The sequence below is a fragment of the Methylobacterium sp. Leaf106 genome (genome assembly GCF_001422895.1).
GTDB classification, from domain to species: Bacteria; Pseudomonadota; Alphaproteobacteria; order Rhizobiales; family Beijerinckiaceae; genus Methylobacterium; species Methylobacterium bullatum.
Window position 1 is genome coordinate 57,504 of the sequence record NZ_LMNB01000023.1, and the last position, 56,537, is coordinate 114,040.

A 56,537-nucleotide genomic window follows, 5' to 3' on the forward strand; every position below is an offset into this window, starting at 1 on the left:
GCGGTGACGCCCGGCGGCAGGATGCCGTCCACGGTCACGCGCATGTTCTTGGCCTTGCGCTGCAGCAGCGTCTGGGTGGCGAGCACGTGCTCCACCTCCGAGGTGCCGATGCCATGCGCCAGCGCCCCGAACGCGCCGTGGGTCGAGGTGTGGCTGTCGCCGCAGACGATGGTCTGGCCCGGCAGGGTGAAGCCCTGCTCCGGGCCGATGACGTGGACGATGCCCTGGCGGCGGTCGAGGGCATCGTAGAACTCGATGCCGAAATCGCGCACGTTCTCGGCCAGGGTCTCCAACTGGAGGCGGCTCTCCGGATCCTCGATGCCGAAGCGGCGGTCCGAGGTCTGGACGTTGTGGTCCACCACCGCCAGGGTCTTCTCCGGGTGGCGCACGCGCCGTCCGGCCACGCGCAGCCCCTCGAAGGCCTGTGGGCTCGTCACCTCGTGGACGAGGTGGCGGTCGATGTAGAGGAGGCTGGTGCCGTCCGGCTCGACATCGACCACGTGGTCGTCCCAGATCTTGTCGTAGAGGGTGCGCGGGGCAGTCATGGCGTGGCTGTTTCGGTTTTCGTCGTTGATCGGATCGCGGGCGGATATGTGACTCTCGACCTCTTTAGTAATGTTCGAAAGGCCCGCTTGGAAGTAGGCCGGCGCACACGGCGCATCGGGCTCATGACTGCCGCCCACGCGCCGCATGGCGGCCTTGGCCGATACGGCCCCGCCGCCATGGCTGGACCCTGCCCGGACGGGGGATTACAGCCGTATCCTCTCATGGCCACTCCTTCCATGGCCGGTTCCGGGGACGGATGACGAGCGCGACATGCAGCCTGCCGACCTGTTGCTCCTGAAGCCGATGCAGCCCAGCGTGATGGAGGCGCTGGCTGGCGCCTTCACCCTCCACCGTGCCGACACCGCGCCCGATCCCGACGCCTTCTATCGCGAGATCGGACCGCGCATCCGCGCCATGGCGATCGGGGCGCAGGCCCCCGTCGACCGCGCCCTCTTCGAGCGGCTGCCCCATCTCGAGATCGTGGCGAGTTACGGCGTCGGCTACGATACGATCGATGTCGGCGCCGCGGCGGAGCGGGGCATCGTCGTGACCAACACGCCCGACGTGCTCTCCGACGAGGTGGCCGACCTCGCCCTCGGGCTGCTCCTGGCGACAATCCGAGAGATTCCGCAGGCGGACCGCTACCTGCGCGCCGGGCACTGGCCCACGCGGACCTACCCGCTCACGGCGACCCTGCGCGGCCGGCATGTGGGCATCCTCGGCCTCGGCCGGATCGGGCGGGCCATCGCGCGCCGCCTCGAAGGGTTCGGCGTGACCCTGTCCTATCACGGCCGCCGCCGGCAGGAGGACGTGGCCTATGCCTTCCACCCGACCCTGCTGGAGATGGCGCGGGCGGTGGACGTCCTCATGATCGTGGCGCCCGGCGGCCCGGAGACGAACGGCATCGTGAATGCCGAGATCCTCGGCGCCCTCGGCCCCGACGGGATCGTCGTCAACGTCGCCCGCGGCAGCCTCGTCGACGAGCCGGCGCTGATCGAGGCCCTGCGATCGGGCGCGATCCACGGCGCGGGGCTCGATGTCTTCGCCGCCGAGCCCCACGTGCCGGAGGCCTTCCTCGGCCTGGAACGGGTGGTCCTGCTGCCGCATGTGGGCTCGGGCTCCGTCCAGACCCGCGAGGCCATGGGCCGGCTCGTGGTCGACAACCTGCTCTCTTGGTTCTCCGGCAGAGGGGCGCTGACGCCGGTGCCGGAAACGCCGGCGAACGGAGCAGCCCGATGATTTGTCTCGCACGGTCCCGCGCCGGATTTCTCGCCGGCCTGGTGACGATCGCGGCCCTGGCCGGTCCGGCGCAGGCCCAGACTATGACCCAGAATGGGGGGCAGGGGATGGCTCAGGGTGCTCCCCAGACACCCTCGACGCCGACCGCGCCCCCGTCCGCGTCGCCCGCCCCGACACCTTCGGAGCCCCCCGCCGCCGGCGGCCCCTCGGAGACGCCCGCCGCGGCGAGCCCGCCCCCCGGCTTCGTGGAGACCCTGCCGCCCACCATCGAAGGGGTTCCCGGCACCTGGGACCTGTCGCGGGACGGCAGCACGCGGCGCTGCGTCATGACCCTCGCGTCGCAGAGCTTCGAGGGCGGGCGGCGCCTGTCGTTTCCCGCCGGGTGCCGCCGCGCCCTGCCGATCCTGAACGAGGTCGCCGCCTGGCTGTTCGTGGACGGCGTGGTCCGCCTCGTGGACAAGAACGTCCGGCCGGTCCTGATCTTCAAGGCGCGGGACGACCGGCGCAGCCTCATGGCCAAGACCGAGGGGGGCGAGGTCTACAGCCTCGTCCCGCTCCAGATCGTGGCGATGGCACCGCCTCCCGCGCCGGCACCGGATGGCGGCGCCGGGTACAAGCTCGAACGGGACGATCCCACGGTGGCAGGGGGCCAGAATACCGGGGCGCAGACCAGCGCAGCGACGCCTGCCGGCCCGCGGCCGACGGCGGGCGTCTATGCCCTCGACCGCTACCGCGAGCAGGACGTCTGCCGCCTCGAACTGAAACCTGCCGAGGGTGGTGGGACCGCCCCGATCCGCCTGCTCGAGGGCTGCCGCGACAGCGGGCTGACGACCTTCGATCCGGCCGCTTGGCTGGCGGCTCCCGGCCGGCTCACCCTGGTGGCACGGCGCGGCCATGTGGTGGGGCTGGTGCCGGCGGGGGAGAACCATTGGCGGCGCGAGCCGGAAGTCGGCACCACCTTCGTCCTGCGCCGGATCGAGGGCGGGGCGCCCAGCGGTTCCCCCTAAAGGCCACGCCTGATAGACCCTGCCGCCGATGCCCTACACCGTCGCCGCCCTCTACCGCTTCGTTTCCCTGCCCGACGCCGCAGACCTGCGCGACGCGTTGGAGCGGCGTTGCGTGGAACTCGGCATCCTCGGCACGCTCCTCCTGGCTCGCGAGGGGATCAACGGCACCATCGCTGGCAGCGCGGCCGGCATGGCCACGCTCCTGTCCGACCTGCGCGACGGCCCGCTTTTCGGCGAGCGCTTGAGGGATCTCGACGTGAAGCTCTCGAGCGCGGAGGCAGCGCCGTTCAGCCACCTCAAGGTGCGGGTGAAGCGTGAGATCGTGACCTTCGACGACGGCGCCACCGATGCGGGCGAGGCGGGAATTCCCGTGCCGCCGGAGGCGTGGAACGCGCTGCTCGATACGCCGGGCCTGCTCCTCCTCGACACCCGCAACGCCTTCGAGGTCAATCTCGGCACGTTCGAGGGGGCCACCGATCCGCATCTGTCGCGGTTCTCGGATTTCCGGGCCTATGTCGACGGCCTCGACCCCGCCGCGCATCCGGCGGTGGCGATGTTCTGCACCGGGGGCATCCGCTGCGAGAAGGCCGGGGCCTACATGCGCGCCAAGGGGTTCGGCACGGTCCACCATCTCGAGGGCGGCATCCTGCGCTATCTCGAGACGATCCCCGAGGTCGAGAGCCGCTGGCGCGGCGACTGCTTCGTCTTCGACCACCGCATCGCGCTCGGACCCGGCCTCGTCGAGCGGCCCGACCACGATCCCGAGACATTGCGATGAGGCGGGGCCAGCCATGACCGACGACGATACGCTCTCGGCCCGCATCGACGCACTGGAGATGCGGCTGACCGAGCAGGACGTGGTGATCGACGACCTCAACGCGACGATCACCGCGCAATGGCGCCAGATCGATGCCCTGACGCGGCATCTGGCCAAGCTCGTGGAGCAGGTCGAGGAGGCCGGCGCCCGCACCGGCACCGGCGCCCCGGAACCGCCCCCGCCGCATTATTGAAGCCCCCCAAACACGCTCCGGCCGGCGGTGGAAGGCCGGCGTCGCGGTCCTCGTGACAGGACGCCGTTATCGGGTCCCGCCCCGAAGGACTAGGGCGGCCGGATTCTGGCCTTCACCTCAAAGGTGGACGTTCCACCGTCGACTCGACGGGAACATCGTTCGTTGCCAACACGGCTGATGTGCCCGGGGATCGGGAGGCCTCCCCACCTATCCCTGCCCATTGATGAGTGCCTTCAGACTGCGTTGACGCTTCCGCGGTAGACGAGCTCATCACCGAGGCAGTCTTCATGCAGCCACCTCAACCGATGACGACTGTCACGATGAGCCGCCGCGATCCCGCCCGCCCTTTCAGCCCTGATCGACGTGTGGTTGCTCTCGACGGTCTTCGAGGTCTCATGACGATCTTCGTTGTGATCTCGCATTACTTCGGCGAAGTGCCGAGGGGCCTTTCCGTTTTCATGGTGGGCTGGCTTGCGGTGGACATGTTCTTCGTGCTGAGCGGCTACCTCGTCGGCAAGCTGATCCTCGACAAGAGCCATGCGCGGAACTTTCTGACCGTCTTCTACGTGCGTCGGGCCTGCCGCACGCTGCCGATCTACATGTTGTGCGTTCTTGCGATCTTCGGTCTCGTTGGCTTGGTCGATCGGCCCTGGGCACACGCCGACACGACCTTCCCGCTCTGGTCCTACCTCACCTTCAGCCAAAACGTGTTCATGGCGGCCCGCAACGAGGTTGGACATGAGTGGCTCGGTCCGACCTGGACGATGGGCCTCGAAGAGCACTTCTACCTTGCGCTGCCACTCTTGTGCCTGCTCGTGCCGCGTCGCCGCCTCGCTGCAGTACTCTGCATCATCATGCTCGCGGCGGTGTGCGCTCGGGCAGGCATTCTTCTTTTGGCGCCGGACTGGCGGATGGCGACACTCGTCTTCCTGCCCACCCGAGCCGACGTACTCATCTGCGGCGTGCTCGGCGCACTCGCGATAGCTTCGCCGCGAACCTTAGGAGCACGCCTGGAGTTGCCGCTGCGGCTGGCCGCGCCGCTGCTTCTCCTCGTCACGTGCCTGTTGAAGCTGATGGACAGCGAACAATGCATCGTTTTTCAAGTCTTCGGGCCGCTCGCCGTTTCACTGGGATGCACCGCCTTTCTCCTGACCCTCGTGCGCGGCGCACCCGAAGCGATACGCTTCCGTTCGCCGATCCTGTGCTTCTTCGGCACGACCTCCTACGCCGTCTACCTGACGCACATGCCGGTTCTGGGCCTGATGCACGGGCTTGTTCTCGGCACAAAACCCGATGTCGGAACGGCGGCGCAATGGGGGGTCACCGTCGCGGCCCTGCCGGTCTGCGTTGCCGTAGGCTGGCTTCTGACGCGTCTCGTGGAGGCGCCGATCAGCGCATATGGGCGCAAATGGTCCTGGCACGAGCCGGCCTCCGCGCACCCTCGAACGGCGGTATCGGCCGTTTGAGATCAATCGCGCGGAGCGTGCGCCCGGCGAGAGCTGCGCCCGACCACGTCGGGTCGGAGCACATCTCTCGGCCTTTGTTGTGCCGCGCTCTTCTTCGCCGAACCGGCATCCACCTCGACGTCTCGGGCGAGGTTTCCGCAAAGGATCCGCCGCACGCTTCGACCAACTCGCTTGTCCCCCGGTCGTCCATGCCGGTCGGACGAGCGCCGTCCACGACGAATCATGACGTCCGCGAACGATCCGCCTCCTCCGGAGCAACCACAATTTAACGGCCTCTTCCGTTAATCGGCAGGCGGAAACGGAGTGGGCTCGACCAATGACCATGGCAGCGGACGGAGCCCGGCATGCCGGTTTGAGCGGATCGTCCCGAGCGACGGCGTTTCTCGCGCTGTTCGTCGCCACGATCTTCCTCTCGGCCCTGCTGCTCTTCGGCGTCCAGCCGATGTTCACCAAGATGGTGCTGCCGGTCCTCGGCGGCTCGCCCTCGGTCTGGTCCGTGGCGATGGTGGTGTTCCAGTCCCTGCTTCTGGCCGGCTACGCCTATGCCCATGCCCTGGCCCGCTACCTGCCGCTGCGCGTCGCCGCCCCGCTCCACCTCGCCGTGATGGGCTGCGCCCTGGCGGCGCTGCCGATCGAACTGGGTGCGGGCTGGGGCAAGCCGCCCGCCGATGGGGAAGCCGTCTGGCTGCTCGGGCTGTTCCTCGTTTCGGTGGGCCTGCCGTTCTTTGCCCTGTCGGCGAACGGGCCGCTGCTGCAGGCCTGGTTCTCGCGCTCGAACCACCCCCATGCGCGCGACCCGTACTTCCTCTACGGGGCGTCGAACATCGGCTCTTTCGCGGCCCTGATCGCCTATCCCCTCGCCATCGAGCCGCTCCTCACCCTGCGCGACCAGAGCCGGGTCTGGATGCTGGGATTCGCGGTTCTCGCCGGGCTGATCGCGATCTGCGCCGCCGCAGCCGCGCGCAACGCCTCGGCCCCGTCCCGGATCGCGGCCGGCGTCGCGACGGCCTCCGCCACCCGGCGTGAGATCTGGCGCCAGCGGTTCGGCTGGATCGCCCTCTCCCTGGTGCCCTCGGGCCTCCTCGTCTCGGTGACGGCGCACATCTCCACCGATGTGGCGGCCGCGCCCCTGCTCTGGGTCGCGCCCCTGGCGCTGTTCCTCCTCACCTTCGTCCTCGCCTTCCGCGAGCGGATGGTCCCGTCCCAGACCGTCCTCGCCTGTATCCAGGTCTTCGGCACCGCGATGGCGCTCCTGCCCATGACGGCGGCGTTCCCGCTCGGGATCGGATTGGCGCTCCATCTCGGCCTTTTCTTCGTCAACGCCATGATCTGCCACGGGGCGCTCTACACGCGCCGCCCGGATGCGTCGCGGCTCACCGAGTTCTATCTCTGCCTGTCCTTCGGAGGCATGCTCGGAGGCATCTTCTGTGGGCTTCTCGCGCCGCGCATCTTCTCCACCGTCCTCGAATACCCCATCCTGCTCGTGGCCGCCCTTCTGTGCCGCCCGGACCTGTCCATCCTGTCCGCCGCGTCCTGGCGCGAGAACCGGCGGTCGCTCGCCATCCTGGCTGGGCTGATCGTGCTGGCCCTCCTGATCAACCTGACGATCCTGCCACGCTCCTGGCTCATCGTCGGCGCCCTCTGCCTGATGGGGGCGATGATCGCATTCTGGCGCAAGCCGCAGAACGTGGCGCTTCTGGCGATGGGCCTCGCCCTGTTCTCGGCCACGGTCAGCGGAGCCCTGACCTCGGGCGCGTCGGTGCGCTCGTTCTTCGGGGTGCACAAGATCGCCACCTCGACGGACGGACATTTCCGCACCCTCAGCCACGGCACCACCCTGCACGGCGCGATGCGGATCACCAACGAGGACGGTACGCCGTTCACCGGGCGGCCCGAGCCGGTGACCTACTTCACCATGGAGGGCGGCATCGGCCGCGCGATCGCCGCCGTCCGGTCACGCCAAGGCGGACGCCTCGACACGGTGGCCGTGGTCGGGCTTGGTGCCGGCAGCCTCGCCTGCCATGCCCAGGCCGGCGAGGCTTGGACCTTCCTGGAGATCGACCCGGAAGTGGTCCGCATCGCGCGGAATCCCGCCCTGTTCCGCTTCCTCGGCGCCTGCGCCCCCGATGCGCGGATCGTCCTCGGCGATGCGCGCCTGACCCTGGCCGACGAGCCCGGCGGGAAGAGCCTGATCGTGGTCGACGCCTTCTCCTCCGACTCGATCCCGAGCCATCTCATGACGCGGGAAGCACTGGCGCTCTACGCCGCGAAGCTCGCGCCCGACGGCGCCCTCGTCGTCCACATCTCGAACCGGCACCTCGAACTGCGCCACATCCTCGCCCGCGCGGCAGCCGACAAGGGCCTCGTCACCTTCGTCCGCGACGGGCGCCTGATGGACAGCATCGACGGACCGCGCTTCCGTCAGGCCTCCATCGTCGTCGCCATCGCCCGCGACGAGGCCCATCTCGGGACGCTCGCCGAACCGGGCGAGTGGACGCGGGTCGTGCCCGACATGGGCCGCCGTCCCTGGAGCGACGATTTCAGCAACGTCGTCGAGGCCATGCTCGACGAGATGAGGCGATGAGGGGAAAAGCCGCGCCTATTCCGCCGCCGGCCGATCCAGCCTGAGGAGACGCGCGGACCGCGTCCGCAGGGGCCGGCGCTCGGGCTCGGCGCCCGTGACGAGGGACCGGCGGGCATCCGCGATGGCGCCGTGCACGGCGTCGATGGCCAGGATCAGGGCGTTCATCGCGCGGGTGTCGACGTTGCGCTCGCGGGCGTGCTGGACGACGTCGGTGACGAGGTCGTCGGTCTCGCGCACGAGGCCGTCGAGCTGCTCCCTCGTGGTGGCCGAGCGGATGTCCCTGAGGATGTCGAGGAGCCGGTCGAGGACCACGTCCACCCGCTCGCGGCGCTGGCGGGCGAGGCGCTGGCCGAGCCAGGCGATGCCGGAGCCGATGGTGCCGCCGAAAAAGGCGAGGAGGTAGACGTAATCCTCGTAGCGTTCGAACAGGGTCTGCTGCTCGCGCTCGAAATAATCGACCGCCCCCGGATGGTTGGGCAGGCGGGCGCTGGTGGCGGCCACCGACGTCTCGAAATCCGGGGCCTTCATCAGGTTGGCGATGGGCGCGCCGGGCGCCAGCTTCGAGCGCCATTCGAACAGGTGCTGGGTGACGGAGGCCACCGAGTAGCGGCTCACTCCGCCCCGCGCCATCAGCCGGTAGGAAGCGCCCACCGTCTTCACGTCCTCCTCGGGGCGCTTGGGCCGGCCGCCGAACGTGCCGGCGGGGATCGTCGCCGATTGCAACTCGGGCATCCGCTGCACGATGGCGTCGCCATCGGGGACGGAGACGATGGTGATCTTCTTCTCGTGAGAGGCCATCTCCACCGCCCGGACCGTGGAGATGGCGGCCTTCGAGGTCGGCGCCGCGATGACGGCGACGGCATCCACGGTGCCGGCCAGCAGCGCCGCGGTCACCTCGCCGGGCTTGAGCGGCACCAGGGCGATATGGCCGGCGGCGAGGGCCTGCCCGGGCTCGGGCGTCGGTACGGCGGTGAAATCGTAGAAGCCGAGGAGGTTGGTGACGAAGGGCCGGTCGGCGGCGTGCCGCTCGACGATGCCGAGGCGCTTGGTCGCGAGGTCGGGGAAGCTCTCGATCGCGCTGGCCTCTGGGGTGGCGATGAGGAGCGTCTCCTCGTGAAGGAGCGCCAGGGTCAGGCCGTTATCGGGCAGGAACACGTCGGGCCGGACCACGGCGAGATCGGCGCTGCCGGCCTGCAGCGCGGCGGCGCTGTCGCGCACGTCGTCATAGGTCCGCACATTCAAGCGCACGTCCTCCCGCGCCCGTTTGAGGGCCTGGGCATAGGTTTCGAGCAACTGCGCCTCGGCCCCGTCGCGCGGACCGACCGCCACGGTAAGCACAGTCGGGCGCGACAGGTAGACCACGGCGGCCGCCAGCACGGCGAAGCCGAGGCCGAGCGCGACCAGGAGCCACTCGCGCTTCAGGAGGAATGCCGGCATGACATGCATGCGTCCTCTCGGGGTAAGACAGGCAACCGGTTCACGGTCGAGACGATGCGCCTCATGATCCTGAAACCTGTCCGAAGCGTGATGAACCGATGAGCGCTCGAAACGTTGCAGCGGGACGTACTGTGCCCTTGCGACAGGCAAAATCCACGCCCCGCGCGGCAAAACCTACGCCGCCGATCACGGCTGCGTATCTGGAGCGCGTCGCCCTGCAGTATCTGGAGCGCTACAGCGCCTCTGTGGCGATGCTGCGCCAGACCTTGGAGCGCCGGGTCGCCAAGCGGTGCCGGCTCCGGGACGAAGACCCCGCCGCCTTCGCCGAGACCGTCGCCGCCATCGTGGAGCGCGCCCGTTCCTCCGGCCTCGTGGACGACGCCCGCTTCACCGCCGCGCGGGCGGCGACCCTGCGCCGGCGCGGGGCCTCCGCCCGCGGCCTCTCGGCCAAGCTCGCCGCCAAGGGGGTCGACCGGACGCTGATCGCCGAAACCCTGGAAACCGAGCGCGACCGGGGCGAGGAGGAGGGCACCGATGCCGAGGAGGTGGCCGCCCGTGCCTACGCCAAGCGCCGCCGGCTCGGCCCGTTCCGCCGCCCCGACCTCCGCGCCGCCCACCGGGACAAGGATCTCGCCTCCATGGCGAGGGCCGGGTTCTCGTACGGATTGGCGAAGACGATCGTCGACGAGGAGGTGAATGCGGAGGACGGGCTCGGCCGGTGATGGCCGTCCCTCCGTGAGCCGAGTCATGCTTCCCCTCTCCCCGCGTGCGGGGAGAGGGCTTCATGCCCCCTCGTCGGGGCATGAAGCGAGGCGGCAGCCGAAGGTGAGGGGGCCGAGCCGTACACGCCTCATCCGGATTCGCCCCCTCACCCCCGCTCACCCCCGCTTCGGCTTTCGCCTGCGCTCGCCGCATGGACGACAAGATCCATGCGGCCCTCTCCCCGCCCGCCGGGGAGAGGGAACAGCACCCTGCGACATTTCCGACTGGTCGCGACAAAAACTTGAACGAAACACGAACGACGCGCATGTCCCTGTCATGGACGAGACCCTCGCCAAGAAGCTGCGCATCCTGGCCGATGCCGCGAAATACGATGCGTCCTGCTCCTCGTCGGGGGCGCCCAAACGGGTGGCCGGCAAGGGCGAACTCGGCTCGACCACCGGCGCCGGCATTTGCCACGCCTACACGCCGGACGGGCGCTGCATCTCGCTCCTGAAGATCCTGCTGACCAATTACTGCCTGTTCGACTGCGCCTATTGCGTGAACCGGCGCTCCTCCAACGTCGCTCGCGCCAAGTTCACGGTCGAGGAGGTCGTGACCCTCACGGTGGAGTTCTACAAGCGTAACTACATCGAGGGGCTGTTTCTCTCCTCGGGCATCATTAAGTCGCCCGACCACACGATGGAGTTGCTGACGCGGGTGGCCAAGAACCTGCGGCGCGACCACGGCTTTCGCGGCTATATCCACCTCAAGTCGATCCCGGAGGCGAGCCCGTGGCTGGTGGAAGAGGCGGGGCTCTATGCCGATCGCCTCTCGATCAACCTCGAACTCCCCACCGATGCCAGCCTGCACCGGCTGGCGCCGGAGAAGAACGGCCCGGTCATCCAGAACGCGATGAAGCAGATCGGCGCCCGGATTACCGAGGCGAAGGCCGAGAAGCGCCGCTTCTCGCCCGCCGGCCAGTCGACGCAGGTCATCGTCGGCGCGGACACCACGACCGACGAGGCGCTGATCCGCAAGAGCGCTCTCCTGTACGGCTCGTTCAACCTGAAGCGGGTCTATTACTCGGCCTTCAGCCCGATCCCCGACGGCTCCGCCATCCTGCCGCTGAAATCCCCGCCGCTTCAGCGCGAGCACCGGCTCTATCAGGCCGATTGGCTGATCCGGTATTACGATTTCTCCGCCGACGACGTGGCGGAAGCCGCCGAGGACGGCATGTTCTCCCTCGACATCGACCCGAAACTGGCCTGGGCCTTGAAGCATCGGGGGCGCTTCCCCGTGGACGTGAACCTGGCCGACCGCGAGATGCTGCTGCGGGTGCCGGGCCTCGGTGCGCGTGCCGTCGACAAGATCGTGAAGGCGCGCCGCCATACGCGGCTGCGTCTGGACGACGTCGCCCGCCTCACCTCCGGCCTGAAACGGGCCCGCCCGTTCCTGATCGCTGCCGATTACCATCCAGGGGCCGGCGGCACCGACCGGCTGGACCTGCGAGCCAAGCTCGTCGAGCCGGCGCGGCAGCTGAGCCTGTTTTGATGGACCGTGATGGTGAGCACCACCCTCCCCCCTCTGCGGGGGAGGGTGCCTGCGGAGCAGGCGGGAGAGGGGGCGACCTCTCCGGAGATGGCGCTCCCCTCTCCCGACCCTCGCTCACGCGAGGGCCACCCTCCCCCTCGGAGGGGGCAAGGTCGGGTGGATCACTCCAAACGATCACCCTCCACGAGGGCGCCGATCTCGATGGGTTCCGTGCCGCCGTGCGCCGGCTTGCAGCGTCATCGGTCCCGCCCGACGCGGTGGTCTGGTCGATCGGGCAGGCTCCCGGCCTTTTCGGAGAGGCCGCTCCGCCCGAATTCGGCCCCGATATCCCGTTGAGCCTGCCGCGTGCGGTGGCCGACCTGATCCGCATGGTCGTCCCGCACCGCGACCCCGAGCGCTACGCCCTGCTCTACACCCTGATCTGGCGCGTCACCCATGGCGAGCGCGGGCTGATGGAGGTGGGCAGCGACCCGCTGGTCCATCGCCTCGACCGGATGCGTAAGGCCATCGCCCGCGACCTGCACAAGATGCACGCCTTCCTGCGATTCCGGCGGACGGAGTCCGACGGCGCCGAGCGCTTCGTCGCCTGGTTCGAGCCGGACCATCACATCCTCGAGGCGGCGAGCACCTTCTTCGTCACGCGCTTCCGGTCGTTGCACTGGACGATCCTGACGCCGGACGGCTCCGCCCATTGGGACGGGGAGACCCTGACCTTCGGCCCGCCGGGACGTCGCGAGGATGCGCCCGAGGCCGACGGGTTCGAGGCCGGCTGGCGCGATTATTATGAGAGCACCTTCAACCCGGCCCGCACCAACCTTGCCGCCATGCGGGCGGAAATGCCGAAGAAGTATTGGCGCAACATGCCCGAGACCGCGGCGATCCCCGGCCTCGTCCGCGCCGCCTCAGCCCGCACGGAAGCCATGATCGAACGGGAGCCGCAGATGCCGACCAAGCGCAATCCCGCCAAGGCCGTCGCCGCGATGTCCGACCAGGATCCCGCCTCACTGGAGGAGCTCAACGCCATCATCCGGCGCTCCGAGCCCCTGGTGCCGGGCGCGACCCAGGCCGTCCTCGGCGAAGGCCCCGCCCATGCCGCCATCGCCTTTGTCGGCGAGCAGCCGGGCGATCAGGAGGACCGGCAGGGGCGGCCCTTCGTGGGACCGGCCGGGCAGCTCCTGTCCCGCGCCATGGCGGATGCCGGGATAGAGCGGAACGCGGCCTACCTCACCAATGCGGTCAAGCATTTCAAGTTCGAGGAGCGCGGCAAGCGCCGCATCCATCAGAAGCCCACCGCTGGCGAGGTGAGCCATTACCGCTGGTGGCTCGACCGGGAGCTGGATTTCGTGGCGCCCAAACTCGTCGTCGCCCTGGGCGCCACCGCCGTCCTGGCCCTGACGGGCAAGGCGATTCCGATCACCCGCGCCCGCGGCCCGGCCTCCTTCGGCAAGGCCTATGAGGGCTTCATCACCGTGCACCCCTCCTATCTCCTGCGCCTGCCGGACGAGGCCAAGGAAGACGCCTACGCGGCCTTCGTGGCCGACCTGAAACGGGTGGGCGACCTCGCGCGCGAGTTGGGGGCCTAGCAAGGCGACGGCGCCGCTGTGCTCGCCGCACCCGTCGGAATGCTATTTCGTCCGAGGGCGAAACCCTTCGTAGGTCATGTAGATCAGGATTCCGGCCGACACGGCGCTGGCCAGACTGTCCCAGAGTCAGTCCGTCGACGACCAGGGCCATCACCAGGCTGAGCAGGGTCAGGGCGGCGAGGATCGATGGGATGGCCCAGATCCGGGACCGGAGGAGCGGGCGCGTCTTCATTCCGTGGCTCCTGCGCCAGACGGCCTCGCGCCGGGCAGCACCTGCTCGCCTGGCGTCCTCCATCGCCTGCGGGCGATCCAGAGATAGAGCCCGCTGCCGAGGACGACGAAGATACGCCGCCTCTGCACGAGCTGCGGCGGTCGCCTGCTTCGAAACAGCCGGACCCAGAAACTCGACGGCCTGTTCGTGCCGGGACGCGTCGGCCTGGGGGCACCCTATGAGGGAGGCGAAGGGTTCGGGCCGCGCATGAGGCTGCTCGCTCTCGGGATCTCCGGGTCGATCCAACCCCGACCCGTGGTAGCGTTCGACGCCGTCGGGAGGGGATTTCCCCATGGCATCCGATCCGACCGGATACGGACGCCATGGGCCGGCACGGCTCTAGTTCGGGATCAGCTCGCGGGCCGGGCCGCCGGTCTCCTGGCCACGGGCCTGGGCATAGCCCGGCAGCGCGGGGTTCTTGGCGTTTCCGCTGTCGGTGTCCGGCCCGCCGAGCCAGTACGCCGACTGGGCAGGCGCCGGGATCGAACCGGTGATCGTCGGGCTTTCCGTCCGATGCGGGGCGGGCCGGGCCTCAGAGGCACCGGTCAGGGTGGCGAGCGTGCAGGCGGACGCGAAAACGACGGCCGAAACGGTCTTGATCAACGTCATGTCAGGTCTCCGGTGGTTGCTGCTCGATCCGGTCTCGTCGAGCAGCGATGTCGGACAGACGACGTCTTCGGCTGCTTATTCCATGCCCCTGTCGAAAAATTCCAACGCTATGATCGGGACCAAATCGCGTGAACGAATACGCGATGCCGGGTGCAACGTTTTTTCGTGGGAACGCGGAATAAACACGATTTCGCGGCGTCCATGCCCCTGTCGCCGGCCCCGAAGCACGTTCGGTCCGGCCAGCGTACCGACGGGAGCCCCGCCCATGCCAGGAGACAGGAGATGATGGACATGATGCGCCTCATCGAGCCGCTGATCCCGGCCCTGCGCCGCTACGCGCACGCCCTCCTTCGCAATCCGACCGATGCCGACGATCTGGTGCAGGATTGCCTCGAGCGGGCCGTCACCCGCTGGCACCAGCGCCAGGCCGACGGCGACGCGCGGACCTGGCTCTTCGCCATCCTCCACAATCTCGCCGTGACGCAGATGCGCCAGCGCGCTCGCCGTGGCGCCCACATGCCGATCGAGGACATTGCGGAGGCTAACCTCGCGGTGGCGCCGACCCAGGAGAGCGGCCTGCGCCACCGGGACCTGATGACGGCGCTCGACGCGCTGCCGGAAGAGCAGCGCAGCGTGCTCCTGCTGGTGACGGTAGAGGGCCTGTCCTACGCCGAGACCGCCGACATCCTCGCCATTCCGACCGGGACCGTGATGTCCCGCCTGTCCCGGGCCAGGGACCGGATGATCCAGTCGATGGACGGTACCGAAGCCTCCGTCCCCGCCAAGCGCCCGCTCCTGCGGAGGGTGAAATGACCATGCGTCCGATCGGTGACGACGATCTACAGGGCCTCGTGGACGAGCGGCTCGACACCGCCCGGAAGCGCGAGGTCGAGGCCTATCTCGATGCCCATCCCGAGGCGCGGGCACGGGTGGCGCGGATGATCGCCCTGCGCGAGGAGATGCGGGCCGCCTTCGCGCCCATCGCCGCCGAGCCGGTTCCGGCCCGGCTCAACCTGGCGCGGATCGTCGAGGCGCGCCGCCGGCCGGCACGTCCGATCTGGCAGGTTTTCCCCATCTGGCAGGCGATGGCGGCCGGGCTGCTCCTCCTCGTCGGAGGCGCCGGTGGGTGGGGCCTGCGCGACGTGGTCGCGCCCGTGCCCACCGGCATCGAGGCGCTGGCCCAGTCCGCGAGCATGAATTACGCGGTCTATGCGCCCGACCACACCCGCCCCGTCGAACTCGCCGCCGCCGACCGGGACGAACTCGCCGGCTGGTTCACCGCCCGGATGAAGCGGCCGGTGGCCGTGCCGGACCTGAGCGGCTCCGGTTACCGCCTCATGGGCGGGCGTCTCGTCGCCACGCAGCAGGGACCCGCCGGGCTGCTGATGTACGACGATGGGCACGGCGCGCGCTTCGTCATGTTGATGCGGCCCATGAGCGTTCCCGGCAACGCGCCGATGCGCGCCCACACGACGGAGACGTCGAACGGCTACGCCTGGGTCCAGGACGGGCTCGGCTACAGCCTCGTGGGGGCGGCCGACCCTTCGATCCTGCACCCGCTCGCCAACGAGATTCGCCGCGCCACCGCGAAAGCCATCTGAAGGCCCGCCATGTCCCTTCTGAACGACCTCACCGGGGCCGATTCGGCCTTGAGCCCGCGTGCCGCTTGTCTGCGCCTCGCCGCCATTGGGGCGCTCGTCGCCGGCACGACGGGGGCCTTCGCCTATGCCGGCGGCTGGCTCTCTCCGGGGGACCTGACACAGGCGCGGATCGTCGACCGTTTCGAGCAGGTGAATGGCCCCCATCCGGGCTTTCGGCGCAACCACGCCAAAGGGCTCTGCCTCGCCGGGCGCTTCGTGAGCAGCGGCCGGGGCGCGGGTGTGTCGACGGCGTCGCTGTTTACCGCGGGACGGGTGATGCCCATCACCGGCCGCATCGCGCTGGCCGGCGGCCAGCCCTACGCGGCGGACGCGGCCACGACGGTGCGCAGCCTCGCGCTGCGCTTCCACCTGCCCGACGGCGAGGAATGGCGCACCGGCAACAACGACATTCCGGTCTTCCCGGTCCGCAGCCCGGAGGGGTTCTACGCGCAGCTTCTCGCCGCCAAGCCCGATCCGGCCACGGGCAAGCCCGATCCCGAGGCGCTCAAGGCGTTCTTCGCCGCGCATCCCGAGAGCGCGACAGCGGCTTCCCTGATCAAGGCGCGGACGATCACCTCGGGCTTCGCCGACGACACCTTCCGGAGCCTGAACGCCTTCCGCTTCATCGCCGCGGACGGGACCCGGACGCCCGTCCGCTGGGCGTTCGTGCCGGAGCAGGCCGCGACGGCGGAGAGCCCAGCCCAGAGATCACGCGCGGACAAGAACGTTCTGTTCGACGACTTCGAGTCTGCCGTCCGTCGGGCGCCCGTGCGGTGGCATCTCGTCGTCACCCTGGGGCAGCCCGGCGACCCCACGGCCGATGCGACGCGTCCCTGGCCGGTCGAGCGGCAGAGCCTGGACGTCGGGACCGTGATCGTCGCGGACACGCAGTCGGAAGCGGACGGCAATTGCCGCGACGTCAATTTCGATCCTCTCGTCCTGCCCGCCGGCATCGTGGGATCGGACGATCCGCTGCTCAGCGCCCGTTCGGCGGCCTATGCGCAATCCTTCACGCGCCGCGCCGGCGAACCGAAAACGCCGAGCGCCGTCCAGAACACGCCCGCAACGGGAGCCGGATTGTGAGCCACACCGCGCGCTTCAATCGGCCGGCCCGGCTGCTGCACTGGACCATGGCGGCCCTGATCCTCGCCATGCTGTTCATCGGCGTGGCGATGGTGACCTCGCTGGCGCATTACCACACCCTGGTCGCGCTGCACCGCCCACTCGGGATCGGCATCCTGGTCCTCGCGCTGCTGCGTCTGCTCAACCGCTGGCGCCATCCCCCGCCCGGCCTGCCGTCGGACCTTCCGGGCTGGCAGCGGCGGGCGGCCCATGTCTCGCACGTCCTGCTCTATGGGCTGATGCTCGTCCTGCCGCTGGTCGGCTGGGCGATGCTGTCGGCGGCCGGCTATCCGATCGGGCTCGCCGGCTCCCTCGTCCTGCCGCCGATCCTGCCGCGCGATCCAAGTCTCTATGCGTGGCTCCGTCCGCTTCACACAATCCTGGCCTACACCCTGTTCGGTCTCATCCTCGCCCATCTGGGGGCGGCCCTGATGCACGGTTTGATCCGCCGGGATGGGGTTTTCTCCAGCATGGTCCCGGCTCGGCCGTCCCGTGTCCGCTGATGTGGCACGAAGCGGCCCGCGAAACCGTCATGCCAGAAACGAAACCGGCCGGTCGGTCGATCTCGGGTGCCGATCGGGCCGGTTTTCCCGATCGTGGGGGTGAGGGTGTGACCAGCGTCGCAGGGGTCGGGGATGCCGGATCGCCCGATAGGGTGTCGAACACGAATGGGGCCCCGACCATTGCCGGTCGCGACCCCATATTTGTTTCGCGTTCGGCTGCGACACCAGATCGTCGATGCTCGTTCACACCGAACGTCTGGCGTCATGCGTTTCGGACAAGCCTAAGCTTTGTCCGAAGGCACGGACTGGATCAGCTCCAGGTGAACTCGTTGGTCAAATGGGCCATGGGTGCCTGGCCGGTCACTTCGGTCACGTCGATGCCGGCGCCGATATTGCCCTCGCCCCAGACGATGTTGCCCGGATTTCCCGCGTTCTGATACGAGGAATCCGTCACCACCGTACTCTCGTTCACGCCCCAGAGTAGGGCGTTCGAGAGCGGGTTTCCACGCCCCTGGTCCTCCGCGATGTTGTCGAAGGAGCGGGTGAACTCGAACGTGTTGTTCTGGCCGTAATCCGCGAAGGCGCCGTTGCCCATATGGATCGCGTCGACGTTGCGGACTGTGCCGTTGTTCGATCCCTCGAAGATGACACCCTGGCCGCTCGGTGAGTTGTTGCCGTCGATGACCCCGTTCGAGACGGTGACGTTGTCGCTGTAGTAGATCGAGATGTTGTCCTCGGTCCAAGCGACGTTCGGATCGTTGTGGACGTAGAAGTTGTTGAGGGTGCTGTCCGGCGACTGGCCCATCTGCACGAGTTGCCCGCGGGGGAAGGGCCCGCGCATATCGTACCCTTCGATGTTTTCCAGTTCTGCACCCGGCGAGTATTGGATGAGCACGCCCGTCGACGTGTCGTGGAACGTGGCGTTCGACACGCTCAGGTCTTCGGCCTCGAAGGCCGAAATCCCGTAATGGTCCGGGGTCCGCTCGGCGCCCGTCTCGGGGGCGCCCACGTTGAAGACCTCCACGTTCTGGATATCGACGTTGTCACCCTCCATGACGCGGATGCCGGCGCCTTCCTCGGTGCCACCGTTTCCATTGATATGGATGCGGACGTTCTCGACCGTCACATTGTCCACGTGATCTATGTCGATGCCGGGACCGCTATCGACATAGATGTCCATGTCGCGGATGACATCGCCTTCCCGGGCGACGATCGTCCCGTCATGGCGTGTCAGCGGAGCCGTGTCGTCCCCGGGCACCGGATCGGATGGCGGCGCGACCACCGGAGGCTCCTCGGGCGAGGGCGCCGGTCCGACGTCCGGAACCACCGGATCCGGTCCCTCGGAGACGGGATCCGGTTTGCCGACGTCCGGCGCCGGGTCCGAGACGCCCTGGCCGAAGTCGTTCGTCCAATGCGCCATGGGCGCCTGGCCGGTCACTTCGGTCACGTCGATGCCGGCGCCGATATTGCCCTCGCCCCAGACGATGTTGCCCGGATTTCCCGCGTTCTGGTACGAGGAATCCGTCACGACCGTGCTCTCGTTCACGCCCCAGAGCAGGGCATTCGAGAGCGGATGTCCACGCCCCTGGTCCTCCGCGATGTTGTCGAAGGAGCGCGTGGAGTCGAAGGTGTTGTTCTGGCCGTAATCCGCGAAGGCGCCATTGCCCATATGGATCGCGTCGACGTTGCGGACGGTGCCGTCGTTCGATCCCTCGAAGATGACCCCCTGGCCGCTCGGCGAGTTGTTGCCGTCGATGACGCCGTTCGAGACGGTGACGTTGTCGCTGTAGTAGATCGAGATGTTGTCCTCGGTCCAGGCGACCTTCGGATCGTTGTGAACGTAGAAGTTGTTGAGGCTGCTGTCCGGCGACTCGCCGAACTGTACGAGCTGGCCGCGGGGGAAGGGCCCGCGCATATCGTAGCCTTCGATGCCCTCGAGTGTGGCGCCCGGCGAGTACTGCACCAGGATGCCCGTCGACGTGTCGTGGAACGTGGCGTTCGTCACGCTCAGAGCCTCGGCCTCGAAGGCCGAAATCCCGTAATGGTCCGGGGTCCGCTCGGCGCCCGTCTCGGGTGCGCCCTCGTTGAAGACCTCGACGTTTTGGACGGTGACGTTGTCACCCCGCATGATACGGATGCCGGCACCTTCCTCGGTGCCGCCGTTTCCATTGATATGGATGCGGACGTTCTCGATGGTCACGTTGTTTACGTGATCGACGTCGATGCCGGGCCCGCTATCGACATAGATGTCGAGGTCGCGAATGACATCGCCTTCCCGGGCGACGATCGTCCCGTCATGGCGTGTGAGCGGAGCCGTGCCGGCGCCGGATTCCACCAGATCCGGACTGTCGGAGAGGGGCTCCCGGCTGCCCATGTCAGGAACCGGGCTCGAAATGCCGTTCTCGGTGAAGCTTGAAACGAAGTCGTATGTCGGGCTCGACCAGAGACCCGTATCGAAGGTGGAACGCTCCTCGTCTTGCGACGCGACGTCATGATGCGAATGCTGCATTCGTTTTCCAGTTGTGTCTGCGATCGGTCCTGATGCCGATCCTCTCAATCCGCGCCGATTCTGGTCACGGATCCCCCTCAGCGTCGGCGTTGTCCGCTGACACTATTCCCAAGATTATTATCGCAATGATGAGCGAATAATCGGATTTGTTGATTTATCGGGCAGTACTAAGAAGAACTTCCTCTATGTTTTCCGGCAAATGTACAGATAGGTACACTTCGGTAATCTAGTACTTTATTGATACAACAAATCTTAGTGAGCAGAACTTGTTCAAAATGTGTCGCGGATGATTTTCGATCCTGTCGAGCGGCTCACCGATCGTGCCGGAGGAGAGGGGGGAGGCATGCCGGTGCGTGCACAGCGCGGACCCGTTTCTACCGGACGGAAGCAGGGTCCCGGCCCGGCGATCAATCATCGGATCGAGAGCGGTGGAGCTGGGCGGCGGGAGTTGGGAGGAGGCCGTCTTCACCCGAAGGCGGGAGGTGGCCTCGGATGCTGCCGGCCGCACCGAGCGGGTGGGTGCAGGCTCGAATGCCCGAGCTGGCGGGGCCACTGTCGCTCAAGACGGACGTAGTCCCGATGCGCACTTCCTCGCGGAGCCCAAGGCCGCGATGATACGGGTGGTGAGCTCCCGATCAATACAGTCGATTGCAACACTCTGGATAGCGTCGAACGCCCGCTCATATCATCGTATGTGGAAACAATCTGATGATATACAATATCCACTCCTTGAGGGCGGTCGCAGCCTATCTCGTCGTCTGCTTCCACTGCCAAGTCTTGCTGTTCGGCCATCTCAAATACTCGATGGGCTCCTGGGGGGTCGATATCTTCTTCGTCATCAGCGGGTTCGTGATGGCCTACACCACCGACGGCAGGATCGCGCCACCATATCAATTCCTCATCAAACGGCTGGTTCGCGTCGTTCCGCTGTACTGGTTCATGACGATAGCCGTCTTTCTCGCAGCCCTCTCGACGCCCTTCCTGTTTCGCAGCATCGATGACGGGCTGGGCCATCTGCTCATGTCATTGGCGTTCATCCCATTCGAGAAGTCGAACGGCCTGATACAGCCTATCCTGTTCCTTGGATGGACGCTCAACTACGAAATGTTCTTCTATTGTCTCTTTTTCCTGGGTCTGTACATTTATCCGGAAATAAACCGGTACATTTATGTCAGCCTCGTCATCGTGGCCCTCGTGATGATCGGGCTGCTGCTTCGGCCGGTAAATGCGCTGGGCCGATTCTATACGAATGCTATTATCCTTGAATTCGCTGCGGGCATGTGGATTTGCTATGTTGTCCGCCGCATCACTATTCCGGCTGGTCTTCTCAACGTCTCGATGATCGGCGCCTTGGGCCTCGCCAGTTTCGGTCTGTTGCTGGCGGCAGAATTTCTCTGGCCGACAGCACCTCGCTTCGTCGCACTCGGCCTGCCCGCGGCCTCACTCGTCACTGCCGCAGTGTTGCTGGAAGCCAACGGCATCAGTTCGAGAACCGCCTTTGCCGTGGAGCAGGGAGACAGTAGCTATGCGCTGTACCTCACGCACTTCCTGTCTTATCAAGTATGTGAGAAAGTATTGTTTAAATTCTTTGATCCTCAGAATTTCTCTCTGAGGATGGTCGCATTCGTCGGCGCAGTCGTACTCGCCGGACTCGTTGCCTGGATCGTGCATCGTCGGATCGAGGTTCCTTTGACCCAATGCGTCAGAGGCTTGTTCAGTGGCCTGAAGCGCCCGTCTCACGCTAGTTCATAGATATTTTCCGAAATATCCGATGTCATTCTAGTTATTTGATAATATAATTTTATTATGCTAGGTGAAAGCCAATATACAAATTAAAAATAACCGGATACGCAATTTATAATCCTCAGGATCTATTTGTTCCGTCATCCTCCGGCAACTTGTGCGCCCACGCGGTCGCTGATGTTCGCGAGACCATCGAGGCGGTCCGAGCACGGGGGCTCCACGTCCCGCCCTACGGTCGCGACCTGCTCAGAAGGCGTAGCGAACGTGGCAATAGGGCATCAGCTCGGCCAGATGATCCTTGAGGCGCGCGATCCATCGGCCCTTCCAGCCGGTTCGATAGCGCAGGTTGTCGCCCCCTCCCTGCGACCGTTTCCCCTCCTGGATATCGGGCCGCCAGAGCAGGTCTTCCGCGCGGGGATGCCAGTTCAGGTTGACCGCGTGGAGATCAGCATTGTGCGTGAGCAGGATGATCTCGGCCTTGAGCTGTGCCTTGGCCGCCGGGCCGATCCGCTCGTCTATGGCGGTGAACAGGTCGCGCCAATCGGCCTCCCAGCCTTCGTAGAGGATGACCGGCGAGAAGTTCACGTGGACTTCGAAACCGGCCGCCACGAAATCGTCGATGGCGGCGATGCGCTCATGCATCGGGGCCGTGCGCACATCGACGACCTTGGCGATCCGCTCCGGCATCAGCGAGAAGCGGATACGGGTCTTGCCCCGGGGATCATAGGTGAGCAGCTCCCGGTTCACGGCCTTCGTGGCGAAGGAGGCCTTGGCGTTGGGGAGATCGCGGAACAGCCCGACCATGTCGCGCACGTTGTCCGACAGGGTCGCGTCCACGGACAGATCGCCATTCTCGCCGAGATCGTAGACCCAATGGGCCGCATCCACCGTATCGGGCTCCGGTAGCGGCCCCTGGCGTGCGGCGTGGCGGGTGATCGCGGCGCAGACCTGCTCGATGTTCACGAAGAGGGAGATCGGATTGGCGAAGCCCTTGCGCCGGGGGACGTAGCAGTAAGCGCAGGCCATCGCGCAGCCATTCGAGGTCGAGGGCGCGATGAAGTGGGCGCTGCGCCCGTTCGGCCGCATCGTCAGGCCCTTCTTCACGCCGAGCACCAAGGTCGAGCGTTTGATCCGCAGCCAATCCTCCGCGGAGCCTGCGTTTCCGTGCAGGTTCGGGATGTTCCAGTGCGACGGGACCTCGATCCGCTCGGCGTGGGGAAAGCGGTCGAGGATCGCGAGCCCGCGCGCGAAATCCGCCACGGCGGGCTCGTGGTAGATCGTGCGGATATCCAGGATGTCGCGGGAAAGGGCCATGCGGTGTCCAGCGGCGCGCCGTTGCACCTCGGCCGGATAGATAGGGCGGTGAGCGCCGGAGAGGATGACGTTCCGGCCGGGGCGCGGCTCCGCGGACACGTCGTTAACAGGAAGTTACCGTCCACCCCTTTGTGGCGGCACCGAAACATGCGCTCAAGGCGCTTGCGTGCGGCTCCCGTCGCAGGAGGTGAAACCATTGCCTTGGCTACCGCGTATTCCAGGCATGGTCAGTTTCGACATGCTCATCGATGATCTGGAACGAGAGAAGCAGGCGCTCGTGCAGGACACGGCACGCCGTGGACCTGCGTCCTATGCCGTCATCGATATGCTGATCACGCTCGACCTGAAGATCTTCGCCTTGAGAACGCTGAGCGAGGACCGCTGAATCCGGCCCGGACAGGACCGGGTCGCTCGTCTCGATGTCGTCGAAACCACCGGATTCTGCCTGCGGCATCGAAGGGTCCGAGCGCCTCGGACGGCGCCGGGTCGCATCCCGCACGCGGGGGAGTTCGTGTTCCGGGGCGAGCGTCGGTCGTCGGGTTTACCGCTCGTGGAGCCTGTCAGGCCGCGGCGACGTCCTTTTTGGCAAAGGCGAACTTGTACGCGTCTGCGGCGGGTAACGGCTCGCTCAGGAGGTAGCCTTGGGCTTCCGTGCAGCCTTCGCGACGGACGCGAGTCAGCTGCGCCTCGTCCTCGATGCCCTCCGCCGTGATGCTCGCCCCCAGCCGTTCGCCGAGTCCGACGATGGCGCGCACGATGGCGGCCGTGTCGGCATCGGCGATCTCACGAATGAACGAACGGTCGATCTTGATCTTGTCGAAGGGAAACCGCCGCAGGTAGCTGAGCGACGAGTAGCCGGTGCCGAAATCGTCCAGGGCGATGCGGACCCCGAATGCGCGAAGCCGGTGGAGACAGGCGGTCACGCTTTCCACGTCACCGATCAGCACGCTCTCGGTGATCTCCAGCTCCAGACGGTTCGGCGGCAGGCCGGAAGCGGCCAGAGCCGATATCACGCAATGTTCCAGGCCGGGCTCCGCGAATTGCACCGCCGAGACGTTGACCGCGACCCGCAGATCGCCCGGCCAGGCCGCCGCTTCCCGGCAGGCTTCCTGCAAGGCCCATGTCCCGAGGGGAACGACGAGGCCGGTCTCTTCGGCCAACGGAATGAAATCGGCGGGTGAGACGATGCCTCTCACGGGGTGGTGCCAGCGCATCAGGGCCTCGAACCCGCTGGCGGTGTCGGTGGCAAGGTCGATGATCGGCTGATAATGCAGTTCGAACTCGCCGCGCCGCACGGCTTCGCGCATGTCGAGTTCGAGGACGTTTCGCGCGGCGATCACCGCATCCATGGCGGGTTCGCAGAAGCGGAACGTGCCCCGGCCGGCCGCTTTCGCGCGGCCGAGGGCGATGTCGGCGTTCTTCAGCAACTGGTCCGGGTCCCCGCCGTCCTGAGGCCCGACGGCGATGCCGATGCTGACGCCGATGCTGACCGAACGACCGTCGAGATCGAAGGGCAGCTTCAGCGCCTCGATGACCTGCTGCGCCGCGGCACTGGCATTCTGGGGTTGGTCGAGTCCCCTCAGCACGATGGCGAACTCGTCGCCGCCGAGCCGGGCGACGGTGTCCCCCTCGTGAACGGTCGCCGTCAGGCGCTCTGCGACCTGGCGCAGCAGGCTGTCTCCCGTCGGGTGACCGAGGCTGTCGTTGATCGCTTTGAAGCGGTCCAGATCGCAGGCGAGAACCGCGAAGATGTGCCCGCGCCGTTCGACATTGTCCATTTCCCGGCCGAGTCTGTCGCGGAACAGCACGCGATTGGGCAAGCCGGTCAAGACATCGTGCAACGCCAGATGCTCCAGCTGCTGCTCCGCATGCTTGCGCCTTCCGATGTCGATATGCGTCCCGACGATGCGCAAGGGAAGGCCTTCCGCATCGCGCGTCACCACCTTGCCGCGCGACAGGACCCAGCCGTAGGGTCCGGCCTTCGTCCGCATCCGGAGCTCGCATTCGAAAACCGCCGTCCGTCCGTCGATATGGTCCGTCAGGAGCCGCCGGGCCGTCGCGACATCGTCGGGATGCGCCAGCTGTTCCAAGATGCGCATATGTCCGTCGATCTCGCCCGGTTCGTAGCCGAGCATGGTCTGCCAACGGTCCGAGAACCAGACGTTGCCCGTGGGGATGTCCCAATCCCAGAGGCCGTCGCTGCCGCTGTCCAGGGCGAAAGCCAGCCGTTCCTCGCTGGACCGTAACGCCGTTTCGGCGGCCTTGCGGTCGGTGACGTCGCGAAGCGACGACACGTAGCCGATGGGCTCGGACGCGCCCGGAAGGCGCGTCACCTCGAGGCACGCCTCGATCCACACCCATGATCCGTCCCGCCGACGATGGCGCTGGGTCCTGATGGCCGCTTCGATCCGTCCCGCCACGAGATCGGCGAGCACGTGCTCGAGGTCGGCGACATCGTCCGGATGGATGAAATCGAGGGGCCGAGTGCCGATGATGTCCTCCGGGCGATAGCCGAGGACGGCCATCGAGGCAGGCGACACATACCGGCGGATCGTATCGAGATCGGACCAGATGATGACGTCGGTGGTGTTCTCGGCGAGGAGCCTGTAGGCGGCTTCGCTTTCGCGCAAGGCGTGATCGGCCCGGCGCATACGGTCGACGAACAGGGCGAGCGCCGCGAAACCGAGAATCGTGAGCATGATCGCGGCAATGCCCGCGGCGAGCGCGAAACGCGGCAGACTCGATGCCGTGTCGGGCGCGGCCATGTTCGGAATCAGCTCGGCTGCGCCCATGGCGACGAAATGCACGCCCGCGATGGAAACCGTCAGAAGCATCGCCGCCACGGCTGTCGCGTATCGGATCGTGTCACGCGCGAAAATGACGAAGGCGATGGCGGTAAGCGACCAGCCGACGAGCAGCGCGGTCACGAGGAGCGGCAAGTTCATTGATTGGACGACGGCGAACCGGATACTCGCCATCCCCGCGAGATGCATCCCCGTCATGCTCATGCCCAGGATCACCGCGGCCGCTACGGCCACCACGGGTGAGGCGCACCACCGGGACAAGGTGAGCGCCGCCATGGAACCGAGGATGCCGACGAGAAGCGAGACGAGGGTGAGTTTCAGATCATAGGCGATCGCGATGCCGGGATCGTAGCCGAGCATCCCGATGAAGTGGGTGCTCCACATCCCGGAACCGGCCGAGAAACCAGCCGCGAACAGCCAGGCCCATGCCTCGAAGCCCCGGCTCCGAAAAACGTGGCGAGCGAGCCGCAGGGCAGTATGGCACGATACCCAGCATACCAGCGCCGCAAGCGGCAGGACCCACCAATGATGCTGCTCGGTCATGCACAAAAAGGCACGATACATCCTACGACAGCCTTTCGCCACCTTAGGGGCGACACTGCCGAAGTGTGGTTTAACAAAATCGGAATTTTGGCCGCAAAATAGAATATAGCTCTATTTGAGGAGTGGATTGCTTCAATGGAGCCTGCTCTTCGTGCCTTGGCGCCGATCCGTTCCCATGCCGATTGTTGATGATGGGCCTTACACGGCGACCCTCGCCGTGTAAGGCGGCGGACAATCTGCCTTGATGCGCGCGCATCGCCCGCCTCTCGGAGGGGGCGGACCGGCTACTTCCATCCGCCCCCGGGCAGGCGGCCGTGATAGGGCGTGTTGCGGCAATGGCCCCACGGCCCGCGCCAGTAACCGGGAGGGCAGCCATTGCCGGCCCGTGCCTGATACCACCCGCCCGGAAGGCGGCCGACATAGGGTGTCGAGCGGCAATGCCCCCATGGGCCACGCCACGCTCCGGGGCCGCAGCCGCCCGCGACACGCAGCACGGGTGCCTCGCTCGCGGGGGCTGGGGCGATGGGAAAGGCCATCGCCGGCAGCGATGCCAGGCTACAGATGACGACCATGGCGGCAAGGCGTGGCTTCACGTGCTGATCCTCTCATGACGAGGGAATTACACATGGGCGCGTCACGTTCGGCAACCAACATCATGAGCGGCGGTTAGCGAAATCTATCGACAACCTACGCATTCATTGATGGATGTCGCTAGGGCGTGCGCGAAGACGCTGGGCGCCTCCTGTCGCGGGTCGCGAATTCCGCTGAAACCCGCATCGCTCAGGGCGTCCATTTCCCGCCAGCCATCCCGCATCGCGGGCGCGCCGCCGATGGCGACGCGATCGTAGCCGCCCCTTCAGGTCACCAAGCCCACGCGGCCATTGCCGCGCATGACTTCTTCCCATCCCATCCCAGTCTTCACCGAGGGAGACGGTGCGGTTCGAGCGCGCCGGCCATTCGGATCACGGCGTAGCGCGCTCCAGAACGCCATTCCGGGCGGCCATCCGCACCCGGTCCGCCGCATCGTCGGCCTGGGCGAATTGCGCATTGTAGAGGCGCCGGTAGGCCCCGTCCGCCGAAAGGAGCGCCTCGTGCCGTCCCTGCTCCACGATGCCCTCCGAGCCGACCACGACGATCCGGTCCGCCTTGCGGATGGTGGCGAGCCGGTGGGCGATGACGAGGGTGGTGCGGCCCTCGGAGAGTTCCACGAGGGAGCCCTGGATCGCCTGTTCGGTCTCGCTGTCGAGGGCCGAGGTGGCCTCGTCGAGGATCAGGATCGGCGGGTTCTTGAGAAACACGCGGGCGATGGCGAGGCGCTGTTTCTGGCCGCCCGAGAGCTTCACGCCGCGTTCGCCGACGACGGTGTCGAGGCCGTTGGGCAGGCCCTCGATCAGGGCGGTGAGCTTGGCCCGCTCCGCGGCCTGCGCGATCTGCGCCTCGGTGGCGTCGAGCCGGCCATAGGCGATGTTCTCGCGGATCGTGCCCGCGAACAGGAAGACGTCCTGCTGCACGATGCCGATCTGCCGGCGCAGTGAGGCGAGGGTGAGGTCGCGGATGTCGATGCCGTCGATGGTGATGCGCCCGCTCTCCACCTCGTAGAAGCGCGGAATGAGGGAGCACAACGTCGTCTTGCCGGCCCCGGACGGGCCGACGAAGGCGACGGTCTCGCCGGCGGCGATGTCGAGATCGAGCCCCGACAGGACGGGCCGGCCGGCGGTGTAGCCGAAACTCACGGCCTCGAAGCGGATGTCGCCCTTCAGCGCCGGCACGGAGACGGCGCCGGGGCGGTCGACGATGTCGGGCTCGGTGGCGAGCAGCTCGGCGTAGCGCCGGAAGCCCGCGACCCCCTTCGGGTAGGTCTCCACGACGGCACCGATCTTCTCGAGCGGCCTGTAGAAGACGCCCACCAGCAGCAGGAACCCGATGAACCCACCGGGCGAGAGCTCGCCACGCACGACGAAGGCCGCGCCGCCCAGCAGCACGACGATCTGGACGAGCCGCATGCCGAGATAATTGATCGACAGGCTGGCGGCCATGATCCGGTAGGCTTCGAGCTTGGTCTCGCGGTATTTCCGGTTGTCGGAGGCGAACAGGCGCCGCTCGTGCGGCTCGTTGGCGAAGGCCTGCACCACGCGGATCCCGCCGACATTCTCCTCGATGCGGGCGTTGAAGGCGGCGACCCGGCCGTATTGCGTCTGCCAGTTGCGCGTCATGCGACCGCCGTAGCGGAGGGTGACGAAGGCGATCACCGGCAGGATCGCGGCGGTCAGGAAGGCCAGCGGCGGGTGGACGTAGACCATCAGCGCGAAGGCGCCGATGAGCGTCATCACCGCGATGAAGAGGTCCTCCGGCCCGTGATGGGCGACCTCGCCGATCTCCTCCAGGTCCTTGGTGACGCGGGCGACGAGGTGGCCGGTCTTCTGGTTGTCGAAATAGCGGAACGAGAGCTTCTGCAGATGATCGAAGGCACGGCGACGCATCTCGGTCTCGATATTGATGCCGAGCACGTGCCCCCAATAGGTCACCACCACCATGAGGCCGGCATTGGCCACGTAGATCACCCCGAGGCCGAGGGCGGCGAGCACGATCAACTGCCAATCCTGGCGCGGCAGCAGCACATCGACGAAGGCCTTCACGGCCATCGGGAAGCCGAGTTCGAGCAGGCCCGACAGGACGGCGCATCCGAAATCGACGAGGAACAGGGTCCGGTGCGGGCGGTAATAAGCGAGGAAGTCCTTCAGCATGATGCTTTCGTCAGGTGATCGACGGGGCAGAGGGCACCGCAGGAGGGGACGCCCGGTATGCGGTAGCGCATACAGCAAACCCGCCGCCGCCGCTCCGCGCCGCCTCGGAAAGCCTGGGCCAGCGGGCAGCGGCCGAACGCATCGCCACCGCAACGGCCGAGGCACGCTTCGGCGCGGGAGGAGGCCGGCACCGCGTCGCGGCTCAACTCGCGCAGGGCGAAATCGGCGGTGACGCCGGCATTGCACCAGAGGACATGGCGGGAGAGACCGTAATGCGTCTGGCACAGGTCGAAGAACGGTCGCAGATGCCCCTCGATCAGGGGATCGAGCCCCGGCTCCGGGCCTCCGTTCCTGTCGTCCTCCTCCGCCACGATGAATCGCGAGACGATGCCGTTCTCGTCGAGTTCGAAGCCGACTCGGTCGAACCCGATCGGCAGGGCTCGGCCGAGGCGGCTGAGCGCGGTGAAGTAGGGGACGATCAGGGCAGGAAGGTAGTACTGCGTCCAGAGCGAGACCAAGGCGCGACGGTCGGCGGTCTCGAAGCCGTCGCCTGACGCCCTGCCGAACCCGTCCACCACCTCGTCGAAGGCCGCCTTGCTGGTGAGGATCGAGAGCGGCCGGGTTCCGGACCCGGACGGTGCCGTGGCGATCCGGCAGCCGAAGGCCGACAGTGACGGCGGAACCAGCGCGGCGAGTTGATCGATCATGCGCGCCCCTCCACCCGATCGGCATCGAGGGTCCGGCGGATCGTCGCGCGCAGGGCGGCAACGGCGACGGCGTAGAACAGGATCGCGATGCTGAAATAGGCCGGCCAGCCCACATGCGCCGCGAGCGCCGGCGCGGCGACGCGCAGGGGCATCGCGGCAAAGAACGCCGCTCCGAACAGGAGCGCGTAATCGGTGGCGGGACGAGGCCCCTGCGCCCAGCGATAGATCATGTTGAACACCGGCACTCCGAGCCCTCCGCCGCCGACGATGCCGAGGATCGTCGCGGCGATCGCGAGAGCCGCCGACCCGGTGGCGGCGCCGGCGATCATCAACCCGCCGCCGGCGATCACGCCCAGCGCGGAGACCGTGATGAGCCGCAGGGTCCCCACCCGTCGCACGAGGACGCCCGAGACCAGGGCCATGACGAGGTTGATGACAGGCGAGAGAGAACCGGTCACGAACCCGACCTCCCGCAACGGCACCCCGAGATCCAGCAGGGCGAGGTTGTTCAGACCCGAGAGGGCGAACATGGCCGCGAAATACAGGCCCAGGACCAGGATGCGCGGCGCCAGGACGCGCAGGCGTTCGAACGGGGCCGTCATGCGTTCCGCCGGAGCGGCATCGCGGCGAAGCCGGACTTCCGGGTAGCGCAGCATCGGCAGCAGGCAGAGGAGGTTGAGACCGGCGATGCCCAGCACGGCGGCCTGCCAGCCGACCGTGTCGTAGTACCCGACCAGCAGGCCCGCGCCGGCGATGCCGCCCAGTGACGCGCCGGAGAGTTTGGCCGAGGCCACGAAGGGCCGCCGGTCCGCCGGCACCGTCTCGACCACCAAAGCTTCGAGGGCGATGTCCATGGTGGCGACGCAAAAGCAGGTCGCCACCGCGAGGCCGAGGAGGAGGCCGAGCGGCCACGCCTCGCCCAGGCTCAGCACCATAAGGAGTGCGACGGTCGCGCCCTGCATCAGCGCGATCCAGCCGATGCGATGCGGCAGGCCGGGCAGGCGCAGCCTGTCGATGGCGACGGCCCAGAGAAACGTCAGGCCGACGGGCAAGTTGATGAGCTGCAGCAGGCCGATCTCGGCGAGCTCGACGCCGCGTGCCCGCAGGATCAGCGGGGCGCCGCTGGCCAGGAAGCCGAGCGTGGTCCCGAAGGTGATGTAGAGGCAGAAGAACGGCAGCAGGGGCCGCGCCCGGCGCCACGCTCTGGACGCGCCGTCGAACCGGATGCTGCTCATGCGCTCCGCGCCGCCCGGCCCGGTTGCTCGTTGGGGATAGGCATGGACCCTGGGAACCATGCTCCCGCGCCGGTCACGCGGGCTCCTCCGAGACGGCGCTGTACCGGCCTCGACTGACGCGGCGACCGCTCCGCGATCCGGCGCGCGACGGGACAGGGCCTCCCTTCGGACATCCGGAGCCTCCCTGTGTCTTGATGTGCGCGCAGTTTTTAAACAGTCTAATCTACTGTAAACATTGGCCTTTCGTTCGGATTATGACGTGCCCCGCTTTCATGCAAGGTCCGTTTGGACGCAGTGCCGCCGGACCTCGCTCCTCTCGCCCCGTATCCGGCTCCTATTGCCCCGGCATGGTGAGGATCAGCGGCCCGCTGCGCGAGGCGATGACCGTATGCTCGTATTGCACCGTGAGGGCCTTCGGCTGGCTGTAGAGGGTCCAGGGGTCGTCGCCATCCGCGGCGAACTCGGCGCCGAGGGACAGGAACGGCTCGACGGTGAAGACCAGCCCCTCCTGCATGATCCGTCGCTCGGAGGCGTCGGGCCAGGTGGCGATCTCGGTCGGTTCCTCGTGCAGTGACAGGCCCACGCCGTGGCTCGCGAGGTTGCGGACCAGGGTGTAGCCGTTCTTCCGCGCGAAGGCCCCGACGGCCCGTCCGATATCGGCCAGGGGCTTGCCGGTACCGACCTGGCGCAATCCCGTCCACATCGCCCGGCGCCCGTCCCTGCACAGTCGCTCCACCGCCCGCGTCACCGGCGGCACGGCGAAGGACGCGCCCGTATCGGCGAAGTAGCCGTCCTTCTCGGCGGACACGTCGATATTGACGAGATCGCCCGGATTGATCCTGCGGTCGCTGGGAATGCCGTGGGCGATCTCCTCGTTGACGCTGATGCAGGTGGCTCCGGGGAAGGCGTAGACCAGTTCCGGTGCCGGGCGAGCTCCGGCCGCCTCCATGATCCGCCGCCCGATCCCGTCGAGGTCGAGAGTGGTCATGCCGGGCTCGATGGCCTTGCCCATCGCCTCGAGGGTGTCGGCGACGATGCGCCCGATCCGCTTCAGGCCGGCCAGCTCGTCGTCGTTCGACACCGTCATGTCGTCATCCCTTCATGGCGCCGGAGGCGGCTCCGCCCGTGCGGTTCTGCCATCCTCCGCGAGCCCGGCAAAGCCTGGGCCGCCCCAGATGCCGTTCGCTCCCCATGGGTCTGACGGGCCTATGACGTGCTGGCTCCCGCTCAAGCGGCGAAGGCGCCGCGCGAGCGCAGGGCCTCGATCTCCTCCGTCGAGAGGCCGAATTCCGAGAGCACGTCCTCGGTATGCTCGCCGACAAGCGGCGCGTGCCTGCGGGCGCGTTGCGGCGTGCCCGTGAGCTTCACGGGAAAACCGATATTCGGCACCGTGCCCTCGATCGGATGGGGAACCTCGATGCGCATCTCCCGGTGCCGGCCATGCTCGCTCTCGAACGCTTCCGGATAGGTGTTCATGCGGCCGGCCGGAATGCCGGTTTCGAGGAGCAGGGACACCCATTCCTCACTGGTCCTCGCGGCAAAGCTCCGCTCCAACTCCTCGATCAGCTCTTCGCGGTTGGCGAGGCGCGCGGGGATGTCGACGAAGCGGGCATCCTCGAACAGTTCGGATCGATCGAGCACGTCGCAGAGCAGACGCCAGAGCTTCTGGTTCGTGGCCCCCATGACGAAGTAGCCGTCGGAGGCGCGCACCGCCTGGTAGGGGGCGCTCATGCGGTTGGAGGTGCCGAGCGGCTGCGGGATCTTGCCCGTCCCCCAATATTCCGACACGTCCCAGATCGAGAAGGCCAAGGCCGCGTCGAAGAGCGAGGCGTCGATATACTGGCCCTCGCCGCTGGCCTGCCGGCCGATATAGGCGGAGAGGATCGCGTAGACGGTGAACAACGCGCAGCCGATATCGGCGACCGGCACGCCGGCCTTCACCGGCGGGCCGCCCGGATGGCCGGTCACGCTCATCACCCCCGACATTGCCTGGGCCATCAGGTCGTAGCCGGGGCGCTTCGCCCAGGGACCCGACTGGCCGAAGCCCGAGATGCTCGCATAGATGAGCCCCGGATTGCGGGCGCGCATCGCCTCGTATCCGAGGCCGAGGCGCGCCATTACGCCGGGCCGGTAATTCTCGACCAGCACATCCGCATTGGCGGCCATATCGAGGAGCAGGTCACGCCCGGCATCGGATTTGAGGTTCAGGGCGAGACTGCGCTTGTTCCGGTTCATGTTGAGGAAGCCCATGCTGTCGGGCCCCTTCATCTTGAACCCCATGGCGCTGCGGGTCTGGTCGCCCGTGCCCGGCGGTTCGATCTTGATGACGTCCGCTCCGAGATCGCCGAGCAGCATGCTGCAGAACGGCCCCGCCATCACCTGTGTCACGTCGAGGACGCGGATGCCCGCGAGGGGGAGGGGGCGGGGTTCTTCGTGCACGGAGTGATCCATCGTGCTCGCTTCCTGTTTTGCGCCGGGGGCGGGTGCGGCCCGCCGGCGGTGGCGTTACGCGAGGAGGACACGACTCTTCGTGGGCGCGGCGAGGCGGCAGCCGAAGGTGAGGGGGCGATTCCGAAGGTGCCTCATCCAGAGCCACCCCCTCACCCTCGCTCCGCTCGTCACAGGCACGACGGGGTGCCTGTGACCCTCTCCCCGCGTGCGGGGAGAGGGGATTGCGCTCTGGCTTCGGCTCAAGCCAGCGCAGCCAGGATCGCGCTACTCCGCAGGAACCGCCCGTCCCAGGGGCGGTACCACCGGCTCCTCTTCGAACGGGCGCTCCGGATGCATGGTGAAGGCGAGGCCCGCGCCCAGGAGGCAGAGGCCGATGGAGCCGACGAAGGGCAGGGTCCAGCTTCCCGTCATGTCCACGATCATCCCGAACACGATCGGCGAGATGATCGCCGCCACCGCCGAGCCGGTGTTCATCAGACCCGCCGCCGTGCCCGAGTATTTCGGTGCGATGTCCATCGGCACCGACCAGATCGGGCCGATCACCAGTTCGGCGAAGAAGAAGCCGGAACTGAGCAGCAGCGCCACCAGGGTCAGGTCGCGGGTGAAGAACACGCCGGTGAGGCTCGCCGCCGCGCCGAGGAAGCCGACCACGATGACGCTGAGCCGGGCGAGCTTGAGATCGCCGGTGCGCTTCAGGATGCGGTCGCTGAACACGCCGCCCAGGGTATCGCCGACGACGCCGGCGAAGAATACGCCCGAGGCGAACAGGGCCGAATTCTTCAAGTCCAGCCCATAGTTGAGCTTGAAGAAGCTCGGGAGCCAACCGAGGAACAGCCACAAGGTCCAGCCGTAGCAGAAATAGGTCAGCGTCACCGGTAGCATGCGGCGGGTCAGGCGGCCCCAGGGCACGTTCTGCTTGGCGCCCACCTTGCTCGGGGGCGGCAGCACCGCGAGTTCCTCCGGTGTGATCGCAGTGTGATCCTTCGGGTCGTCGCGGAAGTAGAGGTACCAGACCACCACCCAGGCGAAGCTCGCCACCCCTAGGATGACGAAGCCGAGGCGCCAGCCGAACTGGTAGATCAGGAAGGCCACGATGGGCGGCGCCACCGCGTTGCCCAGCCGCGCGAAGGCATGCGTGATGCCCTGCGCGAAGCCGCGCTTGCCCGGCGCGGTCCAGTTCTGCATGGCACGGGTGGCGGTGGGGAAGGTGGCGCCCTCGCCGAAGCCGAGGAGGACGCGGGCGAGGAACAGGCTGATGAGCCCGCCCACGAACCCGGTGAGGATCGTCGCCGAGGCCCAGATCAGGCCGCAGACGAGGAGGGTCCGCCGCGCGCCGAACTTGTCGCCCACCGAGCCGCCGATGACCTGGAAGATCGCGTAGGGATAGGCGAAGGCGGACAGGATCAGGCCGAACTGGGTGTTCGAGAGCCCGAGATCTTTCATGATCTCGCCGCCCGCCGTGGCGATGTTCACCCGGTCGAGATAGGTGACGAAATACATCAGGCAGAGCAGGAACAGCACCATGTTCGACGCGGAGACGCGTCTTTTAGCTGGCGTCATCGGGGTTTCCTCGGGTTGAGCGCGCCACCCCGCCCGATCTGAGCGTCGGTTGTTTGTGGGGGACGCGCAAAGGGTGCGATCGGCACGATCCCCCCTCCCACAAGGGGAGGGAGGTGCTGCTCAGTCGTCCAGGCCGGAGCGCAGAGCGTCCATGGCCGCCAGCACACCGCCGCGCGTGTGGGGGACGCCGCCGGCCTTGAGGCCCATCTCGACGCCCGACAGCGCCGCCATCAGCATCAGGTCGTTGCATTCGCCGAGATGGCCGATGCGGAAGATCTTGCCCGCCATCTTGGCGAGCCCGGTGCCGAGCGAGAGGTCGTATTTCTCGAGGATCAGAGTGCGCAGGGCATCCGCGTCATGGCCCTCCGGCATCACCACGGCGGTGAGCACGGGCGAGTATTCCGACGGTTCCCGGCACAGAACCTCCAGGCCCCAGCCCTCGACGGCGGCGCGGGTGGCGGCGGCGAGACGCTGGTGGCGGGCAAAGACCTCGGCCAGGCCTTCCTCTCGCAACATGGCGATGGCTTCGCGCAGGCCGTAAAGCAGGTTCGTGGCGGGGGTATAGGGGAAGTAGCCGCCGGCATTCGGCTTCAGCATGTCTTCCCAATCCCAGTAGGAACGGGGCAGAGTCGCTGTCTTCGCGGCGGCCAGAGCCTTGTCCGACAGGGCGACGAGACCGAGGCCCGGCGGCAGCATCAGGCCCTTCTGCGAGCAGCTCACCGCGACGTCGACGCCCCATTCGTCATGGGCATATTCGGCCGAGCCGAGCCCCGAGATCGTATCGACGAGGAAGAGCGCGGGATGGTTCGCCCGGTCGATCGCCTTGCGGATCTCCGGGATCCGGCTCGTGGCGCCGGTGGAGGTCTCGTTATGGACCACCATCACGGCCTTGATCGACTTGGCGCGGTCCTCGGCCAGGATCGCCTCGACCTGCGCCGGATCGACCCCGCGGCGCCAGTCGCCGGGGACGAACTCCACCTCGATGCCCCAGCGCGCCGCCATCTGGCGCCACAGGGTGGCGAAATGGCCGGTCTCGAACATCAACACCCGGTCGCCGGCCGAGAGCGTATTGACGATGGCCGATTCCCAGGCACCCGTGCCGGAACCCGGATAGATGATCACCGGCGAGCGGGTCTGGAAGACGGCCTGGGCGCCTTCCAGCACCGCCTTGCCGAGTCCGGCGAAATCGGGGCCGCGATGGTCGATCACCGGCATGTCCATGGCCCGCAGGACACGCTCGGGCACCGGGCTGGGGCCCGGAATATGCAGGAAATGGCGTCCGGTCCGTGTCGTCATCGAGATCTCCGCGATGGCCGGTCGAGGGAAAGCTGCGCCCGGATCGATGATCCACTGTGCGTCGGAGCAGAAAATTGCATTCATTTTTTGAGAGGGCAAGCATTATTATGCGAACATCTCGTCTCGACCTTCCTGCTTTCGGCTGCTAGGTTCGCATTATGGTGCTTGAGCCTGCCACTGAACCGGAGGCCGATGCGGGCCTCGAACCCGCCGATGGAGCGCGTCTTTCCGCGATGCCGTCGCTGGCGAAATCCCTCCACGGCGAGCTTCTGGCACGCCTGCGGGACTACATCGTCGAGGGCAATCTGGCCGCTGGCGCGCGGGTGCCGGAGCGGATGCTCTGCGAGCGCTTCGGCATCTCGCGCACGCCACTGCGCGAGGCGCTGAAGGTGCTGGCTTCGGAGGGGCTGATCGAGCTCCTGCCGAACCGGGGCGCGCGGGTGCGCCAGCTCGGCGCCGAGGAACTCGTGGACCTGTTCGACGTCATGGGCGGGCTCGAGGCCCTGGCCGGACGCCTCGCCTGCGAGAAGATCACGCCCGCCGCCTATGACGAGATCGAGCGGCTGCATCACGAGATGTATGGCTGCTACATGCGTCGCGACCTGCACGGCTACTTCGCCTGCAACCAGGCGATCCACGACCGGATCGTGCAGGCGGCGGACAACGAGCCGTTGCGGGCGAGCTACGCCAATTTCGCCGGGCGCCTGCGCCGCGTGCGCTACTCGGCCAATCTCGACGAGAATCGCGACCGCTGGGGCGAGGCGATGCGCGAGCATGAGGAAATCCTCGATGCATTGCGCAGGCGCGCCGGCAATGAGCTCAGCGACATCCTGTTCGGGCATCTGCGCAACAAGCGCCGGGCGGCGGCGGGGCGGGAGACAACGTGTCCGCCGGACGCCGGCGTCGCATCGTGACGGCGGCTCAGCGGCGCACCTCATGAAACCGTGCGGCCTGCGCCCGGATCACGTCCGCCGCTTGCAGGATGCCGGCCCGGTCGACGTCGAGATGGGTGGTCGCCCGGATCTGATGCGCGCCGATGGCGCGGATACGCACATCGTCCGCGAGACACGCCTCGGCGAAGGCGGTCGCGGTGATGCCCAGCGGCTCCACCGAGAAGCACAGGATGTTGGACTGGGCCGCATCGGGCGCGATGGCGAGGCCGGGCGCGCCGGTGATGCGGGCCTTCAACTCGCCGGCATTGGCGTTGTCGAGTTCCAGCTGGTCCACATGATGATCGAGGGCGTAGAGGCCGGCCGCGGCGAGGATTCCCGACTGGCGCATGGCGCCACCGAGCCGGTACTTCCACCGCCACGCCTCGACGATGAAGTGCCCCGAGCCGCACAGGACGGCGCCGACCGGGCAGCCGAGGCCCTTGCTCAGGTCGATCCAGACGCTGTCGAAGCCCTTGGCGTAGTCCCTGGCGGAGATGTCGGTGGCGGCCACGGCGTTGAGGAGGCGCGCCCCGTCGATATGCGCCTTCATGCCCTTGTGATGGGCGAGGTCGCGAATGCGGCGCATGTCGGTGAGCGGCCAGACCGAGCCGCCCGAAAAGCTCGTGGTCTGCTCCACCGAGACCAGGGCCGAGCGCGGCGCCGTGCGGGCGGGGGGGCGGATCGCCGCCTCGAACGCCTCGGGCGTGTAGAGGCCGGCCGGGGTGGCCAGAGCCTTCACCGAGACGCCGCCGATGGCCGCCGAGCCGGCGGCCTCGGTGTTGTAGATATGGGACTGATCGTCGACCACGATCTCGTCGCCGGGCCGGGTCTGGACCAGGATCGAGACGAGATTGCACATCGTGCCCGAGGGCATGAACACCCCCGCTTCCATGCCGAGCAGGTCGGCGACGCGCTCGCACAAAGCCAGGGTCGTCGGATCGGAATCGGATTGCTCGTCGCCCACCTCCGCGCGGGCCATGGACTCACGCATGCCGGGTGTGGGCCGCGTCTGCGTGTCGCTATACAAATCGATCATCTGACGGCCCTGTTTTGCATGCAATCCGTGTGGGCCATTCTAGCCGGTCGGGACGATCCCGCCACCCTACCGGAACCCGCATCGCTTTGAAGCCGGCCCACGGCACTCCCACGAGGACGATGGATCATGACCGCAACGGCTGAGCCCGCCACCGGCCCGAACCGCGCCTCTTCGCCCGTCGCCGGGGCGGGGCCGGTCAGTCCGCGCGCCGCCAACCGGCAGGGCGCCGGCCTGCCGCGCCGCCTCGCCGAGGCGCTCGCTGGCGAGGCGAAGTTCGATACCTTCACCCGGGGGCGCTATGCCAACGACGCGTCGATCTACCAGATCATGCCGGCGGGCGTGGTCCTGCCCCGCAGTGCCGCCGACATCGCCGCCACCCTGAAGATCGCGGCCGAGCACGACGTGCCGGTGATCCTGCGCGGCGGCGGCACGTCCCAGAACGGCCAGCCCATCGGGCGCGGCCTCGTGGTCGATTGCTCGCGGCATTTCAACGGGATCATCGCCTACGACGCGCAAGCCGGAACCATCACCGTCGAGCCCGGAATGGTGCTGGAGCGGCTGAACACACGGGTGAAGGCCGATGGCTGGTTCTTTCCCGTGGAGCCCTCCACCGCCACCCGCTGCACCATCGGTGGCATGGCCGGCAACAATTCCTGCGGCGCGCGCTCCCTGCGTTTCGGCAAGATGAGCGACAACGTGCTCGGGATGGAAGCTCTGTTCCATGACGGCGAGCCTTTCGGCTTCGGCCTCACCGGAAACGAGGCGACGGGCGTCACCGGCTCGCGGCGGGCGGACGCCCTCGCCGCCGCCATGCGGGCTCTCGCCGAATCCGAGCGCGACGAGATCCTGCGCATGTACCCGCGTGTGCAGCGCCGGGTCGGCGGCTACAATCTCGATGCGCTGATCGAGGCGCGGCCGAACCTCGCCCATCTCCTCGTCGGCTCGGAGGGGACGCTGGCGGCCACCACCAGCGTGACGTTGAAGCTGTCGCGCCTGCCGACGCACCGGGTCATGGGCGTCTGCCACTTCCCGTCGTTCCGCTCCGCCATGGAGACGACGAAGGTGATCGTCGATCTCGATCCGGTGGCGGTGGAGCTCGTTGACAACAACGTGCTGGTGCTCGGGGCCGACATCCCGATGTTCCGGGCGACTTTGGCCGACATCACCCGTGGCACGCCGAACTGTCTGCTGCTGGTGGAGTTCGCCGGCGACGACCGGGACGCGCTCCTGGCCGATCTTCGGCGTCTCGACGCGTGCATGGCCGATAACGGCCATGTGGACGCCGTCGTGGAGGTTCCCGAACCGGTGCGCCAGAAATCGGTCTGGGAGGTGCGCGAGGCCTGCCTCAACATCATGATGTCGATGAAGGGGGATGCCAAGCCCGTCTCCTTCATCGAGGATTGCGCGGTGCCGCTGGAGCATCTCGCCGATTACACCGACGCGGTGACGGAGGTGTTCACCCGCCACGGCACGCGCGGCACCTGGTACGCCCACGCCTCCGTCGGCTGTCTGCATGTCCGCCCGATCCTCGACATGAAGCAGGGCGGGGACGTCGCCAAGATGCGCGCCATCGCGGAGGCCGCGAGCGAACAGGTCCGCCGCTTCAAGGGCTCCTATTCGGGCGAGCATGGCGACGGCATCTCGCGCTCGGAATACATCGCGCCGATGTTCGGCGAACGCCTGACCCGCGCCTTCGAACAGGTGAAGGACGCGTTCGACCCCGAGAACCGGCTCAACCCCGGCAAGATCGTCCGGCCGCTCAAGATGGACGACCGTTCGCTGATGCGATTCCAGCCGGGCTACGCGGTGAGCCAGCCGAAGAAGACCGCCCTCGACTGGTCGGAATGGGGCGGTTTCGGCGGCGCCGTCGAGATGTGCAACAACAACGGCACGTGCCGGAAGCTCGCGGGCGGGGCGATGTGCCCGTCCTACCGGGCCACGAAAGACGAGCAGCATCTGACCCGTGGCCGGGCGAACTCCCTGCGGCTCGCGATTTCGGGTCAGCTCGGCGCGGACGCCTTCACCAGCCGCGAGATGAAGCGGACCCTGGATCTCTGCGTCTCGTGCAAGGCCTGCCGCCGCGAATGCCCCACAGGCATCGACATGGCCAAGATGAAGGTCGAGTTCCTGCACCATTACCACGCCCGCCACGGCCTGCCCTTGAAGGAGCGGCTGGTGGCGGCCCTGCCGCTCTATGCCGGCACCGCCGCCTGGCTGGCACCGCTCCTCAACCTGCGCGACCGGGTGCCGGCCTTGGCGAGGCTGTCGGAGCGGGTCGCAGGGCTCTCGGCGCGGCGCACCCTGCCGCGCTGGCGCAGGCCCTGGGTCGAGCAGGGCGAGCCGGCCCATCCCGGCGACGTGACCGGGGATTTCCGCGACATCGTGCTGTTCGGCGACACGTTCAACCGCGCCTTCGAGCGGGAGAACCTTGAAGCAGCAGAGCGTGTGCTGATCGCCGCCGGTTACCGCCTGCACCGGGTCTTCCCCAACCGTGGACGCCGCCCCCTCTGCTGCGGCCGCACCTATCTCGCCTCCGGCCAGACCGACCGGGCCCGCGAGGAGGCAAGCCGCACGCTCACCGCGCTGCTGCCCTTCATCCGGGCCGGTGCCCGGATCGTCGGGCTCGAACCGTCCTGCCTGCTGACCTTCCGTGACGAGTTCGCGTCCCTGCTCCCCGGCCCGGAGGCGGGGGAGTTAAGCAAGGCGAGCCTGCTGTTCGAGGAGCTGCTCGCCGTCGATCTCGATGCCGGGCGGATCGCCCTGCCTCTGGCGGACCAGGGCGGGCGGGTCGCCCATCTGCACGGCCATTGCCACCAGAAAGCCTTCGCCGCCATGGGCGCGGTGGAGACGGTGCTGCGCGCGGTGCCGGGGCTCGACGTGCGGGTCATCGAGTCGAGCTGCTGCGGCATGGCGGGCGTCTTCGGATACGGCGCCGAGACCATCGACGTGTCGCTCGCCATGGCCGAGCTCTCGCTGTTCCCGGCCCTGCGCAAGGCCGGCCCGGACGATCTCGTCGTGGCCGACGGCACCAGCTGCCGCCACCAGATCCATGACGGTCTCGGGCTCGAAGCGCTCCATGTGGCGCGCGTGCTGGACGCGGCGATGGCGGCGTCGGCCGACCGTCACTGACGGCCGGGCAGGGCGGCCGGTCATGGTCGTGAGGGCGTGATGGATGGTATCGAGAAAGGCGGGCCGCCTTTCTCGAGTGGAATCCGCCTCGCTCAGGGGACAACATGACCGACCTGGAGCAGAACAAGGCGACTGTGATCGCCTTCTATCGGTTGATGTTCGACGAGTGCCTGCCGCGCGAAGCCATCGAGCGTTATGCGGGCGACAACTACATCCAGCACAACCCGCATGTGGCGAACGGCAAGGACGGCTTCATCGCCTATTTCGAGCGCATGGCGCATGAATGGCCGGGCAAGCGGGTGGAGGTAAAGCGGGCGGTCGCCGAGGGGGATCTCGTGGTGCTGCATTGCCTGCAGCACTGGCCGGGCGACCACGATTATGCGGCCATCGATATCTTCCGGCTCGATCAGGGCGGCAGGATCGTCGAGCATTGGGACGTGCTGCAGATCCTGCCCGATTCTTCCGCCAACCCGAACGGGATGTTCTAGGGAGCGCGTGGCACGCTTTCGGTCTTGGCCATTTCAGTCTCAGCCATTTCCAGTCTTGGCCATGTCATCCGGATGACGTCTGGCGATCTGGGCACGTCAGAGCTCCCCACACTCTGACATGATGCGCTGCCGGCCGCTTCTGCCGTTCCACGCTCGATCGTGCCCCGATCTGGACCCAGCTGGGCGTCGATGCGCTCGGTTTGCCCAGGATGCGTATCGAGATCCGCGTCATCGCCATCATTCCCTGAGCCATCCCGGCACGCTCTGCGGCGGGGCGTGGTGGCAGGATGTTTCGCATTGACAGCAACGCTTCGGCGTTCGACCTCTCGGTGGGCGCGGGGGCTACCGCCGGGGCGTCGTTTCTCATTCTCGATGGCGGGTTCTCTACGGTCGGCCGCGTTGGTCCGCCACGAAAGAACTCGTTCCAAGTGGCTCCCTCGACTGGAGTCGGAGTCTCCGAATGATCGTCTACCTGTCAGCTCTTGCCGGTGGTGCCCTGATCGGGACCTCCGCCGCCCTGCTCCTCGTCCTCAACGGCCGCATCGCCGGGATCAGCGGCATCGCCGCCGGGGCGATGCTGCCGTTGAGCCGGGACACACCGTGGCGCTGGGCCTTCCTCGCCGGCCTGCTCCTCGGCCCGGTCCTGTATCGCCTCGCCCTCGGTGCATGGCCCGTCGTGCAACTCGACGCGCCGTGGAGCCTCATCGTCCTCGGTGGCCTCCTCGTCGGCTACGGGACGCGGCTCGGCGGGGGCTGCACCAGCGGCCACGGCGTCTGCGGCCTCGCCCGGCTGTCGCCCCGCTCCATCGCGGCGGTGGCGACCTTCATGGCCGCCGCCGCCGCGACGGTGTTCCTCGTCCGACATGGTGGATGGTGATGGACACCTTGCGTTCCGCGGTGGGCTTGCTCGCCGGCCTCCTGTTCGGATTCGGCCTCGCGCTCTCGGGCATGATGGACCCGGCGCGCGTTCTCGGCTTCCTCGACGTGGCCGGCGCCTGGGACCCGAGCCTCGCCTTCGTGCTGGCCGGCGCGGTCGCCGTCTCGGCGCTGGGTTATGTCCTCGTGTCGCGGATGCGCAGGCCCGTGCTGGCCCAGCGCTTCGAGATTCCCCACAACCGTCCCATCACGGCGAGCCTGGTCGGCGGTGCCGCCCTGTTCGGCATCGGCTGGGGCCTCGTCGGCCTCTGTCCCGGCCCGGCGCTGGCGGGCCTGACTCTGGGCTTGCCGCAGGTGATCGGGTTCGTGGCGGCGATGGTGGCGGGCATGCTGCTCCACCGCTTCACCGCCGCCGCATCCCGCAAGTGATGCCGGCCGACTGCGCGGCGGCGGGCGTCGAACGCATTCGGCCCGGTCGGAGAACCGACCGGGCCGAATGATGTCACACCGCGTTCTCGGATTCCGACGCTACCGGCGCGGCAGGCTGTGGAGCCCCTTCAGGAAGGCGTCCACGTCCGCGCGGGTGTTGTAGAAGGCGAGCGAGGCGCGAACCGACTGGTCGACCCCGAACCGCCGCAGGGCGGGGAGGGCGCAGTGATGGCCCGAGCGCACGGCGATGCCGCGGGCGTCGAGGTGCTTGGCCACCGCTTCGTTGTCATGCCCATCGACGACGAAGGACATGACGCTGGCTTTCTGTCGCGCGGTTCCGATCAGGCGCAGACCCTTCACCTCGGCAAGCCCGGCTTGCGCGTATTCGAGCAGGTCGTGCTCGTAGGCCGCGATGCCGGGAAGTCCGACGCTCTCGAGGTAGTCCAGGGCCGCGCCGAGCCCCACCGCTCCCGCGATGTCCGGCGTGCCCGCCTCGAACTTCTCGGGAACGCCCTTGTAGACCGTCTTCGAGAAGGTGACGTCCTCGATCATGTGGCCGCCGCCCTGCCACGGAGGCATCGCCTCCAGCAGCGCGCGCTTGCCGTAGAGGGCGCCGATGCCCGTCGGCCCGAACACCTTGTGCCCGGAGAAGACGAGGAAGTCGGCGTCCAGCGCCTGCACGTCCAGGGGGATGTGCGGCGACGATTGCGCCGCATCCACCAGCACCGGCACCCCATAGGCATGCGACAGGGCGATGATCTCACGGACCGGGTTGATGGTGCCCAGAGCGTTGGCCACATGGGTGATCGAGACGATCTTGGTGCGGCCCGACAGGAGGGTCGCGAACTGCTCGAAGATGATCTCGCCGCGATCGTCCACGGGAATCACGCGCAGGGTCGCCCCGGTCGCCTGGGTGAGGAGCTGCCAGGGGACGATGTTGGCGTGATGCTCGATGGTCGAGATGATGATCTCGTCACCCGGGCCGATATTGGCGCGACCGTAGGAGTTGGCGACGAGGTTGATCGCTTCCGTGGTGCCCCGGAGGAAGATGATCTCGTCCGTCGAGGCGGCGTTGATGAAGCGACGCACCTTCTCGCGTCCGCCCTCGAACAGGTCCGTGGAGCGCGCCGCGAGGGTGTGCGCGGCCCGGTGGATGTTCGAGTTATGGCGGGCGTAGAATTCGGACGTCGCGTCGATGACGCTCTGCGGCTTGTGGGTGGTGGCCGCATTGTCGAGCCAGACCAGCGGATGCCCGTTGATGCTCTGGTGCAGGGCCGGGAAGTCCTTGCGCACCCGCTCCACGTCGAAGGGGGCCGCCACCGGGCTGGAGCCCTGCGACGAGACATGGGGCGCATGGCCGGGGCGAGGCTCGTGGCGAGTCGACGGGGCGGGCGCGGCGTTGCCCGTCCGGCTGCGGTCGGTCAGGAAGTAGTACTCGCCCGACAAGAACGGCTCGTCGGCGATCTCCACCTTCCGGCCGGCGCGGGAGACCGTCTCCTGCGAGGCGTTTTGGCCCCCATGACCGGGCGCTTCCGGCACCAGGGACGGCGCGAACCCATGCGCGAAGGCATTGGCGCGCGGGTGGTCCTTGGCGATCGTGGCGTGGAGATCGTGGCCGCCGGGGAGGAAGGCGGCGACATCGGCGACGCTCGGCACGAAGAACTCGGGCAGGCCCCCACGGGGAGCCTGCGCCTCGGGATGGACCGAGGGAAACGCCGATGCTTGAGCGAAGCCCGGACCGGTGAGGCCGGGAAGTCCCACGGGAGGCGCTCCGAACGAGCGGGCGCCGAGAGCCGATCCGTCGGGCTCAAGACCCGACGGCGCGGAACCCGACGGGATCGACGGCGTGCCGAGATCCGCCTTCGGAGCGAGGGGGTGCCCGAAGCCCTGGGGAAGATTCTCCAGAGCCTGCGGCAGCCGTGGGGTGGCCTGCGGCGCTTGCGGCGTCTGCGGCAGGTTGGGGGTCAGGGGCGCGGACGCCGTCTGACCCTGACCGTAGATCTCGCGGGCCAGGCGCCCGACGAGATCCGCATGCGCCGTGTCGCCGAACACCCCCGTAGGGAGACTGCCCGTGGGGAGACCCGGCGCGTTAAGCGTAGTCATGGTAGTTGCCCAGCAGCACGTTATCGAGGCGTGCGATGGCGTCTTCCACCAGCACCGCGGCCGAGAAGTAGCGGGTCACGAGGTGCGAGGCGATGGAATGGTCGTTGGTGCCCATGTAGCGCACCGACAGGCCGGTCTCGATCTCGCCGGTGACGCCGGACTTCTGCAGGCCGACCACGCCCTGTTCGCCTTCGCCGACGCGGAGGAGCAGGATCGAGGTGGTTTGGGCGCCGGTCACCGGGTCGATGTCGATGGGGAGCTTGTCGCTGGGCACGATCGGCACGCCGCGCCAGGTGATGAAGGGCGAGCCGAACAGGTGGATCACCACCGGCGGCACGCCGCGACGGGTGGCTTCACGGCCGAAGGCCGCGATGGCGCGAGGGTGGGCCACGAAGAAGGCGGGCTTCTTCCAGACCAGGGTCAGGAGCTCGTCGAGATCGTCCGGGGTGGGCGGTCCGCCGCGCGTCGGGATGCGCTGGCGCTGGCTGACTTCGTGGAGCAGGCCGAACTCGGAATTGTTGAACAGCTCCCACTCTTCCCGCTCCTTCACGGCATCGACCGTGAGGCGGATCTGCTCGCGCAGCTGGTCGATCTCGTTGGAGTAGAGATCGGTGACGCGGGTGTGGGTGTGCAGGATCGTCTGGATCGTGGAGAGGTGGTACTCGCGCGGGTCGACCTCGTAATCGACATAGGTCGTGGGCAGGCGCGGCTCGCCGGTATGGACCGCCAGAAGCTCGATGCCCTGCTCGCCCTCGCTGTTGGTGTGCCCCTTGAGGCGGTCACGCTCTTCCACGAACTGGGAGATGCGCGAGCGGATGCCCTCGTCCTCGATGGCGGAGCGGTCGAGGGTGAGCAGCGTCACCGCCGAGAGCGCCTTCACGGCGGGAGCGGGCGCGTTCTCGCTCACGAGATCGTTGTCGCCGAAATAGTCGCCGCCGGTGGCGAGACCCTGGCGCAGGCGGTTCTTGAACGGGCCCGACAGGGTCAGTTCGACGGTGCCCTCGGCCACGACGGTGAGGCTGCGGCCGGTGGAGCCCTCCTCGGCGATGACGTCGCCCGCCTTGTGCTGGGAGACGGTGAACTTGGAGGCCAGCGCCGACAGCTCGTTGTCGCCGAGACGGCTGAACAGCGGGACACTGCGCAGGGAGGCCGGGCGCACGGTGCGGGTGCCGCCGTCATTGGCGAGCTCGATGCGGCCGGGCTTGGCCAGAACCACGGCGCGGCGGTTGACCCGGTAGACGCCGCCGGCGACGTCGACGAAGGGGAGCAGGCGATGGAACCAGCGGGGGGTGTTGGCCGCGTTCTGGACCGACGTGACGGTCGCCGTTGCAAGATTGCGTGCCGCCGAGGCGCTCACGCTCAGACCGGGTCCACTCATGGGGGTTCGTCTCCGTATTGCGGCAGGAGGCGTTGGCCGGCCGTGACGCGGCGCATGCCGCATCGTAGCCGCGCCTATCACGCGTCCGCTCTCGCTCGATGATGATCTTGGACTGATCTTGATCGGCCCCCGCTGCCTCAGACAAAGCGTCACTGCGGGGACGGGTTGTTTCTAACGCTTGATCTTGAAGGGGGTCAATGAAATTCTGTTCTATAAATTATCGTCTTTAGAGAATGGATATTCTATTTTATGCCGTATAAGATATTTTAATTCTATTAATAGCAACTATAGGAGATGATTTATCTCGTGCTGCGCGGCTCCGTGGGACGAGAAGAGTTGAAAAATCGTTCCTAAATCCCGTCACCGAAAAACTGGTCCATGCTGAGGGCGGGGTCCTCGGTGGGGCTGATGCGCGACACGACGCGGGCCGGCACGCCCGCGACGGTGGTGTGGGCGGGCACGTCGTGCAGCACCACGGCGGCGGCGGCGACCTTCGCGCCCTCGCCGACCCGGATATTGCCCAGCACCTTGGCGCCGACGCTGAGCAGAACCCCGCGTTCGATCTTCGGATGGCGGTCGCCGCTCTCCTTGCCGTTGCCCCCGAGGGTCACCGATTGCAGGATCGAGACATCGTCGGCGATCACCGTGGTCTCGCCGATGACGACGCCGGTGGCGTGATCGATGAACACGCCCGAGCCGATTCGCGCGGCGGGATGGATGTCGGCCCCGAACACCTCCGAGATCCGGCTCTGGATATGCAGCGCCAGGGTGGCGCGGCCCTGGTGCCAAAGCCAATGGGCCACCCGGTAGCCCTCCAGAGAGGCCAGCCCTTTGTAGAACAGGAAGGGATCGAGATAGCGGCGGCAGGTGGGGTCGCGCTCGCGGATGGCGACGATGTCGCGGACCGCGTGACCGCCCGCATGCGGGTCCGCCTGGAAGGCGGCGAGGCAGAGGTCGCGGGTGGACAGGCGGGAGAGATCGCCGTCGCCGAGGCGATGGGCGAGCCGGTAGGCGAGGGCATGGATCAGGCTCGGCTGATCCAGGACCGTCGCCTGGATGATGCCGGCATAGAGCGGCTCTTCGATCAACGCGGCTTCGGCCTCGGCGCGCATGGCACGCCAGAGGTCGGCTTCGACGGTGGTCTGGCTCACGGTGCGCAGGGGCGGACGGAGGATGTTGGTGGGAACGCTGCGCGTCGCTAGGCTGCCCGCTGTCATGATCGGTCTTCCACTCCTCGCGCCCGGCTCGCGAGAGCCTGCCTTTAACCCCCGCAGACCGCGCGCTCAGCCGATGCGTTGGAACAGCGTCGCGATGTAGCCGACGAGCAGGCCGTGGCCCTCGAACTGGACGTTCACCGCCTCTGCCCCGTCGGGGCCGGATACGATGTCGACGATACGCCCCGTGGCGTGACGCCAGATGCCCAGCGCCTCGGCGACATCGAGTCTCGCGAACACGACCTGATCTCCGAGAACCATCGTTCCCTCCTCCGGGTGTCGTTTTTCAGTGTTGGGGGATCGTCCGAGCACCTGACGGCCAATGCCGGTCAGGACCTCACATGCCTCGAAACGCTCGTCTCATGGGTCGAACCTATGAGCTTTCGCCGAGTATCGGCATTCGTGCGAGGCGAGGCGTACACTCGGCATGCGCCGGGTGGATCGTCACGTCTGAGGGTAACAGTCCAAGGCGTAACGACACGGATTTCCAATCCAAGCATTGCCTGCGGACAAACCTGTCTCGGGAGGCATGGTGCAGGCAGGCGGTTCTTTCTTTTGTCTCCCTGCATTGTGCATATCTTGGCTCGTTCGGGTCAACGAGAGTGATTTTCAAAGACTAGGCGCTTCCCGAAAGATCCTTCCCTCGAGTCCGGTGCGGGGAGCAGGCTTGTCCTTCCGCTTCGATTCCCGGCCATCGGCCTCCGGGGCCGGCATCGCCGGTGTCTGACCCCGGTCAGATTCCGCTGAACCAGTTGTAGCCCTGGTCCTCCCAGTAGCCGCCGGGATAGTCGTTGGTCACGAAGACCGAGACGATGTGCTTGGGGCTCTTGAAGCCGAGCTTCGTCGGCACGCGCACCCGGAGGGGGTAGCCGTATTCGAGAGGCAGGGCGCTGCCGCCAAAATCCAGGGCCAGCACCGTCTGCGGATGGAGGGCGCTCGGCATGTCGAGGCTGCCGTAATAGCGGTCGGCGCATTTGAAGCCGACATACTTCGCGGTGAGGTCGGCCCCGACCCGCTCCAGGAAGGCCTTCAGCGGCACGCCGCTCCACTGGCCGATCTGGCTCCAGCCCTCGATGCAGATGTGACGGGTGATCTGGCTCTCCTGCGGCAGGGCGCGCAGCTTTTGCAAGGTCCAGGGCGTCTTGTCGGCGACGAGGCCCGACACGTCGAGCTTCCAGGTCGCTTCGTCGATCTCGGGGATGTTGTCCGGCGGGTAGTAGGCGTTGAAGCGGAACGGCGTGTCGATCATGCTCGCCGGATAGGTCGGTGCCAGCGTGTTCGGGTCGAACAGCCAGGCCTGGACCCGGTCGTTGGCGCGCGACATCGCCCACAGCGTGCGGTCGATCAGGGTACCGTTGGTGCCGGTGGAGAGGTCGCAGCCCGAAAGCAGCGACAGGGCGCCGAGGGACAGGCCCGAGCGCAGGAACAGGCGGCGCTCCAGCTTCACCAGTTCCGGCTGGATCTCCCGGCGAAGCGCGCGCAGGCGTTTCGCCTTGGTCTCGTCACGGCTCATGAGCGCGTCTCCACGGGGTTGCGGGCGCGGCCTGTGACCATCGCCACGAGGGTGCGCGGCACCAGGATGACCAGCGCGAGATGAAGCAGGATGAATCCGACGAGGCCGGACATGGCGAAGAAATGCACGCGCCGCGCCCATTCATAGCCGCCGAACAAAGCGGCGAGTCCCTGCAACTGGACCGGCTTCCACAAAGCGAGGCCGGAGGCGACGAGGAGGATTCCGAGAAGGAACGCCACCAGATAGGCGACCCTCTGCACCGCGTTGTACTCGCCGATCCGGTGGGCGAGGCGCAACCTGACGGCGTCGGCGGCGTCGCGCCAGAACGCCCTCGGGCTCAGCGGCAGGAACGATCTGGCGAAATGCCGTGCGAACAGGCCGTAGAGGACGTAGGCGAGTCCGTTCAGGGCGAACAGCCACATGGCGGCGAAGTGCCAGGCGAGCGCCCCGCCCAGCCATCCGCCGAGGGTCGCCCATTTCGGGAAGACGAAGGGAAAGAACGGCGAGGCGTTGTAGATCGCCCAGCCGCTGAACAGCATGCAGAACACCGCGACCGCATTGATCCAGTGGGTCACGCGCACGATGAGCGGGTGGATCACCGTGATGCGAAACTGCGTGTTCGAGGAGACGGTCATCCGGAACATCCTATGAGCGGTGGCGTCTCGGTCCCTGCTCCCATCCGCGACCTCATTCTGAGGCGCAGGAGCGAAGCGAAGGCCTCGAAGGAGATCTCCAGATATCGCTGTGCGTTCCGGAGGGCTCCTTCGAGGCTGCTGCGCGGCACCTCAGGGGGGAGGTGTGTGGGTGGGGGAAGCGGTCTACGAGGCTTGTGAATGGCTTCGTCGACGTTGCCTCATTCACATCGACGGGACGGTGCCGTTGCGGCCGACGATGAGGATCACGGCGGTGGGCTTGCCGTCGGTGCCCTTCTTGGTGAAGGCCACGACCTTAGCTCCGTCGACGACGATGGACTTGTCGCCCGGATCCACCAGGGTCACCGGCACGTCGTCCGGAACATTCACCTTCTTCTCACCGCCCTGGTACTTGACCAGCAAGGTCCGCCCCTCGGTGCCGGAGATGGTGCCGATGGCGCCGTTGGTCATGGTGGAGTTGGAGCCGAGATCCCACGGGTAATGCCCGTCCGCCGTGCCACGCAGGGAGGAGGCGAAGACGGTGACCTGGAGCGCCTTCTGCGAACCGTCCGGCTGCGGGATCGCCGCGGTGCCGATGTAGCTGTCGGGCTTGATGTCGGTGATCTTGCCGGTGGAGGCCGCCAGTACCTTCACGTCGGGTGCCATGCTGACCGTCAGCGCCTCGCCCACGCGCGGCTTGATCGTCACGGCCGTGCCGTCCACCTTCTCGATGGTGCCGCGATAGCGCGTGATGTCGTCGGCCTGGGCGGCGGTGGCCGTCACCACGAGGGTCAGGGTGAGCGTCGTCAGGAAGGATTTCAGCATGGCGGTTCCTCGGTGGTTCGGCGTCGTTGTGGTCGGGGCGGATTCATGAGGTCCAGCCCCGGTGCCGGGGCTGCGCCGCCGCCCCGGAAGGGTGTGTTCGCGAGGCGGTCGCCTACATGGGCGGGACGGTGCCGTTCTCGCCGACGATCATCCGGTCGGCGACCATCGTGCCGGCGGCATCCGCTTTGGTGATCGCCACTACGCGGGCGCCGACCTTGATGACGGATGTGTCCGAGGGGTTGAGGGAGACGATCGGCACGTCCTCGGGGACCGTGATGGTCTTCTCGCCGCCCTTGTAGGTCACGGTGATCGTGCGGCCGGTAGTGCCCGCGAGGGCGCCCACGGCGCCGTTCGTCATCGTGTTCTCCTTCTCGAGGTCCCACGGATAATGGCCGTCGCCCGTACCGCGCATGCTCGGGGCGAAGACGGCGACTTCGAGGGCCTTGAGGGTGCCGTCGGCCTGGGGCGTCGCGGCGGTGCCGACGTAGCTGTCGGGCTTGATGTCGCCGATCTCGGCCTTGCTGGCGGCGGCCACCCTCATCGCATCGGCGAACTTCACCGAGACGGCCTGACCGATGCGGGGCTTGATCGTGACGTGATCGGCCGCGACGGATTCGATCGTTCCGCGCACGCGGACCAGTGGAGAATCGGCCAGGACGGGCAGGCTGGAAGACAGGCCGACGCACAGGGTTGCGGCCGCGATGATCCGTCGTGTCATGGAATGCCTTGCGCTGGAGCGATCCCGGCTGTCGGGACCCTCGCCGGACGCTTCCGCCTGCACGGCGGGAAGCGCTCGGACAACGCGCGATGTGGCATCGGGTTCGTATGCGCACAAATCAATTGCGCGCTATCGTGGGTCTGTCAGTGGGCCATCAGCATCGGCATGGTGGCATGGGCCAGCACGTGACTAGTGGCGCCTCCGAAGATCATCTGGCGCAGGCGGCTCTGGGTATAGGCACCCTTGATCAGGAGATCGCAGCCGAATTCCTGCGCCTCGTTGAGGAAGACCTCGCCGGGTGTGCGCCGGCCTTCGGTGAAGGCCTTGTGGTCTGCGAAGATGCCTTCGCAGGCGAGCGCCTTGGCCAGATCCTCCGCGCTCGGCCCCGGCACCATGCCGCCCTCCGCGCTGACGACGCGGATACGCGAGGCCTTGCGCAGGAAGGGCATGGCGAAGGCCACGGCCCGCGCGGTCTCGCTCGACCCGTTCCAGGCGATCAGGATCGCCTCGCCGAGGCTCGTCGGAGGAGTGGGGGGCGCCAGCAGGATCGGCCGGCCGCTCTCGAACAGGGCCGTCTCGAACGTGGTCATGCGCGGGGCGCCATCCCCGGACCCGGGCCGGCCCACCACGGTGGCGGTGAACAGGCGGGCATAATGTCCGAGGAAGGCGTCGCCCGCCGGCACGTCCGGGCGCCAGCGGTAGCGGGTTCCGGCGGCGGCCACGAATTCGGGGGTGCACGGCCCTTCCGTGGCGACGGGAATGCCGGCGCCGGCGAGGAAATCGACGAAGCGCTTGCCGGCATCCTCGGCCTCGGCCTTGTCGGCCTCCTCGTCGCGCAGCCACGTCATGCCGCCGACCATGTCCACCGGAACGTATTCGGCGAGGGCCGGACGCACGGAGACGCCTTCGATCAGGCTGCCGAAGCGGCGTCCCACCAGGAGCGTGGTCGCGAAGACGGAGGGCAGCGCGTCATGGAGCGCCACCGGAACGAGCAGGGTCTTCATCGCCGGGAGCCTCCATCCACATCATCGCCGCCGACGGGCAGGCTAGTGCGGTTTCGCGTTCCCGAAAACTCCGGCTCGTCGTCAACCCACGCTTTTCTGCGGCCTTCGCGGGTCACGCCGTGAATCCGTGCCTACGACGAGCTGGCGAGGCTAAAACGACAGGTTAAGCTTGGCTATAGAGCCGTGCCGATCATCGCCGTGATCCTGTCGATATCAGTAGAATAGCCCGCATGACGATGACATTCTTCGGGAACCCAATGGAGGGGCTGTCGTTGTCCGGCAAACGTGGCGTTGTCGGATACGCCGATCCGCAGAGATGTGGTCCGGTCCGCCGCCTTTGCGTTTTCAAGATCATATCCAGAGGTCAGAATCATGAATAAGTACGTTGCGCTGTCCGCCATTGCCGTCGTCATGTCGACCCCCGCCGCCGCCCAGACCATGTCCGGCGATTTCCGGCTCCAGGCGATGCAGGCCAATGCGTTCGAGGTCCAGTCGAGCCAGATCGCGCTGTCGAAGAGCCGCAACCCGCAGGTCATCCGCTTCGCCCGTGACGCCGTGCGTGACCACCGGGCCGCGAACGTGGCCCTGGCCGGCGGCGAGCGGACCTATGCCGGCAACGGTGGTCCCGGCGGACTGATCGGCGCGCCTCTGGCGATTGCCGGCGGCGCGGTGGGCGCGGCCACGGGTGCCGCCACGGGCGTCGTGGCCGGTACGCTCAGCGGCGGCCCTGTCGGCGCCGTCGAGGGGATCGGCAGCGGCGCGAGCCGTGGTGCCGCCGCCGGCAGCCAGGCCTTCAACGGCGATGTCGACACCACCGCCGGCACCACCATGGTCCCGGTCGATCCGCAGCAGCAGGCCATGCTCTCCGAGCTCGCCGCCGCTCCGGCCGGCCCGCGCTTCGACCGTCTCTACGGCCAGATCCAGGTGAGGTCGCACGAGGCGGCCATCGGCATGTACCAGTCCTACGCCCAGACCGGCACGAACCCGGCCCTGCGCGCCCATGCCGAACAGGCGCTGCCGGTGCTCCAGCAGCATTACCAGATGGCGCAGCGCCTCCCCGGCGCCCGCTAAGGGGTTGAAACCCACCGCCGGTCGATGGGCCGGCGGTGGAACGGATGCACGAAAAAACGCCGGGCCGATGAGGCCCGGCGTTTCGCGTTTGCCTGCATCTCACCGGATCAGGTGATGGACCCCATATCCGGCAGGATACGGGGGCTCAGGTTATGTGGGCCGATGCGATCAGACTTCGCTGCTGTGCATCAGGGAGGCCGGGGTCATCGTCTTTCCGCCGCCATCGACGGCGGGCTCGAAATCACCCGTCTCGGGATTGCGCAGGAGAAGCTCGCCATGAGCGATGCCGAAATGCGCGCCGTGGAGCGCCAGGCGGCCATCGGCGACGCGCTCGCGCACGAAGGGGAACGTCATCAGGTTCTCGAGGCTCTGCGCCACGGTGGCGTATTCCAGGCGCGTCAGGTGGTCCGGTCCCTTCTGCACCTTGAGTTTCTCCTCGGCGCCCTTCACCAGGGAGACCCATTTGCCGATGAAGTCGCTCGTCGAGAGCGGGCCTGGCGGGTTGGCGTAGGCCTTGATGCCGCCGCAGGTGGCGTGGCCCAGAACGACGATGTGCTTCACTTCCAGGGCCTGGACGGCGAACTCGATGGCCGCCGACGTGCCATGATACTCGCCGCCCTCCTCGAAGGGGGGAACGAGGTTGGCCACGTTGCGGATGATGAAGAGTTCGCCCGGTCCGGTATCGAAGATGACTTCCGGCGAAACGCGGCTGTCACAGCAGCCGATCAGCAAGACTTCCGGGCTCTGCCCTTGTGCCAGGGCGGCGTAGCGTTTGGCCTCGTGGGACAAGCGTCCATCGAGGAACGACCGGTATCCTGAGGTCAGCTTTTGTGGGAACATGCGTTTTCCTTCCTTGAGCATTGTTGTTGGGGGTTGCCGTGACAACCCGGTTCTCGACATTCAGCCTCGACTAGCGAGACCTGTGCCGTATCTGGTTCCGAGGCCCTATCTGGCCCAGTCTCGGGCCGGTGGCCCAGTGCGGGTTCACACCTGATGCCAGGTCAGGGTGACGGGCGGCTCGGGCCGCTCGCCCGACGCGATGCGTCTGGCCAGGCGAGCGAGGCCCGCGGGCTCGATCCGCTCACCGCTGGCCTCCAACTCGTCGAGCGTCCACCAGCGCGTGCCGAGGACCGTGCTGTCCTCGGTCTCGGCGAGGCGGCTGGTATCGACCTCGTCGCTGGGCAGACGCACGACGAAATAGCGTTCGCGGGCATCACGCGGCTTCGGGAATAGAAAGAACGGACCGTCGCAGGCAGCGACCTGCGGCCCGATCTCGGCATCGAAAACCCCGATTTCCTCACCGAGTTCCCGAAGGCAGGCTTGCGCGTGGCTTTCGCCGGGCTCCAGCCCGCCACCGGGCATGAACCAGAAGGTCCGCTCCTCCGGCCTCGATGGATCGATGGGGCGTTGCGCCTCGTAGGCGATCAGGAGCAGCCGGTCCTGCGGGTCGAAGACGAGGGCACGGGCGACGTGGCGCAGGGGAGGCACACCGGACCCTTGGCTGGACTCGGGTTCGGGGGGCTGGGTCGACGAGGGACGAATCATGACGACGGTCTAGCAGGGAATCGGACCCTCGCCAGCAGGCGCCCAGATCACCACGGGAAGGCCATGGAGGTCGCGTCCCGGCGGGTCGGGCATCGGGATGGCGCGTCCGAGGACGATGTCGCGGGCGACGACCAAGGCAGCGAGGGCGTCGAGGTGATCGTCGGCCCCTACGCCCGCCGGTCTGCCTGCGTCCACCAGCATCGCGGGTAGACCGGCCCATCGCAGGAGCGCGCGGCGCTCTTCCAGCCCTTCCCGACGCCCCGGCCCCTTCTTGGCCGATGCCAGCGGACGGTCGCCGTTGAGGCGGCGGAACGCCACTTCCGGGTGAACCTCGTGAACCCGCTCGCGCAGCGGCGGCCGCGCCAGGAGCAGGTCATCCACCTCGCGGATGTAGCGGGTGATGTTCCAGCACTGGATCGAGGGTGCGAAGGGAGGGACGCTGGCGGCGCGGGAGAGCGCCTTGGCCTCCTCGTAGCTGCCGGCATGGACCGCTGCCCGTGGCGGCACCGGGAAGACGCTGGATCGCCCGCCCGCGAGATAGGCCCTGGCCGCGCGGTCGGCGGCCCGGCCGCCGCCCTCGACGCGGTCGGGCAGGCCGATCGGGACGTCGATCCCGACGCAGACCGGCGATTCCGGCCCGTCCAGGATATCGGAGACGCGGGCAAAGCGCCCGGCGCGGTAGCGGCCGGGATCGTCGAGATCGAGGAGGGCTCCGGCCCAGGCGCCGCGGCAGCCGTCGAGTCCGGCGATCCAGCGCGTCATGCGAGCCCCGCGAACCGCGACGGCTCTGGCGGGTTGATGCTGCTCACGGACGGCCGGCTTCGAGGGCCGTCCCGTCGCACCGGATAACGCCGCCGCCGGCGGCACGCTTCACAGGATCGTTCCATGGACATCGCCGTCGACAAGGTCACCGAAATCATCCTCCGGGTCAGGGCGCTCGACGTGAAGGAGGGTGCCACCGACCCCGATTCGGGCTCCAACCCGATCGACGACGGCTCCACCGACGTGCTCACGTCGGGCACCGACGATGCCACGGAATCGGAGGTCCGTTCGATGATCTCCGGCCTCAACGACGACGAGCGGGCCAATCTCCTCGCCCTTCTCTATGTCGGGCGCGGTGATATGGAGGCCGAGGAATGGGGTGAGGCCGTGCGCTTCGCCCGCGAACGCGAGGCGGTGGGCGAGGGCGCGCTGCACGAGATCATGGCCTCGCCCGATGCGGGCGATCTCCTCGACGAAGGGCTCGCCGCCCTTGGGATCAGCCAGGACGTCTCGGAGGCTTGAGACCGGACGGTGGTGAGCCGGCCTCATCACCATCCGCCCGCGTGGTGGCTCGTGTCCCCGCCGAATCCGCCGTAGTCGGCTGGTGCGGTTCGGCGTGGCGCCGGGGCAACGATCTCCCGTTTCCGCAATCATGCCCCGAAATCCACAGCGTTAACCTTTTATTAACCCGGCGATTGCCGATCCA

The 56,537-nt window shown here is 67.5% G+C and carries 49 protein-coding genes (1 of these 49 only partly in view); 22 read left to right on the plus strand and 27 right to left on the minus strand.

What is annotated here, in order from left to right:
• On the minus strand, positions 1-545 hold the start of the coding sequence (gene leuC / locus ASF34_RS12090; RefSeq protein ID WP_056161335.1) for a 3-isopropylmalate dehydratase large subunit. It extends 871 nt beyond the left edge of the window; only the first 545 of its 1,416 coding nucleotides appear in the window; it begins with the start codon at positions 543-545; its stop codon lies beyond the left edge, outside the window.
• A 271-nt stretch (positions 546-816) separates the two neighbouring features.
• Here leuC and ASF34_RS12095 point away from each other — a divergent pair, with 271 nt between their 5' ends.
• The 6 genes from ASF34_RS12095 (at position 817) to ASF34_RS12120 (ending at position 7,852) form a co-directional block, all read left to right on the plus strand.
• Positions 817-1,785 (plus strand): 2-hydroxyacid dehydrogenase, encoded by a 969-nt coding sequence (locus ASF34_RS12095; RefSeq protein WP_056161336.1) that lies wholly within the window; start codon positions 817-819, stop codon positions 1,783-1,785.
• The gene (locus tag ASF34_RS12100) at positions 1,782-2,792 is read left to right on the plus strand and encodes an AprI/Inh family metalloprotease inhibitor (RefSeq protein ID WP_056161338.1); all 1,011 of its coding nucleotides are present in this window, start codon (positions 1,782-1,784) and stop codon (positions 2,790-2,792) included. Before ASF34_RS12095 ends, ASF34_RS12100 begins: the two co-directional genes overlap by 4 nt.
• 28 nt (positions 2,793-2,820) lie before the next feature.
• Positions 2,821-3,570 carry an oxygen-dependent tRNA uridine(34) hydroxylase TrhO gene (gene trhO / locus ASF34_RS12105; protein ID WP_056161340.1) on the plus strand — a complete coding sequence of 250 codons (750 nt, stop codon included), beginning with the start codon at positions 2,821-2,823 and terminating at the stop codon, positions 3,568-3,570.
• 13 nt (positions 3,571-3,583) lie between these two features.
• Complete coding sequence (locus tag ASF34_RS12110; protein ID WP_018045441.1) at positions 3,584-3,802, plus strand: SlyX family protein; 219 nt, start codon at positions 3,584-3,586, stop codon at positions 3,800-3,802.
• 395 nt (positions 3,803-4,197) lie between these two features.
• A complete protein-coding gene (locus ASF34_RS12115) occupies positions 4,198-5,268 on the plus strand; it encodes an acyltransferase family protein (protein ID WP_056161342.1) in 1,071 nt (356 codons plus the stop codon).
• A 316-nt stretch (positions 5,269-5,584) separates the two neighbouring features.
• Positions 5,585-7,852 (plus strand): fused MFS/spermidine synthase, encoded by a 2,268-nt coding sequence (locus tag ASF34_RS12120; RefSeq protein WP_082494158.1) that lies wholly within the window; start codon positions 5,585-5,587, stop codon positions 7,850-7,852.
• 15 nt (positions 7,853-7,867) lie between these two features.
• On the opposite strand, the gene ASF34_RS12125 is transcribed toward ASF34_RS12120, so the two are convergent.
• Entirely contained in the window at positions 7,868-9,298 is a 1,431-nt protein-coding gene (locus tag ASF34_RS12125; RefSeq protein ID WP_056161344.1) for a TAXI family TRAP transporter solute-binding subunit, read from the minus strand.
• A gap of 89 nt (positions 9,299-9,387) precedes the next feature.
• Between ASF34_RS12125 and ASF34_RS12130 the strand changes: the two genes are divergently transcribed.
• From ASF34_RS12130 to ASF34_RS12140, 3 genes are all read left to right on the plus strand, one after another.
• Entirely contained in the window at positions 9,388-10,011 is a 624-nt protein-coding gene (locus ASF34_RS12130) for a RecX family transcriptional regulator (protein ID WP_082494159.1), read from the plus strand.
• 316 nt (positions 10,012-10,327) lie between these two features.
• Positions 10,328-11,542 carry a putative DNA modification/repair radical SAM protein gene (locus ASF34_RS12135; RefSeq protein ID WP_056161349.1) on the plus strand — a complete coding sequence of 405 codons (1,215 nt, stop codon included), beginning with the start codon at positions 10,328-10,330 and terminating at the stop codon, positions 11,540-11,542.
• Positions 11,543-11,715: 173 nt separating this feature from the next.
• On the plus strand, positions 11,716-13,125 hold the full coding sequence (locus ASF34_RS12140) for a UdgX family uracil-DNA binding protein (RefSeq protein ID WP_056162020.1): 1,410 nt from the start codon (positions 11,716-11,718) through the stop codon (positions 13,123-13,125).
• A 610-nt stretch (positions 13,126-13,735) separates the two neighbouring features.
• Here the strand turns inward: ASF34_RS12140 and ASF34_RS12145 are convergent.
• Positions 13,736-14,005, minus strand: a complete 270-nt coding sequence (locus ASF34_RS12145; protein ID WP_056161352.1) for a hypothetical protein — start codon at positions 14,003-14,005, stop codon at positions 13,736-13,738.
• A gap of 282 nt (positions 14,006-14,287) precedes the next feature.
• On the opposite strand from ASF34_RS12145, the gene ASF34_RS12150 reads away from it, so the two are divergent.
• The 4 genes from ASF34_RS12150 to ASF34_RS12165 are packed head-to-tail and all read left to right on the plus strand — an operon-like array spanning position 14,288 to position 17,270.
• Positions 14,288-14,818 (plus strand): sigma-70 family RNA polymerase sigma factor, encoded by a 531-nt coding sequence (locus tag ASF34_RS12150; RefSeq protein ID WP_026176215.1) that lies wholly within the window; start codon positions 14,288-14,290, stop codon positions 14,816-14,818.
• Positions 14,815-15,606: an anti-sigma factor family protein gene (locus ASF34_RS12155; protein ID WP_056161354.1), complete on the plus strand. Its 792-nt coding sequence runs from the start codon at positions 14,815-14,817 to the stop codon at positions 15,604-15,606. Before ASF34_RS12150 ends, ASF34_RS12155 begins: the two co-directional genes overlap by 4 nt.
• Positions 15,607-15,615: 9 nt before the next feature.
• Positions 15,616-16,728: a catalase family peroxidase gene (locus tag ASF34_RS12160; RefSeq protein ID WP_056161356.1), complete on the plus strand. Its 1,113-nt coding sequence runs from the start codon at positions 15,616-15,618 to the stop codon at positions 16,726-16,728.
• Entirely contained in the window at positions 16,725-17,270 is a 546-nt protein-coding gene (locus tag ASF34_RS12165) for a cytochrome b (RefSeq protein ID WP_056161358.1), read from the plus strand. The genes ASF34_RS12160 and ASF34_RS12165 overlap by 4 nt, the downstream gene beginning before the upstream one ends.
• 310 nt (positions 17,271-17,580) lie before the next feature.
• Here the strand turns inward: ASF34_RS12165 and ASF34_RS12170 are convergent, their stop codons facing one another.
• Positions 17,581-19,779, minus strand: a complete 2,199-nt coding sequence (locus ASF34_RS12170) for a right-handed parallel beta-helix repeat-containing protein (RefSeq protein WP_056161360.1) — start codon at positions 19,777-19,779, stop codon at positions 17,581-17,583.
• A 708-nt stretch (positions 19,780-20,487) separates the two neighbouring features.
• On the opposite strand from ASF34_RS12170, the gene ASF34_RS12175 reads away from it, so the two are divergent.
• The gene (locus ASF34_RS12175; protein WP_056161362.1) at positions 20,488-21,531 is read left to right on the plus strand and encodes an acyltransferase family protein; all 1,044 of its coding nucleotides are present in this window, start codon (positions 20,488-20,490) and stop codon (positions 21,529-21,531) included.
• A 237-nt stretch (positions 21,532-21,768) separates the two neighbouring features.
• Here ASF34_RS12175 and ASF34_RS12180 read toward each other — a convergent pair whose 3' ends face one another.
• On the minus strand, positions 21,769-22,836 hold the full coding sequence (locus ASF34_RS12180; protein WP_018045424.1) for a spore photoproduct lyase family protein: 1,068 nt from the start codon (positions 22,834-22,836) through the stop codon (positions 21,769-21,771).
• 64 nt (positions 22,837-22,900) lie between these two features.
• Between ASF34_RS12180 and ASF34_RS22990 the strand changes: the two genes are divergently transcribed.
• A complete protein-coding gene (locus ASF34_RS22990) occupies positions 22,901-23,221 on the plus strand; it encodes a hypothetical protein (RefSeq protein ID WP_162240039.1) in 321 nt (106 codons plus the stop codon).
• A 175-nt stretch (positions 23,222-23,396) separates the two neighbouring features.
• Here the strand turns inward: ASF34_RS22990 and ASF34_RS12185 are convergent, their stop codons facing one another.
• From ASF34_RS12185 to ASF34_RS12220, 9 genes are all read right to left on the minus strand, one after another.
• A complete protein-coding gene (locus ASF34_RS12185) occupies positions 23,397-26,024 on the minus strand; it encodes a bifunctional diguanylate cyclase/phosphodiesterase (protein WP_082494186.1) in 2,628 nt (875 codons plus the stop codon).
• 443 nt (positions 26,025-26,467) lie between these two features.
• Complete coding sequence (locus ASF34_RS22315; RefSeq protein WP_156465727.1) at positions 26,468-26,719, minus strand: GCG_CRPN prefix-to-repeats domain-containing protein; 252 nt, start codon at positions 26,717-26,719, stop codon at positions 26,468-26,470.
• Between the two features lie 426 nt (positions 26,720-27,145).
• The gene (locus ASF34_RS12190; RefSeq protein ID WP_018045421.1) at positions 27,146-28,927 is read right to left on the minus strand and encodes an ABC transporter ATP-binding protein; all 1,782 of its coding nucleotides are present in this window, start codon (positions 28,925-28,927) and stop codon (positions 27,146-27,148) included.
• Entirely contained in the window at positions 28,921-29,634 is a 714-nt protein-coding gene (gene fhuF / locus ASF34_RS12195; RefSeq protein WP_018045420.1) for a siderophore-iron reductase FhuF, read from the minus strand. The genes ASF34_RS12190 and fhuF overlap by 7 nt, the downstream gene beginning before the upstream one ends.
• Positions 29,631-30,869 (minus strand): MFS transporter, encoded by a 1,239-nt coding sequence (locus tag ASF34_RS12200; protein ID WP_056161364.1) that lies wholly within the window; start codon positions 30,867-30,869, stop codon positions 29,631-29,633. The genes fhuF and ASF34_RS12200 overlap by 4 nt, the downstream gene beginning before the upstream one ends.
• 334 nt (positions 30,870-31,203) lie before the next feature.
• Positions 31,204-31,956 carry a type I methionyl aminopeptidase gene (gene map / locus ASF34_RS12205; RefSeq protein ID WP_056161366.1) on the minus strand — a complete coding sequence of 251 codons (753 nt, stop codon included), beginning with the start codon at positions 31,954-31,956 and terminating at the stop codon, positions 31,204-31,206.
• A gap of 140 nt (positions 31,957-32,096) precedes the next feature.
• Positions 32,097-33,320 carry a CaiB/BaiF CoA transferase family protein gene (locus ASF34_RS12210; RefSeq protein ID WP_056161368.1) on the minus strand — a complete coding sequence of 408 codons (1,224 nt, stop codon included), beginning with the start codon at positions 33,318-33,320 and terminating at the stop codon, positions 32,097-32,099.
• A gap of 264 nt (positions 33,321-33,584) precedes the next feature.
• Entirely contained in the window at positions 33,585-34,880 is a 1,296-nt protein-coding gene (locus ASF34_RS12215) for an MFS transporter (protein ID WP_056161370.1), read from the minus strand.
• 120 nt (positions 34,881-35,000) lie between these two features.
• Positions 35,001-36,176: a pyridoxal-phosphate-dependent aminotransferase family protein gene (locus tag ASF34_RS12220; RefSeq protein WP_056162024.1), complete on the minus strand. Its 1,176-nt coding sequence runs from the start codon at positions 36,174-36,176 to the stop codon at positions 35,001-35,003.
• A 158-nt stretch (positions 36,177-36,334) separates the two neighbouring features.
• Between ASF34_RS12220 and ASF34_RS12225 the strand changes: the two genes are divergently transcribed.
• Entirely contained in the window at positions 36,335-37,090 is a 756-nt protein-coding gene (locus tag ASF34_RS12225) for a GntR family transcriptional regulator (RefSeq protein ID WP_056161372.1), read from the plus strand.
• Positions 37,091-37,097: 7 nt separating this feature from the next.
• On the opposite strand, the gene ASF34_RS12230 is transcribed toward ASF34_RS12225, so the two are convergent.
• The gene (locus ASF34_RS12230) at positions 37,098-38,144 is read right to left on the minus strand and encodes a threonine aldolase family protein (RefSeq protein ID WP_056161375.1); all 1,047 of its coding nucleotides are present in this window, start codon (positions 38,142-38,144) and stop codon (positions 37,098-37,100) included.
• A 126-nt stretch (positions 38,145-38,270) separates the two neighbouring features.
• Between ASF34_RS12230 and ASF34_RS12235 the strand changes: the two genes are divergently transcribed.
• From ASF34_RS12235 to ASF34_RS12250, 4 genes are all read left to right on the plus strand, one after another.
• Complete coding sequence (locus ASF34_RS12235) at positions 38,271-41,273, plus strand: FAD-binding and (Fe-S)-binding domain-containing protein (protein WP_056161377.1); 3,003 nt, start codon at positions 38,271-38,273, stop codon at positions 41,271-41,273.
• Positions 41,274-41,377: 104 nt separating this feature from the next.
• On the plus strand, positions 41,378-41,761 hold the full coding sequence (locus ASF34_RS12240; RefSeq protein ID WP_056139790.1) for a nuclear transport factor 2 family protein: 384 nt from the start codon (positions 41,378-41,380) through the stop codon (positions 41,759-41,761).
• Positions 41,762-42,221: 460 nt separating this feature from the next.
• The gene (locus ASF34_RS12245) at positions 42,222-42,638 is read left to right on the plus strand and encodes a YeeE/YedE family protein (RefSeq protein ID WP_056161379.1); all 417 of its coding nucleotides are present in this window, start codon (positions 42,222-42,224) and stop codon (positions 42,636-42,638) included.
• A complete protein-coding gene (locus ASF34_RS12250) occupies positions 42,638-43,066 on the plus strand; it encodes a DUF6691 family protein (protein WP_187273475.1) in 429 nt (142 codons plus the stop codon). The genes ASF34_RS12245 and ASF34_RS12250 overlap by 1 nt, the downstream gene beginning before the upstream one ends.
• 99 nt (positions 43,067-43,165) lie before the next feature.
• Here ASF34_RS12250 and ASF34_RS12255 read toward each other — a convergent pair whose 3' ends face one another.
• The 9 genes from ASF34_RS12255 to ASF34_RS12295 form a co-directional block, all read right to left on the minus strand.
• Entirely contained in the window at positions 43,166-45,169 is a 2,004-nt protein-coding gene (locus tag ASF34_RS12255) for a family 2A encapsulin nanocompartment cargo protein cysteine desulfurase (protein WP_056161381.1), read from the minus strand.
• On the minus strand, positions 45,156-46,547 hold the full coding sequence (locus tag ASF34_RS12260; RefSeq protein ID WP_018045407.1) for a family 2B encapsulin nanocompartment shell protein: 1,392 nt from the start codon (positions 46,545-46,547) through the stop codon (positions 45,156-45,158). Before ASF34_RS12260 ends, ASF34_RS12255 begins: the two co-directional genes overlap by 14 nt.
• Before the next feature lie 350 nt (positions 46,548-46,897).
• Positions 46,898-47,764, minus strand: coding sequence for a serine O-acetyltransferase (cysE, locus tag ASF34_RS12265; protein ID WP_018045406.1), 867 nt, complete (start codon positions 47,762-47,764; stop codon positions 46,898-46,900).
• Between the two features lie 66 nt (positions 47,765-47,830).
• Positions 47,831-48,022 (minus strand): hypothetical protein, encoded by a 192-nt coding sequence (locus ASF34_RS12270; RefSeq protein WP_018045405.1) that lies wholly within the window; start codon positions 48,020-48,022, stop codon positions 47,831-47,833.
• Between the two features lie 472 nt (positions 48,023-48,494).
• Complete coding sequence (locus tag ASF34_RS12275; protein ID WP_056161383.1) at positions 48,495-49,274, minus strand: molybdopterin-dependent oxidoreductase; 780 nt, start codon at positions 49,272-49,274, stop codon at positions 48,495-48,497.
• Complete coding sequence (locus tag ASF34_RS12280; protein WP_082494161.1) at positions 49,271-49,918, minus strand: cytochrome b/b6 domain-containing protein; 648 nt, start codon at positions 49,916-49,918, stop codon at positions 49,271-49,273. The genes ASF34_RS12275 and ASF34_RS12280 overlap by 4 nt, the downstream gene beginning before the upstream one ends.
• A 213-nt stretch (positions 49,919-50,131) precedes the next feature.
• Complete coding sequence (locus tag ASF34_RS12285; RefSeq protein WP_056161384.1) at positions 50,132-50,731, minus strand: hypothetical protein; 600 nt, start codon at positions 50,729-50,731, stop codon at positions 50,132-50,134.
• Positions 50,732-50,843: 112 nt separating this feature from the next.
• Positions 50,844-51,449, minus strand: a complete 606-nt coding sequence (locus tag ASF34_RS12290) for a hypothetical protein (RefSeq protein ID WP_018045401.1) — start codon at positions 51,447-51,449, stop codon at positions 50,844-50,846.
• A gap of 143 nt (positions 51,450-51,592) precedes the next feature.
• On the minus strand, positions 51,593-52,453 hold the full coding sequence (locus ASF34_RS12295) for a universal stress protein (RefSeq protein WP_056161386.1): 861 nt from the start codon (positions 52,451-52,453) through the stop codon (positions 51,593-51,595).
• A gap of 369 nt (positions 52,454-52,822) precedes the next feature.
• Between ASF34_RS12295 and ASF34_RS12300 the strand changes: the two genes are divergently transcribed.
• Complete coding sequence (locus tag ASF34_RS12300; protein ID WP_056162031.1) at positions 52,823-53,524, plus strand: DUF4142 domain-containing protein; 702 nt, start codon at positions 52,823-52,825, stop codon at positions 53,522-53,524.
• 168 nt (positions 53,525-53,692) lie between these two features.
• Here the strand turns inward: ASF34_RS12300 and ASF34_RS12305 are convergent, their stop codons facing one another.
• The 3 genes from ASF34_RS12305 to ASF34_RS12315 form a co-directional block, all read right to left on the minus strand.
• Positions 53,693-54,364, minus strand: coding sequence for a carbonic anhydrase (locus ASF34_RS12305; protein WP_026176208.1), 672 nt, complete (start codon positions 54,362-54,364; stop codon positions 53,693-53,695).
• Between the two features lie 144 nt (positions 54,365-54,508).
• Positions 54,509-55,069: an NUDIX hydrolase gene (locus ASF34_RS12310; protein ID WP_081612694.1), complete on the minus strand. Its 561-nt coding sequence runs from the start codon at positions 55,067-55,069 to the stop codon at positions 54,509-54,511.
• Between the two features lie 9 nt (positions 55,070-55,078).
• Positions 55,079-55,831, minus strand: a complete 753-nt coding sequence (locus tag ASF34_RS12315; protein ID WP_056161389.1) for a DUF429 domain-containing protein — start codon at positions 55,829-55,831, stop codon at positions 55,079-55,081.
• Between the two features lie 123 nt (positions 55,832-55,954).
• On the opposite strand from ASF34_RS12315, the gene ASF34_RS12320 reads away from it, so the two are divergent.
• On the plus strand, positions 55,955-56,353 hold the full coding sequence (locus ASF34_RS12320; protein ID WP_018045395.1) for a DUF3775 domain-containing protein: 399 nt from the start codon (positions 55,955-55,957) through the stop codon (positions 56,351-56,353).
• Positions 56,354-56,537: the final 184 nt, after the last annotated feature.

Bases quoted from the DNA above. Each gene is read 5' to 3' on its own strand.
- ASF34_RS12095 (WP_056161336.1), top strand. From the start codon at position 817: ATGCAGCCTGCCGACCTGTTGCTCCTGAAGCCGATGCAGCCCAGCGTG.
- ASF34_RS12100 (WP_056161338.1), top strand. From the start codon at position 1,782: ATGATTTGTCTCGCACGGTCCCGCGCCGGATTTCTCGCCGGCCTGGTG.
- trhO (WP_056161340.1), top strand. From the start codon at position 2,821: ATGCCCTACACCGTCGCCGCCCTCTACCGCTTCGTTTCCCTGCCCGAC.
- ASF34_RS12110 (WP_018045441.1), top strand. From the start codon at position 3,584: ATGACCGACGACGATACGCTCTCGGCCCGCATCGACGCACTGGAGATG.
- ASF34_RS12115 (WP_056161342.1), top strand. From the start codon at position 4,198: ATGACGATCTTCGTTGTGATCTCGCATTACTTCGGCGAAGTGCCGAGG.
- ASF34_RS12120 (WP_082494158.1), top strand. From the start codon at position 5,585: ATGACCATGGCAGCGGACGGAGCCCGGCATGCCGGTTTGAGCGGATCG.
- ASF34_RS12125 (WP_056161344.1), bottom strand. From the start codon at position 9,298: ATGCATGTCATGCCGGCATTCCTCCTGAAGCGCGAGTGGCTCCTGGTC.
- ASF34_RS12130 (WP_082494159.1), top strand. From the start codon at position 9,388: ATGAGCGCTCGAAACGTTGCAGCGGGACGTACTGTGCCCTTGCGACAG.
- ASF34_RS12135 (WP_056161349.1), top strand. From the start codon at position 10,328: ATGGACGAGACCCTCGCCAAGAAGCTGCGCATCCTGGCCGATGCCGCG.
- ASF34_RS12145 (WP_056161352.1), bottom strand. From the start codon at position 14,005: ATGACGTTGATCAAGACCGTTTCGGCCGTCGTTTTCGCGTCCGCCTGC.
- ASF34_RS12150 (WP_026176215.1), top strand. From the start codon at position 14,288: ATGATGGACATGATGCGCCTCATCGAGCCGCTGATCCCGGCCCTGCGC.
- ASF34_RS12155 (WP_056161354.1), top strand. From the start codon at position 14,815: ATGACCATGCGTCCGATCGGTGACGACGATCTACAGGGCCTCGTGGAC.
- ASF34_RS12160 (WP_056161356.1), top strand. From the start codon at position 15,616: ATGTCCCTTCTGAACGACCTCACCGGGGCCGATTCGGCCTTGAGCCCG.
- ASF34_RS12170 (WP_056161360.1), bottom strand. From the start codon at position 19,779: ATGCAGCATTCGCATCATGACGTCGCGTCGCAAGACGAGGAGCGTTCC.
- ASF34_RS12175 (WP_056161362.1), top strand. From the start codon at position 20,488: ATGATATACAATATCCACTCCTTGAGGGCGGTCGCAGCCTATCTCGTC.
- ASF34_RS12180 (WP_018045424.1), bottom strand. From the start codon at position 22,836: ATGGCCCTTTCCCGCGACATCCTGGATATCCGCACGATCTACCACGAG.
- ASF34_RS22990 (WP_162240039.1), top strand. From the start codon at position 22,901: ATGACGTTCCGGCCGGGGCGCGGCTCCGCGGACACGTCGTTAACAGGA.
- ASF34_RS12185 (WP_082494186.1), bottom strand. From the start codon at position 26,024: ATGTGGAGCACCCACTTCATCGGGATGCTCGGCTACGATCCCGGCATC.
- ASF34_RS22315 (WP_156465727.1), bottom strand. From the start codon at position 26,719: ATGGCCTTTCCCATCGCCCCAGCCCCCGCGAGCGAGGCACCCGTGCTG.
- ASF34_RS12190 (WP_018045421.1), bottom strand. From the start codon at position 28,927: ATGCTGAAGGACTTCCTCGCTTATTACCGCCCGCACCGGACCCTGTTC.
- fhuF (WP_018045420.1), bottom strand. From the start codon at position 29,634: ATGATCGATCAACTCGCCGCGCTGGTTCCGCCGTCACTGTCGGCCTTC.
- ASF34_RS12200 (WP_056161364.1), bottom strand. From the start codon at position 30,869: ATGAGCAGCATCCGGTTCGACGGCGCGTCCAGAGCGTGGCGCCGGGCG.
- map (WP_056161366.1), bottom strand. From the start codon at position 31,956: ATGACGGTGTCGAACGACGACGAGCTGGCCGGCCTGAAGCGGATCGGG.
- ASF34_RS12210 (WP_056161368.1), bottom strand. From the start codon at position 33,320: ATGGATCACTCCGTGCACGAAGAACCCCGCCCCCTCCCCCTCGCGGGC.
- ASF34_RS12215 (WP_056161370.1), bottom strand. From the start codon at position 34,880: ATGACGCCAGCTAAAAGACGCGTCTCCGCGTCGAACATGGTGCTGTTC.
- ASF34_RS12220 (WP_056162024.1), bottom strand. From the start codon at position 36,176: ATGACGACACGGACCGGACGCCATTTCCTGCATATTCCGGGCCCCAGC.
- ASF34_RS12225 (WP_056161372.1), top strand. From the start codon at position 36,335: ATGGTGCTTGAGCCTGCCACTGAACCGGAGGCCGATGCGGGCCTCGAA.
- ASF34_RS12230 (WP_056161375.1), bottom strand. From the start codon at position 38,144: ATGATCGATTTGTATAGCGACACGCAGACGCGGCCCACACCCGGCATG.
- ASF34_RS12235 (WP_056161377.1), top strand. From the start codon at position 38,271: ATGACCGCAACGGCTGAGCCCGCCACCGGCCCGAACCGCGCCTCTTCG.
- ASF34_RS12240 (WP_056139790.1), top strand. From the start codon at position 41,378: ATGACCGACCTGGAGCAGAACAAGGCGACTGTGATCGCCTTCTATCGG.
- ASF34_RS12245 (WP_056161379.1), top strand. From the start codon at position 42,222: ATGATCGTCTACCTGTCAGCTCTTGCCGGTGGTGCCCTGATCGGGACC.
- ASF34_RS12250 (WP_187273475.1), top strand. From the start codon at position 42,638: ATGGACACCTTGCGTTCCGCGGTGGGCTTGCTCGCCGGCCTCCTGTTC.
- ASF34_RS12255 (WP_056161381.1), bottom strand. From the start codon at position 45,169: ATGACTACGCTTAACGCGCCGGGTCTCCCCACGGGCAGTCTCCCTACG.
- ASF34_RS12260 (WP_018045407.1), bottom strand. From the start codon at position 46,547: ATGAGTGGACCCGGTCTGAGCGTGAGCGCCTCGGCGGCACGCAATCTT.
- cysE (WP_018045406.1), bottom strand. From the start codon at position 47,764: ATGACAGCGGGCAGCCTAGCGACGCGCAGCGTTCCCACCAACATCCTC.
- ASF34_RS12270 (WP_018045405.1), bottom strand. From the start codon at position 48,022: ATGGTTCTCGGAGATCAGGTCGTGTTCGCGAGACTCGATGTCGCCGAG.
- ASF34_RS12275 (WP_056161383.1), bottom strand. From the start codon at position 49,274: ATGAGCCGTGACGAGACCAAGGCGAAACGCCTGCGCGCGCTTCGCCGG.
- ASF34_RS12280 (WP_082494161.1), bottom strand. From the start codon at position 49,918: ATGTTCCGGATGACCGTCTCCTCGAACACGCAGTTTCGCATCACGGTG.
- ASF34_RS12285 (WP_056161384.1), bottom strand. From the start codon at position 50,731: ATGCTGAAATCCTTCCTGACGACGCTCACCCTGACCCTCGTGGTGACG.
- ASF34_RS12290 (WP_018045401.1), bottom strand. From the start codon at position 51,449: ATGACACGACGGATCATCGCGGCCGCAACCCTGTGCGTCGGCCTGTCT.
- ASF34_RS12295 (WP_056161386.1), bottom strand. From the start codon at position 52,453: ATGAAGACCCTGCTCGTTCCGGTGGCGCTCCATGACGCGCTGCCCTCC.
- ASF34_RS12305 (WP_026176208.1), bottom strand. From the start codon at position 54,364: ATGTTCCCACAAAAGCTGACCTCAGGATACCGGTCGTTCCTCGATGGA.
- ASF34_RS12310 (WP_081612694.1), bottom strand. From the start codon at position 55,069: ATGATTCGTCCCTCGTCGACCCAGCCCCCCGAACCCGAGTCCAGCCAA.
- ASF34_RS12315 (WP_056161389.1), bottom strand. From the start codon at position 55,831: ATGACGCGCTGGATCGCCGGACTCGACGGCTGCCGCGGCGCCTGGGCC.
- ASF34_RS12320 (WP_018045395.1), top strand. From the start codon at position 55,955: ATGGACATCGCCGTCGACAAGGTCACCGAAATCATCCTCCGGGTCAGG.